Origin of the sequence: Nocardiopsis sp. FR4 (assembly GCF_009830945.1) — a bacterium.
Lineage (GTDB): Bacteria > Actinomycetota > Actinomycetes > Streptosporangiales > Streptosporangiaceae > Nocardiopsis.
In genome coordinates, this window is record NZ_VWVV01000037.1 from 1 (window position 1) to 55,635 (window position 55,635).

A 55,635-nucleotide genomic window follows, 5' to 3' on the forward strand; every position below is an offset into this window, starting at 1 on the left:
GCGGGCGCCGGTCCGCGTCCCGGCGCCGGTGGCGGCGGCGGCCGTCCGGGCGGCTTCGGTGGCCGTCCCGGCGGCGGTGGCCGCGGTCGCGGCGGCGGGACGGCCGGTGCGTTCGGTCGCCCCGGCGGTCGTCCGGGCCGTGCGCGCAAGTCCAAGAAGCAGCGGCGCCAGGAGTTCAACGACCTCCAGGCCCCGTCCTTCGGCGGCGTCAAGATCCCGAGCGGCAACGGTCAGACCATCCGTCTGTCCCGCGGCGCCTCGCTGTCGGACTTCGGCGACAAGATCGACGTCAACCCGGCGTCGCTGGTCCAGGTCATGATGCACCTGGGCGAGATGGTCACCGCGACCCAGTCCCTGCCGGACGAGACCCTGATGCTGCTGGGCGAGGAGCTCAGCTACCGCATCGAGGTCGTCAGCCCGGAGGACGAGGACCGCGAGCTGCTGGAGTCCTTCTCCATCGAGTTCGGCGAGGACGAGGGCACCGACGAGGACCTGCGTCCGCGTCCGCCGGTGGTCACCGTCATGGGTCACGTCGACCACGGTAAGACCCGACTGCTGGACACCATCCGCAAGACCAACGTCGTGGGCGGCGAGGCCGGCGGTATCACCCAGCACATCGGTGCCTACCAGGTCGCCACCGAGGTGGACGGCGAGGAGCGCAAGCTCACCTTCATCGACACCCCGGGTCACGAGGCGTTCACCGCCATGCGTGCCCGCGGTGCGAAGGTCACCGACATCGCGGTGCTGGTCGTGGCGGCCGACGACGGCGTCAAGCCGCAGACGGCCGAGGCCATCGACCACGCCAAGGCGGCCGACGTGCCGATCGTGGTCGCGGTCAACAAGATCGACGTCGAGGGCGCCGACCCGCAGCGGGTCCGCGCGCAGCTCACCGAGTACGGCCTGGTGGCCGAGGAGTACGGCGGCGACGTCCAGTTCGTGGACATCTCCGCGCTCAAGGGCACCAACATCGACGCCCTGCTCGAGTCGATCGTGCTGACCTCCGACGCCGCGCTCGATCTCCAGGCCAACCCGGAGATGGACGCGCAGGGTCTGGCCATCGAGGCCTACCTGGACCGCGGTCGCGGTTCCATGGCCACGGTGCTGGTCCAGCGCGGCACGCTCAACGTCGGCGACTCGATCGTGTGCGGTGACGCCTTCGGCCGCGTTCGCGCCATGCTCGACGAGCACGGCCAGAACGTGCAGAGCGCCGAGCCGTCCCGTCCGGTGCAGGTGCTGGGTCTGACCAACGTTCCCAGCGCCGGTGACAGCTTCCTGGTCGTCAAGGACGACCGGGTGGCGCGGCAGATCGCGCAGCAGCGCGAGGCGCGCGAGCGCTTCGCCCAGCAGGCGCGCTCGGCCCGCCGGGTCACCCTCGACAACTGGCAGAACGCTCTCAAGGAGGGCGAGCGCTCCGAGCTGCTCCTCCTCATCAAGGGCGACATGTCCGGTTCCGTCGAGGCGCTGGAGGAGTCCCTGCTCAAGATCGACGCCGGCGGCGACGAGGTGAGCATCCGGGTCATCGGCCGGGGTGTCGGTGCGATCACGCAGAACGACATCAACCTGGCGGCGTCCGCTGACGCGATCATCGTCGGCTTCAACGTTCGGCCCGAGGGCAAGAACAGCGAGCTGGCCGACCGCATGGGCGTCGACATCCGGTACTACTCGGTGATCTACCAGGCCATCGACGAGGTCGAGGCCGCGGTCAAGGGTCTGCTCAAGCCGGTCTACGAAGAGGTCCAGCTGGGCAGCGCCGAGATCCGCGAGGTCTTCAAGGTGCCGAAGATCGGCAACATCGCCGGTTCGATCGTCCGCAACGGCCTGATCCGCCGTAACGCCAAGGCACGGCTCATCCGCGAAGGGGTTGTCATCTCCGAGAACCTCACCGTGGAGTCGCTGCGCCGGTTCAAGGACGACGCGACCGAGGTCCGCGAGGGCTTCGAGTGCGGTATTGGTGTCGGCTACAACGACCTGCGCGTCGGGGACGTCATCGAGACCTACGAGATGCAGGAGAAGCCCCGCGACTGATCCCCGCGGAGCCTGACCCGACGGGGCCCCGGCCGCACGGCCGGGGCCCCGTGTTTGGCCCCGAGCGCGGGGCCGTCCCCGGGCCGGGGGACGCCGCACAACTCCACACACCACAGGTGATCACTTGTACGTTGGGGCGCTGACCCTGGACGTCCTTCTCGGTGACGTCCACTCGCTCAAGCAGAAGCGTTCGCTGGTGCGGCCGGTCGTCGCCGAGCTGCGCCGCAAGTTCGCCGTCTCGGTCTCCGAGGTCGGCGAGCACGACCTGTACCGCCGGGCCAAGATCGGCGTCGCGGTGGTGGCTCCCACGGCCGCGCACGCCCGGGAGCTCATGGACAGCTGTGAACGCCTGGTGGCGGGCCGTCCCGAACTGGAGCTGCTCTCCGCCAGGCAGCGGCTCTTCAACGAAGAGGAAGACTGACGATGGTTGACGCCGCACGCGCGCGCAAGATCGCCGACCGTATCCAGCGCATCGTCGCCGAGATGCTGGACCGGCGGATCAAGGACCCGCGCCTGGGATTCGTCACCGTGACCGACGCGCGCATCACCGCCGACCTGCGGGACGCCACGGTGTACTACACGGTGTTCGGCGGCGAGGACGACAAGGCCGCCTCCGCCGCCGCCCTGGAGAGCGCCAAGGGCGTGATCCGCAGCGAGGTGGGGCGCCAGACCGGCATCCGGCACACCCCGAGCCTGACCTTCGTCATCGACGAGGTGCAGGAGAACGCCCAGCACATCGAGGAACTCCTCCTCAAGGCGCGCCAGTCCGACGAGGAGCTGGCCCAGCGGGCCAGCGGAGCCAAGCCCGCGGGCGAGGCCGACCCGTACCGGACTCCGCGCGAGGACGAGGACGAGGACGACGAGTAGCACCGGCTGACCCGCCGGTGAACGGCACCCGTGCCGGTGAGCGACACTCCGGCGAGTAACACCCCGGCGGCGGCGCCGACCCGCGCCGCCGCCCCGCAATTCCCCGAGGAGCCCCATGGCCGAGAGCGGCGTCGTGGTCGTCGACAAGCCCGCCGACTGGACCTCGCACGACGTGGTCGCCAAGACGCGCGGACTGGCGCGCACCCGCAGGGTGGGCCACGCGGGCACGCTGGACCCGATGGCCACCGGCGTGCTGGTGCTGGGCATCGAGAAGGGCACCAAGCTGCTCGGCCACCTGACCCTGACGGAGAAGGCCTACGAGGCCACCATCCGGCTGGGACTGGCCACCACCACCGACGACGCCGAGGGCGAGCCCGGCACGCGGGCGGACGCCTCCGGCGTGTCGGAGGAGGCCGTGCGCGCGGCCGCCGCACGGCTGACCGGGCCGCTCCAGCAGGTTCCGCCGCAGGTCAGCGCGATCAAGGTGGACGGCAGGCGCGCCTACAAGTCCGCGCGCGAGGGCAAGGAGGTGGCCCTGAAGGCCCGCACGGTCACCGTCGCGGAGTTCACCGTCACCGACGTGCGCCGGGTCGCCGACGCGGACGGGGAGTTCGTGGACGTGGACGCCTCCGTCACCTGCTCCAGCGGCACCTACATCCGCTCGCTGGCCCGGGACATGGGCGCAGACCTGGGCGTTGGCGGTCACCTGACCGCGCTGCGGCGCACCCGGGTGGGCCCCTACGACCTGGCCCAGGCGCGCACACTGGACGAGCTGGCCCGGGAGTTCACCCAGGTCCCGCTGGCCGATGCGGTCGCGGCGGCCTTCCCCGTCCGCGTCCTCAGCGAGGGGGAGACCCGCCGGATCCGGCACGGCAACCGGATCGACCCCGACGGCTCGGGAGACGGCCCGGTCGGCCTGTTCGCCCAGGACGGGCGCGTGATCGCGCTGGGGGAGAACCGGAGGGACCACATGAAGCCCGTGGTGGTCTTCGAACCCGCCTGAGGTCCGGCCGGTCCGTCTGCTCGCCCGGGCCCCGCCGGGGCCCGGGCGAGCAGACGGACCGGGAGTCGGGGCTCAGAGGTCCGCCAGGAACTCCGCGAGGGCGGCGGTCAGCTCCCCGGGCCGCTCCACCGAGGGCAGGTGCCCGGTGTCGGGCAGCTCCAGCAGGCGCGCGCCGGGCACGCCCTTGGCGTACAGGTCCGCGACCTCCTGGATCTGGGGGATCTCCGACAGGCCCTTGACCACCAGGGTCGGGGCGGTGATCCGTTCCAGGCGCCCCTTGGCGGGCGGGTCGGGCCAGAGGGTGGAGCAGACCGGGCCCGACCAGCGCCGGGCGAACAGCTCGCGCAGCATCAGCAGGCTCAGGTCCCACGCCTCGGTGGGCACGTCCTCGGGCACACGCCCCGGCCCCAGCACCATGAACCGGGCCTGGGCCTCGGCCATCGCCGCGACGTCCCCGGGGTCGGGGTCCGCGTGACCCGCCCGGTACACCTCCAGGCGCTCGTGGGGGACGGCGCCCAGCACCATCTTCCGGGCCTCGCGGGTGAACACCTCCGGCCACTCGTGTCCCGACAGGCCCGGGCAGACCAGGGCCAGGCCCGTGACCCTCTCCGGGGCGGCGAGGGCCGCGTCGGCGCAGTAGGCGCCCCCGTAGGAGGCCCCGACCAGGGCCGCCCGGTCGATGCCGAGCGCGTCCATGAGGGCGAGCAGGTCCTCGTGGTGGGTGACGGGTCCCTCGTGGTCGGCCGAGCCGCCGTGGCCCCGCCAGTCGTAGCGGACCACCCGGTGCGCCCTCGCGAGGTGGGAGAACTGGTGGTCCCACATGCGGCGGTCGGCCAGTCCGGCGTGGACGAACACCACGGCGGGGCCGGAGCCGTCCTCGTCGTAGGCAAGGCGGGTGGTGCCCGTGTCGATCATCGCCATCCGGGCACGGTAACCGCTGTCCGGGCCCGTGCCAACCCGGATCCGCCCAGGGCAGAGGGGAAGGTCCGGCGTGAATCCTGCCCGGGAGATCGCGCTGTTGGCTGGAAGCCAGCGCCATGTTGGCACTTTGCGCTGGCTGAGGTCGGAAACAACCCGTCCAAGCTCGCCGGCGAGGCCGAGAGGACACACGAAGCGATCACCATCACCCGCAACGGCAGGCCCAGCGCCGCGGTGACCTCCGTGGACACCACTACACCGGCGGACGCTGACTCCGGAAGGCGTGGTGTGTGGCGGCGGCGTGGCCCGGGCCACACGCCCGGCGTGTCGGGGGCGGTGGCGGACATGGCACCCTTGGTGTCGGACGACCCCGCCGCCAGGGGGCGGGGCGGAATCACGACGAGCGACGAGCAGGGGAGCCGGACGTGCGGCGATGGGACGGGCTGGAGGGTGTTCCCTCGGGGTGGGGGCGCTCCGTGGTGGCGGTCGGCGTCTTCGACGGGGTGCACCGGGGCCACCAGGCCATCCTGGAGACCGCCGCCGGACACGGCCGCGAACTCGGGCTGCCGGTGGTCGTGGTGACCTTCGACCCCCATCCGGAGTCGGTGCTGCGCGGCACCGCCCCGCCGGTGCTCACCCCCCTGGACCGCAGGGTGGAGCTGCTCGGTGCGCACGGCGCCGAGGCGGTGTGCGTCCTGCCCTTCACCAAGGACCTGTCCGCCCTGACCCCCGAGGAGTTCGTCCGGCGGGTCCTCGTCGAGCGCCTGCACGCCTCGGCCGTGGTGGTGGGTGAGGACTTCCGCTTCGGGCACCGGGCCGCGGGCGACGTCGCCGCCCTGCTCGGGCTGGGCGCCGAGTACGGCTTCACCGCCGACGGGGTCGCGCTGGTGGCCGACGGCGACACCATCACCTCCACCCGCGTGCGCGGGCTGCTCGCCGGAGGGGCCGTGGCCCAGGCCGCCGAGCTGCTCGGCCGGCCCCACCGGGTGGAGGGCGAGGTCGTGCACGGTGCCGCGCGCGGGCGCGAGCTGCTGGGCTTTCCCACCGCCAACATGGACCTGCCGCCCGACACCGCCGTCCCCGGGGACGGCGTCTACGCGGGCTGGCTCAACCGCGCCGTCCCGCTCGCCGGGAGCGAGTCGCGCTGGCCCGCGGCGATCTCGGTGGGCACCAACCCCACGTTCGACGGAGCCGAGCGCACCGTGGAGGCCTACGCCCTGGACCGCGACGACCTGGACCTGTACGGGCTGCGCATGTCGGTGGACTTCACCACGCGCATCCGGGGCCAGGAGCGCTTCGAGAGCATCGACGAGCTCATCGTCGCCATGCGCCGCGACGTGGACCGCTGCCGGGAGGTCCTGGGCGCTGGCGGAGGCTCCTGAGCGGCGGGTGGCGCCCCCGTGTGCGTTGTGTGCCCGCCACCTGCCGTTTGCGGTAGGGTGGAGACGTCCACGTGTGCCCCACGGCCGCTCGCGCCCCGCGCGAGCCGCCCCGGGAGCGCGGTGCCCGCCCCGTCGGGGTCGGGCCGCGCACAGCACACCCGACGGTGACTGTTCGTACGCGCGGTCACCGCGTCTGAACCCGGCCGCGTGCCGGGCCGGTCCCGCGTACCGCATACCCAGAGAAGGAGCGTCGTGTCGATCGACACCGCCACCAAAGAGAAGATCATCGCCGAGTACGCCACCGGCGAGGGTGACACCGGTTCCCCCGAGGTCCAGGTCGCGCTGCTCACGCACCGCATCATCGAGCTGACCGAGCACCTCAAGGACCACAAGCACGACCACCACAGCCGTCGCGGCCTGCTGCTGATGGTCGGCCGTCGCCGCCGCCTGCTCAAGTACATCGCCAAGCAGGACATCACCCGCTACCGCTCGTTGATCGAGCGCCTGGGTCTGCGCCGCTAGGTTGTCGGCGGGAGTGGCTTCGGCCGCTCCCGCTTTGTTAGTAGGGTGTGACACGACGGGGATCACGGACCCCTGTCCGTCCCTAGTTCCACAATTTCACACAGAACCACCACAGAACCACCCGCGCCTCTCCCCGGCCGCAGAGTCGGGGCCGGTCCTCGGTAGTGGCCCCCGGACATCCCCGCCAGGGAGTGCCGTGGGCTTCGATCGATGACCGGCCGTCATCAACTCCGGGGCACGGACGCGGGAAGACGAAACACGAACGCGCCGAGGGCAGCAGCCTGCCCGGCGCGACGAACGCGAACACGTGTAGTAGGAGGTCGCCCATGGAGGGCGTGTACTCGGCCGAAGCCGTCATCGACAACGGTTCCTTCGGCTCCCGCACCATCCGCTTCGAGACCGGCCGCCTGGCCCGCCAGGCCGCGGGCTCGGCCACGGTGTACCTGGACGACGAGACCGTCGTGCTGTCCGCCACCACCGCCTCGAAGCGACCCAAGGAGAACCTCGACTTCTTCCCCCTGACGGTGGACGTCGAGGAGCGCATGTACGCCGCGGGCCGCATCCCCGGCTCCTTCTTCCGGCGTGAGGGACGTCCCTCCGAGGACGCCATCCTCACCTGCCGCCTGATCGACCGGCCGCTGCGCCCGTCGTTCCGCAAGGGCCTGCGCAACGAGATCCAGATCGTCGAGACGATCCTGGCCCTGCACCCCGAGCACCTGTACGACGTCGTCGCCATCAACGCGGCCTCGATGTCCACCCAGATCGCCGGTCTGCCCTTCTCCGGCCCGATCGGCGGCGTGCGCGTCGCCCTGATCGACGGCCGGTGGGTGGGCTTCCCGACCCACTCCGAGCTGGAGAGGGCCACCTTCGACATGGTCGTCGCCGGTCGCGTCCTGGAGGACGGCGACGTCGCCATCATGATGGTGGAGGCCGAGTCCACGGTCCACACCCTCAAGCTGGTCGCCGAGGGCGCCGTCGGCCCCAACGAGCAGACCGTCGCCGAGGGGCTGGAGGCCGCCAAGCCCTTCATCAAGGTCCTGTGCCGGGCCCAGCAGGCCGTGGCCGACCAGGCCAGCCGCGAGGTGGGCGACTTCCCGATCTTCCTCGACTACGAGGACGACGTGTACGCCGCCGTGGAGCAGGCCGTGCGCGAGGAGCTGTCCAAGGCCCTCACCATCGCCGACAAGCAGGACCGCGAGGCCGAGCTCGACCGCGTCAAGGGCGCCGCGGCCGAGAAGCTGGCCGAGGACTTCGAGGGCCGCGAGAAGGAGGTCGGCGCCGCCTTCCGCTCGCTGAGCAAGCAGCTCATGCGCGAGCGCGTGCTGCGCGACCAGATCCGCATCGACGGCCGCGGCCCCAAGGACATCCGCCAGCTCAGCGCCGAGGTCGGCGTCCTGCCGCGGGTGCACGGCTCGGCCCTCTTCGAGCGCGGCGAGACCCAGATCATGGGTGTCACCACGCTGAACATGCTGCGCCTGGAGCAGATGGTTGACACGCTCAACCCCGAGAACACCAAGCGCTACATGCACCACTACAACTTCCCGCCCTACTCCACCGGTGAGACGGGCCGGGTGGGCTCGCCCAAGCGGCGTGAGATCGGGCACGGCGCCCTCGCCGAGCGCGCCCTGCTGCCGGTCCTGCCCTCCCGCGAGGAGTTCCCCTACGCCATCCGGCAGGTCTCCGAGGCCCTGGGCTCCAACGGCTCCACCTCGATGGGCTCGGTCTGCGCCTCGACCATGTCGCTGATGGCCGCGGGCGTGCCGCTCAAGGACATGGTGTCGGGCATCGCCATGGGTCTGATCAGTGAGGGCGACCAGTTCGTCACGCTGACCGACATCCTGGGCGCCGAGGACGCGTTCGGCGACATGGACTTCAAGGTCGCCGGTACCCGCGAGCTCATCACGGCCCTGCAGCTGGACACCAAGCTCGACGGCATCCCCGCCGAGCAGCTGGCGCTGGCGCTCCAGCAGGCCCGCGGAGCCCGCCTGGCCATCCTCGACGTCATGCAGGAGGCCATCGAGCGTCCGGCCGAGATGAGCCCGAACGCTCCGCGCATCCTCACCGTCAAGGTCCCGGTGGACAAGATCGGCGAGGTCATCGGCCCCAAGGGCAAGATGATCAACTCGATCCAGGACGACACCGGCGCCGACATCACGATCGAGGACGACGGCACGATCTACATCGGTGCCACCGACGGTCCCTCGGCCGAGGCCGCGCGGGACACGATCAACCAGATCGCGAACCCGACGATGCCCGAGGTCGGCGACCGCTACCTGGGCACCGTCGTCAAGACGACCACGTTCGGCGCGTTCGTGTCGCTGCTGCCCGGCAAGGACGGCCTGCTGCACATCTCGCAGATCCGCAAGCTGCACGGCGGCAAGCGGATCGAGAACCTCGACGACGTGATCAGCATCGGCGAGAAGATCCAGGTCGAGATCCGCGAGATCGACGACCGCGGCAAGCTCTCGCTGGTCCCGGTGGAGGTCGTGGAGTCCGAGTCCGCTCCGGCGGCCGAGGCCGCGGGGTCCGACGGCCCGGCCGGGTCTGCTGAGCCCGCCGACGACGAGGACGCCTCCGGCGACAGGGGCGAGCGTGGCGAGGAGGCCCCGCGCCGCCGTCGCCGCCGCAGCTCGGCCCGCTCGGAGAACACCTGACCCGATCGGCAGCCGGTTCTGACGAACAGGTGTTTCTGATCGACGCGTGAAGGGGGGCGGTCGCACCGTGGGTGCGGCCGCCCCCACCGCGTATCCTCGGCTGGACCGCCCGGTGGGCCAGCCACCGACGTCACCACGGAGAAGAAGGATCCATGACCTCTGTCCCCATCGCCGCCGAGCAGGAGCCGGGCACGACCGTGACACTGCTGGAGCCGGACGGCGGCTCCGGCCTGGTGCGCCGCACGGTGCTTCCGGGCGGCCTGCGCGTGGTCACCGAGACCCTTCCCGGAGTCCGGTCCGCCGCGTTCGGTATCTCGGCGGCCACGGGATCGCGGGACGAGGACTCCGCGCACGCGGGTTCGGCGCACTTCCTGGAGCACCTGCTGTTCAAGGGGACCAAGGCCCGGTCGGCGCTGGAGATCTCCGCGCTGCTGGACGGTGTGGGCGCCGACCACAACGCCTACACCACCAAGGAGCACACCTGCTACTACGCCAAGGTCCTGGACCGGGACCTGCCGCTGGCGATCGACGTGGTCGGCGACATGGTGGCCAACTCGGTGCTGGACGAGGGCGAGGTGGAGACGGAGCGGGGCGTGATCCTGGAGGAGATCGCCATGTACGAGGACGAACCCGCCGACCTGGTGGACGACGTCTTCGCGGCGCACTTCTTCGGTGACACGCCCCTGGGCCGACCGATCCTGGGCACCAACGACACCATCCGGGCGCTCTCACGCGACCGGATCGCCGAGCAGTACCGCGACGCGTACGTGCCCTCGGAGCTCATCGTGACCGCGGCGGGCAGCCTGGACCACGACCACGTGGTGGAGCAGGTCCGGCAGATGTTCGCCGAGCAGCTCGCCGCCGCGGGCGACGCGCGCCCGACCCGCCCCCGCGCGGGCGGCTCGCCCGTGGCCACGCACGGGGGCACGGTGGTCCAGCCGCGGGAGACCGAGCAGGCGCACATCATCCTCGGCTCGGAGGGCCTGACCCGCACCGACCCGCGCTGGCACGCGCTGCGCCTGCTCAGCGCGGCCCTGGGCGGCGGGATGTCCTCCCGGCTGTTCCAGGAGGTGCGGGAGAAGCGCGGCCTGGCCTACGCCGTGCACGCCTACCACACCGGTTACGCCGACACCGGAACCTTCCAGATCTACGCGGGCTGCCTGCCGGAGAAGGCCGACGAGGTCATCGGGGTGTGCCGGGAGGAGCTGGCCAAGGTGGCCGCCTCGGGGATCACCGCCGAGGAGCTGCGCCGGGCCAAGGGCCAGATCCAGGGGTCGCTGGTGCTGGGCACCGAGGGAACCAACGCGCGGATGGGGAGGCTGCTCTCGCACGAGCTCAACCACCCCCGCCACTTCTCCATCGACGAGGACCTGGCCCTGGTCGACGCCGTGACCGGCGAGGACGTGGCCGAGGTGGCCGCCGACCTGCTGTCCCGTCCGCGCGCGCTGGCCGTGATCGGCCCCTACGAGGCCGATCGGGCGTTCTGACCGGGGTGTGCTGGCCGGGGCGTTCCGGTCCGGGAGCGGCGGCGCTCCGGGGGGGTGACGCTTCGGGGCCACCGTACGGGGAGGTCCGCGTTCCGGGCCCGCTCCGCGCAGGCGGTGCGGGCCCGGACGTGTTCAGGGGTGCCCTCGCCTCCGGGCACCCGGTTCCCCTCAGGCGTTCAGCTCTCTCAGCAGGTCCTCCCGCGCGCGGGCGACCCGGGAGCGGATCGTGCCCACCGGCACGCCCGCGGTCCGGGCGGCCTCGGCGTAGGTCATCCCCTCCACCTGGGTGAGTACGAACGCCTGGCGCCGCTCGGGGGTGAGGCCGTCCACGAGGGCGCGCAGGGCCAGGTGCTCGTCGAACCGCGCCGCCCGGGCGGGCAGCAGGTCCCAGTCGGGCGGGGGCACGCAGGCGGGCCGGGCGGCGTCGTGGCGGTAGCGGTCGGCGACGGTGTTGCGGGCGATGGCCAGCAGCCAGGCGCGCGCGGGTGCCCGCCCGACGAAGCGGGGCAGGCCGCGCAGCGCTCTCAGGTAGGTCTCCTGGGTGAGCTCCTCGACCCGGTCGGAGGGAACCCGGCGGGAGATGAAGCGGACGACGTCGGGGCGGGTGTGTCGGACGAACGCGTCCAGGGCGGCGGACGAGCCGTCGCGCGCGCTGCGCGCGAGGCGGTCGAGGTCGTCCTTCTCGCGGGGGCCGGCGGAGGGGGCGGCGCCGGGGTCGCGAGGGCTGTCGGGGTCGTGGGGGCGGGGGCGGACGGCCCGCGGAGCGCGTTGCGGACCGGGTCGCGCGTGCCCGGGCACGCGGGGGCGCGCGAGGGCGGTGTCTGTGGGCATGGGTGCTCCTGGTTCCGGGCGCGCACGAGCGGCCCGGCGGCCGTTGGCCTCGGGCGGTGCGCGCGGTGGCGGAGGCGCCGTGACACGGCACGGCACGGGGAACCGGGCGTGCCCGCGGCGGACCCCGCGCGGCCGGGGCCGCGTTCGGGCGCGTGCGGGCACGCGGGGCGCGCTCCCCGCACTGGCCGCGGGGAGCGGGAGGCGGTGCGCCTCCCGGCGCGCCCTAGGGAGCGGGCGGCCCGCGCAGGACCAGGCTGTGCCGCAGGTAGGGGGTGGTGGGGGCGGGAAGGTCCGCTTCCGGGAGCGGTGCCGTCGGCACTCGCTCGGGCAGCGGACGCACCACCGCGAACACCAGGACCGGCAGCAGCGCGGCGGCGGCCAGGCGCAGGTAGGAGAACAGGGCCGCTTCGCCTTGGCGCAGCCACCAGGCGCACACGGCCCCCGCGACCAGGTGGGCGACGAGCATCCCGGCGCCGCCCGAGGACTCCGCGACGCGGGAGCCGAAGGCGTGTGCGTCGTGGGCGCCGGAGGACCGGGCGAAGGATGACTGGGCGACGGAGAACGCCAGGTGCAGGGCCAGCTGTGACCAGGCCATCCACCCGGCGATCGCACCGAGCCCGCGTTCACGCCCGGACGCGGCCCAGGCGAACGCGTAGACCAGGACGGCCCCCGCGAGCAGGCCGCCGAGCGGTACGGCGTGGTCGGAGAAGGCCGTGTGGCCGCCCGCGGACACGGCCGAGCACACCGAGGCGAACACCCCGGCGCGGGCCGCTCGCAGGGGTGGCCGTTCCGTCATGGCCCCATGTTCGCATTCCCTCGCGTCGTTCCGGCTCCGGGGCCGTTCCCCCTACCGGCCGGCGCGGGCGAGCGCTCATCTGCTCACCCCTCCAGTAGCGCCTGCCCCACGTACTCGCCCTCGGCACAGCCCGGGGGCACGGCGAACACCGCCGAGCCGACGGCGGTCGTCCACTGGTTGAGCAGGTCCAGTTCGTCCAGCCGGCGCTGGATCGGCGTGAACTGGCGGGAGGGGTCGGTTTGGAAGGAGGCGAAGAGCAGCCCCGCCTCCCCGTCCCCGGCGCCGCGCTGGTCGTAGTTGTAGCCGCGGCGGAAGATCCGCTGGTCGGGGTCGTCGGTGCGGGCCCGGCGCACGTGTGCGAACTCCGGGATCACGGCCAGCCCCGAGGCGTCGGTGGCGGCCAGGTCCACCTCGTCGTGCTCCGCCGACCCGGTGAGCGGGGCCCCGTTGTCCAGGCGGCGTCCGATGACGGCCTCGCGTGCGGGCCGGTCCACCTCGTCCCACGTGTCCAGGTCGGTGGCGATCCGGCGCAGCACCAGGCTGGTCCCTCCCCTCAGCCACGCGGGTTCACCCGTGCCCCAGACCAGGCGTTCGAAGTCGTCGGTTCCGGGGACGAGGTTGACGGTGCCGTCGACCTGCCCCATGAGGTTGCGCATGGTGGTTCCCGCGGGTTGGGAGCCGTAAGCCCGGCGGAACCCGCTCTGGCTCCACCGCACCCGGGCGAAGGCGCGCGCGTCTTTGAGCAGCATCCGTACCGTGTGCGCCACGGTCACCGGGTCGTCCGCGCACACCTGCAACAGCAGGTCCGCCTCGCCCCACGCGTCGTCGAGCCGGTCGTGGTCGAACTCCGGCAGCGGGCCCAGCCAGTCCGGAACCGCGCCGGGGTCCACCCGCTCCACCAGGCCCCGGCCGAACCCGAACGTGGTGGTGAGGCGGGCCGGGACAGCGGCCAGCTCGGGTTCGCTGTCGGCCAGGGCGGGCTCCCCGCGGGACATGCGGGACGCGTCGTCGGTGAGCAGGCGTAGAAGGCGACGGACGCCGTCGGCGTCGGTCTCCGGCGCCAGGTCCAGGGCGAGGAAGGTGCCGTGCGCCTGCGGAGGGGTCTCCACGCCCGCCTGGCGCACCCCGTGGAAGGCGACGGTCAGGCCGCCGTTGAGTTCGGTCGCGGGCGGCTCGGGGGCGGCTCGTGGTGCCTCGCCCAGCAGGCCGTGCGCGGCGGTGGCGGCGGTGGCGCCGAGCCCGGCGGCGGTCCCGCCCAGCAGCAGGTGCCGACGGCTGAACCCGGCGGGACGGGAACGGCCGCCGCCACGTTCGTGCTCGCTTTCACGTGCGCGCTCGTTCTCGCGTGCGCGCTCACGCCTACGCCCACGCATCAGTGCTCCCCGCCGTGGCCCTCGTGCCCCTGGCCCCGGTCCCCGTCCCCCTCGTACTCCTCGTTGGCCCCGGCGTACTCCTTGACCGGAGCCGTGAACGTGGCGGTCGAGCCGTCGGCGAACTCCACGGTGACGGCGGTCTCCGCGCCCGGCTCCAGGTCCTGGCCCAGGTCCATCAGCATGATGTGGTCGGCACCCGGCTCCAGGGTGTGCGAGCCTCCGGCGGGGATGACGAAGCCGCCCTCCTTCTCGCGCATCGAGGAGTCCACGCCCTCGGTCGAGACCTCGTGCAGTTCCACCGTCCCGGCGGCCTCGGTCCGGGCCGCGACCAGGGTGATGTCGGTGTCGGAGGCGTTGGTCAGCTCTCCGAACACGGCGGTCATCTCCTCCCGCGCCGTGGCCGCCTTGACCCAGGGGTCGGTGACGGTGAAGGCGTCGGCGGCCAGGACCTCGGCGGCGGCCTCGCCGGTGGTGTCCTGCTCCGACTCAGCCGCGGGACCGCCGCAGGCGGTGAGCGCGAGGGTGACGGCGGCGGTGGCGGAGGCCAGGGCCGCGGTCAGGGCGGCGCTCCGGGGACGGGGGGCGGGAGCGGTGCGGTGTGCGGTCATGGTGCGGTCTCCAGGCTCGGGCCGCGTTCTGGCGGCCGTTCACCTGAGGGGGTCGGATCGCGGGGCCGTTCGGTTCCCGGGCGTCGCTGTGGTCCCGCGCACGGAGCGGATCCGGGTGTGGGGCGGTCCTGTGCCCGGAGCGGGTCCGGGCACGGGGCGGGCCCCGGCGGATCACCTCCGCCGGGGCCCGCCCGGATCGTGTTCAGGGCTTCTTCGGGGACCGCCTGCGCAGGGGGATCTTCTTGGGGCCCCGGGCGTTCGCGGCCCCGCGCACCACCACTTCGAGCAGGCCCTCGTCGTAGGTGGCCTCGATGTCCTTCTCGTCCACGGCCTCGGGGAGGCTGATCTCCCGGCGGAAGGTGCCCATGAACCGCTCCGAGGAGTAGTAGACGTCGTCGTCGTCCTCGTCGCGCCGGCGCTCGCCGGTGATGGTGAGGAACCCGTGGTTGAGGCTGACGGACACGTCCTGTTCCCGCACACCGGGCACCTCGCAGCGGATGACGAGGTCGTTCCCCCGCGCGAGGATGTCGGTGGGCGGGCTCCACGCGTCGGCGTGGCCGCGCTCGCGCTCACCGACGTTGCCGGTCTCCATCGAGGACATGCTGTCGGAGATGCGGTTCATCTCCGTGATCATGTCGACCACACCGTGGAAGGGGTTGTGGAATCGCTTCGGCGCCACGGCCGCCTCCTTTCTTCGTGCTCTCGCGATCCGGCTACTCGCGCGGTCGCGCCGTGCCCTCGGCCGTGCGCCGGTCCTCGGCGCGCTGCTCCCTGGGCTCCCCGGGCCGGGGCTCGTTCGCCAGTGCCTTACCCAGGCCCCACACCATGAACAGCAGGATCACGGCGAAGGGAAGCCCGGTGACCACGGAGGCCGCCTGGAGGGCCGACAGGGCGTTCTCACCGCCCAGAACCAGCAGGATGAGGGTGACCGCGCCCTCGCTGATCGCCCAGAAGGCGCGCTGGGCCCGGAGCGGCTTGATGCCGCCGCCCCTGGTGAGCGTGTCCACGACCAGGGATCCTGAGTCGGAGGAGGTGATGAAGAAGACGGCGACCACGATGATCAGCAGGACGGCGATGACGCCTCCGACGGCCGGGGCCACGGGCAGCAGTTCCAGCAGGCGGAAGGCCCGGTCCTCCTCGGCGAGCGCGTTCAGGCCTCCGCCGCCGAACAGTTCGTAGTACAGCCCGGAGCCGCCGAACACGCCGAACCAGAGGATGGACACGGCGACGGGTGCGAACAGGGCGCCGATGACGAACTCGCGGATGGTGCGGCCGTAGGAGATGCGGGCCAGGAAGATGCCGACGAAGGGCGCCCAGGAGATCCACCAGCCCCAGTAGAAGATGCTCCACGCGGTGGTCCACTCGAAGGCCTGCTGGTCCACGCGCGGGCTGGGGAAGGACAGGCTCCACGGGATGAGGTTGTCCAGGTACTCGCCCGCGCCGGTGGTCACCATGCTGACGATCCACAGCTTGGGGCCCAGGGCGAAGACCGTGACCATCAGCAGGAACGCCAGCCACAGGTTGATGACGGACAGCCGGCGGATGCCCTTGTCGATGCCCGCGAGCACGCTGAGCAGGGCGACACCCGTGATCACGATGACGATGACCGACTGCACGGTGGCGTTGGCCGGGATGCCGAAGACGTGGTTGAGCCCTCCGTTGATCTGGAGGGTGCCCAGGCCCAGCGACGTGGCCAGGCCGAAGATCGTGCCGAACACGGCCAGGATGTCCACGATGTTGCCGACCCAGCCGAAGGCGCGGTCCCCCAGGAGGGGGTACAGCGCTGAGGCCGGTCGCAGGGGGAGGCCCCTGCGGAAGGCGAAGTAGCCCAGGGACAGGCCCAGGGCGATGTAGATGGCCCAGGGGTGGAAGCTCCAGTGGAAGTAGCTCAGGGCCATGGCCTCACCCGCCGCCTCGGCCAGGGGCGGTGCGCCCTCGGGCGCGGTCAGGTCGGCCGAGCGGGGCGCGTGCAGGTGGTGGATGGGTTCGGAAACCCCCCAGAACACCAGGCCGATGCCCATACCGGTGGTGAAGAGCATGGCGAACCAGGCCAGTGTGCCGAACTCCGGGCGTGAGTCGTCGGGGCCGAGGCGGACCCCGCCGAACCGGCTGAGCATGAGGAAGACGGCCAGCAGGAGGAAGAACGTGGTGGCCAGGACGTAGATCCAGCCCAGGCGGGCGCCGATCCAGTCGCGGGTGGCCGTGGCCGCCTCCAGCATCGGCTCGGTGGCGACGATGCCCAGGATGACGAAGGCGAGGATGACGACCCCGGAGACTCCGAAGACCGTGGGATTGGTGTTTTCTCGGATGTACTCGCGTAGGGATGAGATGGTGGCTCCTTCCCAGCCCCGAAGGGTTCCCAGCCCCTGAGGGATCCCGGAGGGACGCATACCCCGGGTCGGGGGAGATGGAAGGGCCGGTGCGGGCCCGGCCCACGGACGTGTCCCGGAGGATGCTAGGGGCCGGAAGCGCTCCCAGGAAGCATTCGCGCAACCGTGGAGTGTTGGCTTACGAGCGGCGAAGACTGGTTTTACCGTCTGTAACCGGGTAGAGACGTGTATGACCACTTTCAATGGCCCAAGACTGCTTATCGCCGCCCATAGCCGGGGGAGGAGGCTCGGATGAAGGTCCTGTCGCGCTCGGTCGGCGGAAGCGCGGGGAGGGAGTGACGTCCAGGGGGCGCGGCGCCGCTGCGTGCGCGGTGGTCAGTCCGCTGCCAGCAGGTCGAGGGTGGTGCCGACCCGGTCCAGCCAGTCCGTGATCGTGGCCAGCTCCTCCAGGGAGTAGTCGGCGTGCGCGGCGGTCATCGCCTCGCGCATTCCGGGCGCGGTGGAGGCGCCGACGCGTTCGGCGCCGGGGGTCAGCCTGACGGCCACCTTGCGCCGGTCCTCGGGATGGCGGGTGCGTTCGACCAGGCCGTGCGCCTCCAGGCGGTCGATCACCCCGGTCACCGAACCGGTCGACAGGCAAAGGTGGTCGGCGATCTCCCCGGGGGTGAGGGAACCGCTCACGCGCAGCAGCGTGTAGCACTGGAAGTCCGTGGGGTTCATCCCCGAGCGCTCCGCCATCCGGTGCAGCAGGCGGATGAGCCGTACGGCGAGTCGCTGCCCGTCGGTCTGGAGCGCATCGTAGAGTTCGGCCCGCGACCTGACCTCGGGATCCGCGCTCCGGCTCCCTCCGGGAGCGGAGGGAGAGGATGCGGCCGACGCGGTGTCCATGGTTCCCCTCTCACCTCGCGGGACCGGTGACTTCGCCGGTCGTCCCTGGAAGTGTAGGCCGTCTTCCGGCGTCGCCGCCCGTCCAGGGAGGGGCCGGGGCGGGAGGGGCCGCACGGGGTTTGACCGCCTCAGAACGGGAACTAGTTTGCTTACCAAGATTCATGGAATCCAAGGCTTTGGATCCGAGTGATCCGGGGAGCCACAGGGGAGGACGTCGTCAATCCCATCCTGAACACCCACACGCACCCCCGCCGCGAGGACACCGCGGGTGGAGACGGCGGTGCGGCCCTGGACGGCGTGCTGCGGGACTACCTCGAACGCAGGCTGGGCCAGGCCGAGGAGGTCGACGGGGAGTTCGCCCGCGAACTGGCCGGGATCACCGTCCGTTTCACGCTGGGCGGGGGCAAGCGGATGCGCCCCCGCCTGGCCTGGTGGGGGTGGCTCGCCGGAGGAGGGCCCGCCTCCGGCCCCACGGTCCGCTCCGCCCTCCAGGCCTGCGCCGCGGTGGAACTCGTCCAGACCTGCGCCCTCGTCCACGACGACGTGATGGACGGCTCCCCGACACGCAGGGGCCGTCCCTCGGTCCACGCCGACTACGCCGCCGAGCACCTGCGCGACGGACTCGTCGGCAGCCCGCACCGCTACGGCGAGGCGCTCGCCGTGCTCGTGGGCGACCTGGCCCTGGTGTGGGCCGACGACATGCTGTGCGAGGCACTGCCGGACGTGCCCGAGCCCGTGCGGGCCAGGGCGGTGTGGCGGGACCTGCGCACCGAGATCATGGCCGGGCAGTTCCTCGACGTGCGCGCCCAGGCCCGCCGGGAGCGCACGGAGGAGGCGGCCCTGCGCGTGGACCTGCTCAAGACCGCCTCCTACAGCGTTGAGCGCCCCCTGCACCTGGGCGCGGTGATGGCCGGGGCCGGGCCCGCGGTCGTGGAGGCCCTGCGCGGCTACGGCCGGGATGTCGGCATCGCCTTCCAGCTGCGCGACGACCTGCTCGGCGTCTACGGCGACAGCGCACGCACCGGCAAGCCGGTGGGTGAGGACATCCGGGAGGGGAAGTGCACACTGCTGCTGGTGACCGGGGTCCGCCTGGCGCGCGAACGCCGGGACCGCGCCGCGCTGGCGCTGCTCGACCGGGTGGGCCTGCCCGAGGAGGACGTGGACCCGGTGGAGGTGGCCGACGTCCTGGACCGTCTCGGCGCTCGCGACCTGGTCCGGAGCAGGTGCCGGGAGCTGGCCGGGCGGGGCGCCGCCCGGCTGGAGGGGCTGGACGCACCCGAGCCCGTCCTGCGGGGCCTGCGCGACCTGGCCGTCTCGACCGCCGAGGAGCCCTCATGAGGGGCCGTCGCCCGGGGAAGGTATCCGCCAGACCCGAGAGGAGCGCCACCGTGCCCGCATCCGAGACCTCCTCCACCCCCTCGTCGGGCGGACGCGATCCCGTGGTGGTCGTGGGCGCCGGGCTGTCCGGTCTGGCCTGCGCACTGCATCTGTTGGGCGCCGGACGCGAGGTCACCGTCGTCGAGCGCGAGACGTATCCGGGAGGACGCGCGGGGCGGCTCGACATGGACGGCTACCACGTCGACACCGGCCCCACCGTGCTCACCATGCCCGAACTGCTGGAGGAGGCCCTGGGCGCGGTCGGCGAGACGGTGGCCGACCGGCTCGACCTGGTGCCCCTGACCCCTGCGTACCACGCCCGCTTCGCCGACGGCTCGCGGATCGACGTGCACACCGACCGGGAGGCGATGGCCGCCGAGGTCGCCCGGGTGGCCGGGAGGCGCGAGGCAGAGGGTTACCTGCGGCTGCGGGACTGGCTCACCCGGCTGTACCGGGTGGAGATGCGCTCGTTCATCGACGCCCAGTTCGACTCGCCGCTGGACCTGGTGCGCCCGGACCTGTTCCGGCTCGCCGTGATGGGCGGGTTCGGCAGGCTGGCCCCGGCGGTGGGCCGCCGCGTACGCGACGAGCGGCTGCGCCGGATCTTCTCCTTCCAGGCGCTCTACGCCGGGGTGGCCCCGGAGAGCGCCCTGGCCGCCTACGCCGTCATCGCCTACATGGACACCGTCGCCGGGGTGTACTTCCCGAGGGGCGGGATGCGCGCGCTGGGCGACGCCCTGTCCGGGGCGTTCACCAAGGCGGGCGGGACGCTGCGCTACGGGCAGACCGTCTCCCGGCTCGAACGCGCGGGCGACCGGATCACCGCCGTGGTCACCGAGGGGGGCGAACGCCTGCCCTGCGACCAGGTGGTGCTCACCTGCGACCTGCCCGCCGCCCACCGACTGCTCGGCCACACGCCCCGGCGCCCGGTGGCGACCCGGTACTCTCCCTCGGCCGTCGTGCTGCACCTGGGCACCGACCGGACCTGGGAGGGGCTGGGCCACCACACCATCTCCTTCGGCGGTGAGTGGCGCCGCACCTTCACCGAGATCATCCGCGAGGGCCGCACCATGAGCGACCCCTCCCTGCTCATCACCCAGCCCACGTACACCGACCCCGCGCTCGCCCCCGAGGGGCGCCACCTGCTCTACGTGCTCGCCCCCGCCCCCAACCTGGCCACGGGAGGCCGCATCGACTGGGAGCGGGAGGGGCCGCGCTACCGCGACCAGCTCGTCGGCGTGCTCCAGGAACGCGGCTTCGACGGACTGGACGCCTCCGTGCGCGCCGAGCACCTCGTCACGCCCGCGGACTGGGCACGGCAGGGGCTCGCGCACGGCACGCCCTTCTCGTTGGCGCACACGTTCGCCCAGACCGGGCCCTTCCGGCCGCGCAACACCGTCCCGGGCGCCTCCAACGCCGTCCTGGCGGGGTGCGGGACCACGCCGGGGGTCGGTCTGCCCACGGTGCTCATCTCGGGCAAGCTCGCCGCAGCCAAGGTGGTCCGGCGCACGGGAGGGGGTGGGCGCCGGTGAGGTTGAGGGCGTCGAGGGAGCGGAAGCGGTTGAAGGGTTTGAGGCGGCTGAGGGGACCGATGGGGTTGAGGCGGTGATGGGGGTGATGAGTGCGGGAACCGCGGAACTCGACGCCGCCGGGATCACCGGCCAGCCGCTGCGGGAGGCCTACCTGCGGTGCCGGGCCCTGCACGCCCACCACGGGCGCACGTACTACACGGCCACACGGGTCCTGCCGCCCGAGAACCGGCCCGGCGTGCACGCGCTGTACGGCTTCGCGCGGTGGGTGGACGACATCGTCGACGAGCCCTCCCCGGGTACGGGCGTGGAGGAGCAGGCGGCCTGCCTGGACGGGATCGGCGCCGACCTGGCCCGGGTCCTGGGCGGGGAGCGCGCGCACGACACCGGGAACGCGCCCGTGCTCAGCGCGCTGGCGCACACGGTGGACCGGTACGAACTGCCCCACGCCTACTTCACCGCGTTCATGGCCTCCATGCGCATGGACCTGACGGTCGGCGACTACCGCGACCTGGACCACCTGCGCGAGTACATGTACGGCTCGGCGGCGGTCATCGGTCTGCAGGTGCTGCCGGTCCTGGGCACGGTGGCGCCCCGCGAGGAGGCCGCGCCGCACGCGGCCGCGCTGGGGGAGGCCTTCCAGCTCACCAACTTCCTGCGGGACGCGGCCGAGGACCTGCGGCGCGGCCGCGTCTACCTGCCCGGCGACGTGCTGGCGGCGCACGGTGTGGACCGGGAGCTGCTGGGGCGGTGCGCGCGGGAGCGCCGGTCCCACCCGCGGGTCCGCGACGCCATGGCTGACCTGGTGGAGGTGAACCAGGGCTTCTACCGGCGGGCCGAACCGGGCATCGCGATGCTCTCCCCGGTGGCGCGCCCGTGTGTCGCCACGGCCTTCCGTCTCTACCGCGCGATCCTGGACGAGGTGCGCGCGGCCGAATACGACGTGTGGAGTGTCCGGCACCGCGTGTCGGACGCGCGCAAGGCCGCGGCGGCCGTCCCCGCCCTCGCCCGCTCACTGGTCGCACGCTCCCTGCGCGGCCGGGTGCCGCGCCCGCGTCCGCGCACCGGTTGAGGGCCCGACGCATTCGGAGGATGGAGGACTCCCGTGACACCGAACGACCCCCCGGCTGGTTCCGGGTCCGCTGCTGGCTCCCTGCCCGACCCCCGGCCGCGGCGCCTTCCCCTGCGCCGTATGCCCGCCACCACGTGGCGGGCCCAGGAACCGACGTGGAGGGAGGGTTCGCCCGCGATCATCGGGGCGGCCCTCAAGCGCGCGCTCGCCCGCCCCTCGGGCAACTGGTTCGTGCTGGCCGCGAGTGACGAGGTACGCGCGGACCGGCCCTTCGGGCGGGTCGTGGCGGGTACCGAGCTGGTGGCCTGGCGCACTCCGGACGGGAGGGCGCACGCGGGCCCGGGGGCCTGCCCGCACCTGGGCGCGCCGCTGTGCCGGGGAACGGTGGACTCCGGGAGGCTGGTGTGCCGCTGGCACGGGCTGTCCCTGGGAAAGGAGGGGTTTCCGGGCTGGGACCCCTACCCCGTGCACGACGACGGGGTGCTGGTGTGGGTTCGCCTGGACCGTGCCGGGGGAGAGGAACCCCTGGACGCCCCGGTGGTACCGGAGCGCCCCCGCCCGGAACGGAGCCTGACCGCCGTGGAGAGCATGGCCGGACGGTGCGAGCCCGAGGACGTGGTGGCCAACCGGCTCGACCCCTGGCACGGATCGTGGTTCCACCCCTACTCGTTCGTGGGGCTCAAGGTGACCGAGGTGCCCAAGGGAGCCGACCCGGATCCGGACCGGATGGTGGTCGACGTGGGGTTCCGCGTCGCGGGCCGGTGGGGCGTCCCGGTGCGGGCGGAGTTCCGCTGCCCCGAACCGCGCACGGTCGTCATGCGCATCATCGAGGGCGAGGGGCTGGGCAGCGTCGTGGAGACGCACGCCACCCCGCTGGGCGTGGACGAACGGGGGGTCCCGCGTACGGCGGTCATCGAGGCGACCGTGGCCACGTCCGGGCGGACCGGGTTCGCGATCGCTCGCAGGGTGGCCGGGGCGGTGGTGCGCCCGGCGATGCGGATGGCCGCCCGGCGGCTGTGGAAGGACGACCTGGCCTACGCCGAGCGCAGGTACCTGCTGCGGAGTACGGGGCGTTGGCCTGGTTAGCCGTCGCGGGGAGGGGGTGCGCCCGTGCGGCGGCGGGGTGGGGCCGGGTGCCGTCGGTGGTTCCACGGGTGGGGGCTGCCCTCGGGGGTCCCCCCGCCCCGACCCGTGGGGGCCGTCCCGCCCGCGCTCCGCGGACGCCGTGCCTGTCCCCTGCCTGTGGCGGAGGGTGTGCGGGGACCCCGGGATCCACGGGCGGCGGGGTTTCCCTAGGGCTTCCGGCGGGCGTGGCGGGCCAGGGCGCGGAGTACGGGTGAGCGGCCCCGGCGGGGCACGGTCCACACGGTGTGCCCCGTTCGGCCCCATCGGGAGAGGAGGGCGTTGGCGGCGAGCAGCCCGCTGGTGGCGGCGCGTTCCATGAGGGCGACGGGAAGGCCGGTGCGCACGTGGTCGCCCGCCACCACGACGAAGGGGTCGGGGGTGGTCACCCCGGACCGGTCGCGGTAGCCGCCGGGTTCGAACAGCGGGCAGTCCGCGCGCAGCTCGTGGCGGGAGTCCACGGGGCGGGCCGCGGACAGTTCGGGGTAGACCGTCTCGGCCTGTTTCCACAGGTGCCGTTGTTCGGCCTCGGGGTCGCTCCGCTCCTCCAGGGCGTACGCGTGCAGCTCCACCACGGAGCCGCCGGTGCGCCGCGCCCAGGCGCGCGCCTCGTCCTCGTAGCGCTCCAGCACGCTGATGTTGTCCAGCGTCGGGTAGCCCGCGGTCCCCAGGAAGGCGGGGCGGTGCGGGCGCACGGGGCGGTCCAGCCAGTAGCGCGAGACCAGGAACGGCGGCGCGGTGCGCACCCGGGCCACCTGGCCGCGCACCTCGGACAGGGCCGGTGAGGCCGCCACCAGATCCCGGGTTCCGGAGGGGGTGGCGGCGAGCACGACGGCGTCGAAGGACTCCCCCGTGTCCAGGGAGAACCGCCGCCGTGAGCCGCGGTGGACCTTCCTGACGGGGGAACTCGTCCGGAAGCGTACGCCCTGGTGGGCGAGGTGGCGCTCCAACGGGTCCCACAGGGCCTGGGGGAAGGGGGAGCGCGGCACGTCGAACACCAGGCCCTCGGACGAGCCGAGGAAGTAGACGTGGAACATCACCGCCAGTTCGGCCGCGGACAGGTGGCGGGGGTCGGCGAAGAAGCTGCGGGTGAAGACCTCGAAGGCCAGGTGTCGGGCGGTGGGCGGGAACCTGATGAGTTCGAGGAGGTCCCGGGCGCTCAGGTGGTCGAGGCGGTCGTAGACGCCGGCGTCCACGTCCAGGAGCTGGAGGGCGGCGGGCAGGTTGACCCTGGCCAGGTCGCGCAGGGGGAAGCTCGGGCTGGTCGCGGCCAGGACGGCAGCGTTCCACGGGGGTGTGGAGGGCAGGCCGGAGAAGCGGTCGCGCGGGCCGTCCCGGTGGACGAGCGGGTAGTCGGTGAGCGGGACCAGGCAGTCGAGTTCCGGGTCCGCGCGGCGCAGCAGGGCGCGCAGGTTGTAGTACTGGCGGAAGAACGCATGGAAGCCCCGGGTCATGGTCGCGGGCGAGCCGTCGGCGAGCGTGGTCGCCCAGCCGCGCAGACGGCCGCCCAGGGCGGGTTCGCGTTCGTACACCGTTGTGCTGACGTCCCGTTCGGCCAGGGCGCAGGCTGCCGCCAGCCCGGCGATGCCGCCGCCGACCACCGCCACGCGGGGCGGCTCCGCCGGTCGCGGCCCGGTGGGCGGGAGGGGAGGGACCGCCTCGGCCAGGCGGTCGGTCACCGGTCTTCCCCGCGCCTGCCCACGAAGGTGTGCGTCACCCCGTACTGCCAGCCGGGCAGGGGGGCGCTGGCCACCGAGGTCAGGCCCGCACGGCGCATGCGGTCGAGGAGGGCGGTGCGTCCGTCGAACTCCAGCACGCTGCGCCACAGGTAGCGGAAGAGGTCGGCGCGACCGGTCAGCACGCGGCCCGCGGGGATCACCACCCCCCAGCACACGGCGGACCAGACCGCCTGTGCCGGGAGGGAGTCGGCCACGGAGTACTCGTGCAGGGCGAGGCGGCCTCCGGGGCGCAGCAGGGCGCGGACGGTGGTCAGGAGGGCGTCGGGGTCGGGGCAGTTGCGGATGAGGTAGGCGCCGAACACGGCGTCCACCGGCCCGAGGTGTCCGGCGGCCCACGCGGGGGTCAGATCCTCCGCATGTGCCCGGACGAAGGAGACGGAGCCGGGCCAGGACTTGGCGCGGGCGGCGGCCAGCATGCCCTCCGAGGCGTCCACGCCGACCACGCGGGCCCGGGGGTAGGCGCTCAGCAGGGCGGCGGTGGAGGCCCCGGTGCCGCAGCCCAGGTCGAGCACGCGCGGTTCCCCGTGGAGGCCGAGCCTGCGGGCCGAGATGCGCAGGTGGGCGTGGTAGCCGGGGTTGGCGGACACGAGGCGGTCGTAGGCCGCGGCGGCGCGGTCGAACTCGTCGGTGACCGCGCCCTCCTTCATCGTGGTCGTGTTCACGTCTCCTCCTCGCGTGCGGGCACGGCCCGGTGCATGCTGGGGGCATGGCCGACTACGACGTGGCGATCATCGGCGGGGGAGCCGCTGGGCTCACCCTTACCCATCGGCTGCGCGGGGTCAACGACCGACGTGGCCGACCGCTGCGCGTCGCCCTCCTGGAGCCGCCCCCCGGTCCGCACACGCCCGTGCCGCGCACCTGGTGCTTCTGGGAGCCGCCGGGGGGAACGTGGGACCACCTGCTCGCCGCGCGGTGGGAGGACCTGAGCGTGGTGACGGCCGACGCCACCCACCGTTCGGAGGCCGCGCCCTACGTGTACAAGATGCTCCGGTCCGCGGACGTGGACTCCTATGTGCGGGAGTCGGCGGGTGAGCACGTGGACCAGCTGTGCTCGCTGGTCACCGGGGTCCGCGACGGAGCGGACCGGGCGGTGGTGGAGACGGGGGGCGGGACGTTGAGCGCGTCGTGGGTGTTCGACACCCGGCCGTCGGAGCCTCCGCCGGGGCGCACCCGCCTGCTCCAGCACTTCCGCGGCTGGTTCGTGCGTACGCGCGTGGACGCCTTCGACCCGGGGGCGGCGGTGCTCATGGACCTGCGCCCTCCGCAACCGGAGAACGGGGTGGCCTTCGGTTACGTGCTGCCGCTGTCACGGCGCGAGGCCCTGGTGGAGTACACCGAGTTCGGCCGGGAGGCGCTCACCACCGCCGAGTACGAGCGGGCGCTGGAGGACTACTGCGGTCTGCTGGGACTGCCCGGAGTGGAGGTGACCGCCGCCGAACAGGGGGTCATCCCCATGACGGACGCCCGGTTCTCGACACGGGCGGGCAGGAGGGTGTTCCGGTTGGGGACCGCGGGGGGAGCCACGCGGCCTTCCACGGGGTACACGTTCAGCGGTGTGCAGCGCCAGGCGGCGGCCGTGGCCGGGGCGCTGGAGCGGGGGAGGGTACCGGTGCCGCCGGTGCCCCACCGGCGCCGCCACCTGGTGATGGACGCGATCATGCTGCGGGCCCTGGACACCGGGCGGGTGCGGGGAGCCGAGTTCTTCGGGGGGCTGTTCGCGGCCAACCGGTTCGGGGACGTGCTGGCCTTCCTGGACGGCGGCTCACGGCTGCCCCGGGAGCTCGCCATGGGGCTGACCACCCCGGTGGCGGCCATGGCGCTGACCACCGCGGACCAGGCGTGGTACCGGCTCAGCCGAGGGCGCGCATAGCTTCGGACAGCGAGGCCAGGTGCGCGTGGGGGCGCCATCCCGGCCCGGCCGTGCACACCTTCGTGGACTGCGCGGAACCGGCCGCGGCGCGGAGCGTCGCGCGCAGGGCCCGGACGTCGTCGGCGTCTCCCACGTGGGACCACAGGACGACCGCGCGGGGGGCCGTCCGGCGCAGGGCGCGCACGACCGCCTCCACGGGCGTGCACGGTCCCGGGACCCGGTGCGGCAGCCCCCGTTCGCGCAGAGCGGCGGCCAGCGCCTCCAGGGGGAGGCTGTGCGTCCGTCGGGGGCGGCAGGCCAGGAGCACGGGGCGCGCGCGGGGCTCCGCCGGCGCGGGGGCCACCCGGCGCAGCGCCGAGGACACGCACCAGGACAGCAGGTGCTCCACCTCGACGTAGCGCTGGGTCTCCTCCCACTTGCGGCCCATCCCGTACAGCAGCGGCATGGCCAGGTCCTCCCAGACCGCCACCACCCCGCGGTCGCGTAGGGACTCCGCGAGGAGGGACGCCACGACGTCGGAGTCCATGCGCATGGCGGCCCGGGCGACGCCCTGGAGGGTGGGACCGCTCCGGGCGTGAGTGCGTCGGACATGGCGCCCCAAGCGTTGCGAAATCGGAGCGACTTGTGGTTCGGGCCCTGCGCGACCGACTCTAGCTGGGAGGACACCGAAAGGGGCAGCACCATGGAACTGGACACCAGGCGTCCGGCCGACCGCCGTCTCAGCGTGGTCTACCGCACCGGCGCCGCACTCACCGGCTTCGTGCTCATCGGCTTCGGCGTCGCTGGGCTGATGACCAGGCTTCCGCTCTTCGACACCCAGGGTGAGATCGTCGCGGGCCTGTCGACCAACGGCGCGCTCAGCTCCGTCTCGCTGGCGGTCGGCTCACTGCTCGTGGGTGCCGCGCTCCTGGGCGGCTCGTTCGCCTCCACGGTCTGCACCGTGGCGGGCGTGGCCTTCGTGGCCAGCGGGCTGGTCAACCTGTACCTGATGAGCGCCGGGCCCAACATCCTGGCCTTCTCGATGCCCAACGTGGTCTTCAGCTTCGTCGTCGGGATCGTGGTCATGACCCTCGGCATGTACGGGCGGGTCAGCGGCGGGCTGCCCGAGGACAACCCGTACCGCAGGCCGCGGGCGCGGCGGCGGCACGTCCAGGCCCCGGCGAGGACGACCGCATGACGGGCCGTCTGACCCTGGTCACGGGGGCCACCGGATACATCGGTGGACGCCTGGTACCCGAGCTGCTCGGCGCCGGGTACCGCGTCCGCTGTCTGGCGCGGGAACCCGACAAGCTCCGCGACCACCCCTGGCGCGACCGTGTGGAGGTGGTCCGGGGCGACGTGGTCGGCGGGGAGGGGCTCGAGGCCGCGTTCGACGGGGTGGACGTCGCCTACTACCTGGTGCACTCGATGGCGGGCGGGCGCGGCTTCGCGGGCGCGGACGCGCGGGCGGCGGAGAACGTCGCCCGGGCCGCGGAGAGGGCGGGTACCGCGCGACTGGTGTACCTGGGCGGACTCGCGCCGAGGGAGGGCCGCCTGTCGCCGCACATGGCCTCGCGCGAGGAGGTCGGCCGGATCCTGCTGGACTCGGCCGTGCCCGCGGCCGTGCTCAGGGCGGCGGTGATCATCGGCTCCGGTTCGGCCTCCTTCGAGATGCTGCGCCACCTGACGGAGCGGCTGCCGGTGATGACCACGCCCCGCTGGGTGCGCAGCCGGGTGCAGCCGATCGCCGTGCGCGATGTCCTGCGGCTGCTGGTCGGGGCCGCCGAGCTGCCCGGAAAGGTGAACCGGACCTTCGACGTCGGCGGACCGGAGGTGCTCACCTACGCCCGGATGATCCAGGGGTTCGCGCGGGTGGCGGGGATCGCCCGACGGGTGATCGTTCCGGTTCCGGTGCTCTCCCCGGGGCTGTCCAGCCTGTGGGTGGGTCTGGTCACGCCGGTGCCGCCCGCGATCGCCCGCCCGCTGGTGGAGTCCCTGCGCCACGACGCGGTGGCGGGCGAGGACGACCTGTCCGTGCTGCTGGGGGACCGGGAGCGGATCGGGTTCGAGGAGGCGGTGCGGCTGGCCCTGCGCCGGGTCGACGAGGCGTGTGTCGACACCCGGTGGTCCTCGGCCGCCTGGCCGAGCGCGCCCTCGGACCGGTTGCCGACCGATCCCGACTGGGCGGGCGGCAGCCTCTACACCGACGTGCGGGCCCGGTACGTGGACGCCGCGCCGGGAACGGTGTGGCGGGTCGTCGAGGGGATCGGCGGGGACCACGGCTGGTACTCCTGGCCGCTGGCCTGGGCGGCGCGCGGGTGGATCGACCTGGCGGTGGGGGGTGTGGGCCTGCGCCGGGGGCGGCGCGACCCGCTGCGGCTGCGGGTGGGCGACTCCCTGGACTTCTGGCGGGTGGAGGAGGTGGTGCCCGTGGCCCTGCTGCGGCTGCGCGCCGAGATGCGCCTGCCGGGTTCGGCCTGGTTGGAGCTGGGCGTCAGCCGCGTGCGCGGGCGCACGGTCTACCACCAGAGGGCGCTGTTCCACCCGAGGGGCCTGCTCGGGCACCTGTACTGGAAGGCCGTCACCCCCTTCCACGGGGCGGTGTTCGGTGCCATGGCCGACAACATCGTCGCGGCGGCGGAGGAGGCCGAGTCCGCCGGCCGGTGAGGGCCGTGTGTGGCGCGTCCCGGGTGGGGTAGGGTCTTACCATCTGTTACTCGGAAAGCAAGATGCTCCTTTTTCGAGCGAATAGCGAAGGGGTACCCAGTGGACAAGGACGGACGCCGGTCGCGGTGGTGGATCGGAGCGGCCCTGCTGGTCACCCTGCTGTGGCTGGCGGGGGCCGGCCCCCTCGGCGCGTTCCTGGGCAGGCTCGGCGAGGTGCAGACCAACGACCCCAGCGCCTTCCTGCCGGCGGGGGCCGAGTCCACCGAGGTCAGCGCGATCGTCGAGGAGTTCGACCGGGAGGAGGCGGTCCCGGCCGCCGTGGTCTACTCACGCGAGGACGGGGAGATCACCCGGGAGGAGCTCGCCGACATCGGCGCGGTCGCCGAACGCGTGGGCGGGCAGGCGTGGGTCTCGGGTACCGTCACCGGACCCCTCCCCGGCACGGAGGACCCCTCGGTCGCCCAGTTCGTGGTGCCGATCGGCTCGGAGGAGGAGACGGGCGAGGCGGTCGAGCAGTTGCGCGCGCTACTGGCCGACGACCCGGTGCCCGGACTCCGGGCGCAGGTCACCGGGCCCGCGGGGTACGCCGCCGACCTCTCGGCTGCCTTCGCCGGCATCGACTCCACGCTGCTGGCCGTGGCCGTCGTCGCCGTGCTCGTCATCCTCGTGGCGGTCTACCGTTCGCCCCTGCTGCCGGTGTTGGTCGTCCTCGCCTGCCTGCTCGCCCTCGGGCTGGCCGGGGCGCTGGTCTACCTGGCCGCCGACACGGGCCTGGTCAGCCTCAACGGGCAGAGCCAGGGCATCCTCTTCATCCTCGTGGTGGGCGCCTGCACCGACTACGCGCTGCTGCTCGTGGCCAGGTACCGCGAGGAACTCGCCGCCCGCGAACGCGTGCCCTCGGCGGTGCTGGCCGCCGTACGCGGCGTGGCCGGGCCGGTCCTGGCCTCCGGCGGCACGGTCATCCTCGGCCTGCTGTGCCTGCTCGCCGCCGACCTGACCTCCACCCGCGGCCTGGGCCCGGTGGTCGCCATCGGCGTCGTCGCCGCTCTGCTCTCGGCGATGACGTTCCTGCCCGCCGTTCTCGCGCTGTGCGGACGCGCGGCCTTCTGGCCGGTGCCGCCACACGGCTCCCGCGAGGCCGCCGGGAGCCTGGCGGAGGTGGTCGGTCGCCACCGGTTCTGGGGGCGCGTGGCCACCGCCGTCTCCCGTAGGCCGCGCCTGTACTGGATCGCCACCACGGCCGTTCTGGCCGCCGCGGCGGTCTTCGCGCCCCAGTTCGACGCGGGGGGCACCGGGCAGGCCGAGGTCTTCCGCACCGAGGTGGAGGCGGTCCGGGCCCAGGAGGTCCTGGACCGGGGCTTCGGATCCGACGCCGGCGCGGCCCCCGCCCTGGTGGTGGCCGACGCCGACCGCCTGGACGAGGTGGTCCGGGCCGCTGAGCGCCTGCCCCGGGTGGAGGAGGCCGCGCCGGTCACCGAGCCCGGGCCGCCCGGGGCCGAGGCGCCGCCGCTGGAGGAGGACGGCCGCGTGCTCGTCGAGGCGGTCCTCACCGTGGGTCCCGAGTCGCCCGAGGCGCTGGACGCCGTGCGCGACCTGCGCGCGGAGCTGCGCGCGGTGGAGGGCGCCGACGCCCTCGTCGGCGGGGTCACCGCGACCGACCTGGACACCCTGGAGACGGCCCAGCGCGACTTCACGGTCGTGGTTCCGCTCGTGCTCGGGGCGGTTTTCCTCGTGCTGATCCCGCTGCTGCGCTCGCTGGTGGCGCCGCTGCTGCTCATGGCCGCGAACGTGCTGTCCTTCGCCGCGGCGCTGGGCGTGGGCGCGCTGGTCTTCGACCACCTGCTCGGCCTGCCGGGAGCCGACCCCGTGGTGCCGCTGTTCGCCTTCGTGTTCCTGGTGGCGCTGGGGGTCGACTACAGCATCTTCCTGATGTCCCGGGCCAGGGAGGAGGCCCTGGAGCACGGCCACCGCGAGGGCGTGCTGCGCGCGCTCACGGTGACCGGCGGGGTGATCACCTCGGCCGGGGTGGTGCTGGCGGTGACCTTCGCCGCGCTCGCGGTCATCCCACTGCTGTTCCTGCTCCAGCTGGCCTTCCTGGTCGCCTTCGGCGTGCTGGTGGACGCCCTGCTCGTGCGGACGCTGCTGGTGCCCGCGCTGTCGCTGGACGCCGGACCGCGCGTGTGGTGGCCCGGACGGGCGGGTGCGGCGGACGGGGGCTCGGCGCCGGAGGCGGAGCGGCGGCCGCAGGCCGTCGGCCGGTCGGGCTGACACCCGGGCCGGGCTCAGAGCGCCTCACCGGGGAGCGCGGTGTAGGCCGCGGCGAGCCTGCGGACCAGCCCGGACTGCGGCAGGTGGACGCCGTCGATGGCGGACACCTGCCGCACCCCGGTGGCGGCGTTGGCGGTGAACGCGCCCGCCACGCGGGTGCTCGCCGCCGCGGCGATCGGCCGGGTGGACACGGGTACGCCGATCTCCCGGGCGGCCCGCTCGACGAGCCGGGCCGTCACCCCCGGCAGGCAGGGGGCCTGCGGCCAGACGAGGCCGCCGCCGTCCACGAAGCCGATGTTCCAGGTGGGGCCCTCCGAGACCCGGCCGTCGACGCCCATGAACAGGGCGTCGTCGTAGCCGTCCAGTTGGGCGGCGCGGCGCTGGTACAGGGCCCCGAACAGTCCGGTGCCCTTGACCCGGGGGGTGTCGCGGGCGAACAGGCGGGTGCCCAGGCGCACGGGGGCCGGGGCCGTGGAGGGAGCGGGACGGGTGGTGACGAGGATCTGCGGGGTCTGGCGCGCGGCGGGGCGCCCGAGGTCCATGTGGGGGTCGAAGACGGTCACGCGCACCACCGAGGGGGAGGGGTGCGCGCGGGCGGAGCGCCGGGCGAGCTCGCGGACCCGGGAGGTGTCCAGGCCGGTGCCGAAGAGGGTCCGGCAGTCGTGGCTGAGGCGTTCCATGTGCAGGTCGAGCCCGCGCACGCGCAGGTCGGTGACGAGCATGGTGGTGAAGTGGCCGTAGCCGTACAGGGCCAGGCCCGCGAGTTCCCCGGTGCCCACGGGGCGTCCGTTCAGTTCCATGAGGCCTTCATGATGGCACTCCGGGCGCCTTCGGGAACGCGGGTTGTCAGGCGCGCTCCTCCATCGCGGTGAGCAGCTGCCTCTCCGAGGCCGCGAGGTAGGCCTCCAGCTCCTCGGCGGCCCCGGCCGGGTCACCGGAGGCCAGGAGCGTGTGGATTCTGCGGTTCCAGTCGAGGTAGGGGGCGTGGAACTCGCGGGGCGCGTCCATCACGTGGAACACCAGGCGGGTCTCGGCGAGCACCTGGCTCATGAACTCGTTCACCCGCGCGCTCCCGGCCAGCTCGGCCACCGCCTGGTGGAAGCGCATGTTGGCCGTGCCCATCCGCCACCAGTCCCGCCGCTCCCGGGCGGCCTCGCCCTCGTCCACGGCCGAGCCGACCAGCCGCACGGCATCGGGGCCGGGGTCGACCGCGCCGCGCAGCGCGGGCAGTTCCAGGGTCCGGCGCGCCTTGAACAGGTCGCACACGTCCTCGCTGGTGGGCAGGCCGACGAACACCCCGCGATGCATCTGGTGCACCAGCAGCCTCTCCCGGACCAGCAGCCGGAAGGCCTCGCGCAGTGTGTTGCGGGAGACCCCGAACTCCTCGCACAGCCGCTCCTCCGACAGGCGCTGCCCGGGCGGGTACACGCCGTCGATGAGCGACTCGCGCAGCAGCTCGGCCACCCGCTCGGCCTGGGTCGGTAGCGGGGGCAGCGGGCGTGGACGGCCGGTGGGCCGGGCGGTGCGGGCGTCCGTGGCCGTCACGGGTGCTCCTTACGAAGGCTGGTGATCGGTGTACTCCATTGTCACCGACGCGGCGCCCTCCCGGTGAGGGTGGGGTGATCGGATGAGCGGGTGCGGGAAGGCCCGTGGGGCGGGTGAAACGGGAGTCGCCGTCTGTGACGCCGGTGACCTGGGTTTTTTGCACATCGGCTCTTTACTCTTCTTGTTGGATCGAAGTATCGTTCAACAATCCAACGATGAGGCGGTCGATGACCGCGACCCCCGCACCCCCTTGGAGAGTTCCATGGGCGACACGCCCCCCGCACCCCCGAAGGTGCGCCCCCGTCCCGGGCGGGTCGTGCTGAGCAGCGGCCTGCTCGGCGCGATGTTCCTCATGGCGACCAGCGCCATCGGCCCCGGATTCATCACCCAGACCACGACGTTCACCGCGCAGCTCGGGGCGACCTTCGCGTTCGCCATCCTCGTCTCGGTGCTGGTCGACATCGCCGTCCAGCTCAACATCTGGCGGGTCATCGGCGTCGCCGACGCGCGCGCCCAGGACCTGGCCAACAAGGTCCTGCCCGGCGCGGGCTACCTGCTCGCCGCCCTCATCGTCTTCGGCGGTCTGGTCTTCAACGTCGGCAACCTCGCGGGCACCGGGCTCGGCCTGGACGCGATGACCGGCCTCGACCCCCGGCTCGGCGCCGTCCTGTCCGCGCTGCTGGCCGTCGTCATCCTCGGGGTCAGGCGGCTGGGCGTGGCCCTGGACCGGATCCTCATCGTCCTCGGGGTGGCCATGATCGGCCTCACCCTCCACGTCGCCGTCGTGTCCCGGCCCCCGGTCGGCGAGGCCGTGCGCCAGGCCGTCCTGCCCGAGCAGCTCGGTGCGGACGTCTTCCTCGCCACCGTCACCATCATCGGCGGCACCGTCGGCGGCTACATCACCTACGCGGGCGCCCACCGCCTCGTCGAGTCCGGCCAGGGCGGCCGGGACAACGTGCGGGCCATCACCCGGACCTCCGTCACCGGCATCGTCGTCACCGGGGTCATGCGGGTGCTCCTGTTCCTGGCCATCCTCGGCGTGGTCACCGGCGGAGCCGACCTGATGGCGGCGGCCAACCCCGCGGCCGAGGCCTTCCGCCAGGCCGCGGGCGAGGCCGGCATGCGCCTGTTCGGCATGATCATGTGGGCCGCGGCGGTCAGCTCCGTCATCGGCGCCTCCTACACCTCGGTCTCCTTCGTCACCAGCTTCCATCCGTGGCTGGAGAGGCGCCGGGGCCTCCTGGTCACCGTGTTCATCGGTGTCTCCCTGCTCATCCTGCTGCTGTCCGGCCAGGCCCCGGGCACGCTGCTCATCCTGGCGGGCGCCCTCAACGGCGTGATCCTCCCCGTCGGCCTCGGCATCATGCTGTGGGTCGCGGCCCGCCGCTCCCGCGACCTGCTGGGCGGGTACCGCTACCCGCGCTGGCTGGTGGCCGTCGGCGTCCTGGCCTGGGTGCTCACCGCCTACATGGCGGCCAACTCCCTGGGCGGCATCGCCGCCCTCTGGCAGTAGCCGGCCGGGGCGCGGTCCGGCCGGCCGCGCCCCTTCGACCAAGCCCGCTGACCGGGTAGGAACCCGTCAGGGACCCCGAGAAGAACGAGGAGCACCGACGTTGCGCATCGACCTCAACTCCGACCTGGGCGAGAGCTTCGGCCGCTGGGAACTGGGTGACGACCGGGCCCTGCTGTCCATCGTCACCAGTGCCAACGTCGCGTGCGGGTTCCACGCCGGGGACCCGTCCGTGCTGCGCCGCACCACGCGTGAGGCCGCGGACAGGGGAGTGGCCGTCGGCGCGCACGTGGCCTACCGCGACCTCGCCGGTTTCGGCCGCCGCTTCGTGGACGTGCCCCCCGCCGAACTCACCGACGAGGTCCTCTACCAGCTCGGCGCCCTGTCCGCGTTCACCCGGCTGGCCGGGGACCGGATCCGCTACGTCAAGCCGCACGGCGCCCTGTACAACGCGATCGTCCACCACGAGCAACAGGCCGCCGCCGTGGTCGGGGCCGTCCGGGCCTTCGACCCCGCGCTGCCCGTCCTGGGCCTGCCCGGCTCGGTGTTCCTGCGCCTGGCCGAGGAGGCCGGGCTGCCCGCCCACCGCGAGGCCTTCGCCGACCGCGCCTACACCCCCCGGGGCACCCTCGTCTCCCGGCGCGAGCCCGGTGCGGTCCTGCACGACCCCGAGCACATCGCCGAGCGCTGCCTGCGCATCGCCCGCGGCGAGCCGATCGAGGCGGTGGACGGCACCCCGATCGTGGTCGGGGCCGACTCCCTGTGCGTGCACGGCGACAGCCCCGGAGCGGTGGACATCGCCCGCGCGGTGGCCGCCCGGCTGCGCGCCGAGGGCGTCACCGTCGCGCCGTTCACCGGGGAGGACGCGTGAACCACCGGGAGGGGGCCGTGCGCGTCCTGCGGTGCGCCGACACCGGCGTGCTCGTGGAGGTCGCCGGCCTGGCCGAGGTGATCGCCCTGCGCGCCGCGCTGGCGGCGGCCCCCGTCCCCGGGGTCACCGACCTCGTCCCGGCCGCCCGCACACTGCTGCTGCGCATCGGGCCGGGGACCGACCCGGACGCCGTCGCCGACGCGGTCACCGCCCTGCCCCCGCCGCCGGAGGCCGGAGGGGAACCCGGCGAGACCGTCACCCTTCCCGTCGTCTACGACGGTGAGGACCTCGACGACGTCGCCGCACTCACCGGCCTCAGCCGCGATGAGGTGGTCCGGGCGCACACCGAGGCCACCTGGACCGTCGCCTTCTGCGGCTTCGCCCCCGGTTTCGGCTACATGGTCGGCGACGACCCGCGCCTGCGCGTGCCCCGACGGGGCGAGGCGCGCACCCGCGTGCCCGCCGGGTCGGTGGCCCTGGCCGGGGAGTTCACCGGCGTGTACCCGCGCAGCTCCCCCGGCGGCTGGCAACTGCTCGGCCGCACCGAGGCGCGGGTCTGGGACCTGGACCGCCAACCCCCCGGCCTGCTCAGGCCCGGGGTGCGCGTCCGCTTCACCGACGCGGGGCTCCCGTGAGCGCGCCCGCCGGCGGCACCCGCCGCTCCGCACTGGAGGTCGTGGCCGCCGGACCCCTGACCACGGTCCAGGACGCGGGCCGGTTCGGCCACGCCGACCTGGGGGTGGGCCGCTCCGGCGCCGCCGACGCCGCCTCCTACGCCCTGGCCAACCGGCTGCTCGCCAACCCGCCGGGGGCCGCCGCCCTGGAGACCACCCTGGGCGGCCTGCGCGTGCGCGCCCGGGGGCCCGTCACCGTCTCCCTCACCGGCGCCGAGGCCCCGGTGACGGTGGACGGGCGCGGCGCGGCCGCCAACGCGGTCCTGCACCTGCCCGACGGCGCGGAACTGGCCCTGGGCGTGCCCGAACGGGGCCTGCGCTCCTACCTGGGCGTGCGCGGCGGGTTGGACGTCCCGCCGGTCCTGGGCTCGCGCAGCACCGACCTCCTCGCCGGGCTGGGCCCCGACCTGCCGGTCCCGGGGGCACTGCTCCCGGTCGGCCCCGCACCCGCCGCCCCGCCCAACGTCGACCAGGCCCCGGTCGCGCCCGTCGGAGGCTCCGAGGTGCGGCTCCGGGTCCGGCTGGGACCGCGCGACGACTGGTTCACCGAGGAGGCCGTCGCGACGCTGCTCTCGTGCGCGTACGAGGTCACCCCGCGCAGCGACCGGGTGGGCGCGCGCCTGTCCGGGCCCGGGCTGGAGCGAGCGCGCTCCGGCGAACTGCCCAGCGAGGGCATGGTCGCGGGCTCCCTCCAGGTGCCGCCCGGCGGAGAGCCGGTGCTGTTCCTGGCCGACCACCCCGTCACCGGCGGCTACCCCGTGGTGGCCGTCGTGTACTCGGCGGACCTGCCCGGGGCCGCCCAGGCGCGCCCGGGCACCCGGATCCGCTTCACCCTCTGACCACCGGCCCCGCACCCCCGGAAGGCAGTGACCATGACCGTGCCAGCCGACCTCCCCCCGGCCCGCGCCCGCGCGCTCTTCCGCGACGGGCTGCGGGTGCCGACCGCGGGCTACAGCGCGGGGTACGCGCAGGCCAACCTTCTCGCCCTGCCCCGCGAACTCGCCTTCGACTTCCTGCTGTTCGCCCAGCGCAACCCCAAGCCCTGCCCCGTCCTGGACGTCACCGAGCCGGGGGAGACCAGCGCCTCGATCTTCGACGGCGACCTGCGCACGGACCTGCCCGCCTACCGGGTCTACCGCCACGGCGCCCTGGCGGAGGAGCGCACCGACGTCACCGACCTGTGGCGCGGGGACCTGGTGTCCTTCCTCATCGGGTGCAGCTTCACCTTCGAGGCGCCGCTGCTGGAGGCGGGGGTCCCGGTCCGCCACATCGAGACCGGGCGCAACGTCGCCATGTACACCACCAACCGGCCGTGCCGCCCCGCGGGCCGGTTCCGGGGCCCGCTCGTGGTCTCCATGCGGCCGGTCCCCGCCGACCGCGTCGCCGACGCGGTGCGCGTCACCTCCCGCTACCCGGCGGTACACGGCGCCCCCGTGCACGTGGGAGACCCCGCCGCCCTGGGGATCGGGGACCTGGGCCGGCCCGACCACGGGGACCCGGTGGAGGTACGCCCCGGCGAGGTTCCGGTCTTCTGGGCGTGCGGGGTCACCCCGCAGGAGGCCGTGATGGCCTCCGCCCCGGAGTTCGCCATCGGACACGCCCCCGGGCACATGGCCGTCACCGACGCGCGCGACTCCGACTACCAGGTGCCCTGACGCGGAGCGCCCCGGGGTTTGCCGTGGGGGTGCCCGGGTAGGCGCGGGCCCGAAGCGCCAACCAAGGAGGACCACCCGTGAACAGCCGAGAGCACCTGATCAGCTGGCTCAACGACGCCTACTCGATGGAGAAGTCCCTGGAGGAGACCCTGGAGCGCCACGCCAAGGACGCCGAGGGGGACCCCGAGATGCACGCGCGCATCACCCAGCACATCGAGGAGACGCGCGCGCAGGCGGAGACGGTTCAGGGGTGCATCGAGTCCCTGGGCGGCAAGGTCTCCAAGGTCAAGAGCGCCCTGGCCGGGATGATGGGCTCGGTGCAGGGCATGGCGAACAAGCCCGCGGGCGACACGATGGTCAAGAACGCCCTCGCCGACTACTCGGCCGAGCACTTCGAGATCGCCTCCTACCGCGCGCTGATCGACGCGGCCCGGACGCTGGGCGAGGAGCAGATCGCGCAGAAGCTGACCGCCATCCTGCGCCAGGAGGAGGACATGGCCCGCTTCCTGGAGGAGCGGCTCCCCGGCGCGGTGCAGAAGGCGCTCGTCGAGGCCGACCGCGACTAGGGACCCGACCATCGAGGACGGTGCGGCTCAGGACCGCCGCGGGGGCGGTCAGCCCCCTTCGGAGGAGGGCCGGTCCGGAGCGGGGCGGCCCTTGTCGGTCTGCTCGCCCCGGATGCGGCGCCCCCGGGCGACGGCGGGACCGCCGCCCTCCCCGGGCTGGCGCGGTGTCCCCGGCGGCCGCTGGCGGCCGCTCTTGCGCGAGTGCCCCGCCTGGCTGGCGAACAGGGCCTTGGAGGTGCGGGACGCGTCGTCGCTCCGGGCCATCTGGGCCATCCGCCCCAGTTCGGCGGCCTGTTCGGCCGCCTCCGCCTCCGGCGCCTGGGACGTGTGCGGGTCCAGCAGGTCGCGCCGGGCCCGCTCCAGGGTGTCGACGGCGGCGTCGCGGTCGCCGCGGCGCAGGGCCTCACTGGCCTCGCGCTTGGCGGTCTGGGCACGCTGTACGGCCTCCTCGGTGCGCACCTCGGGCCGCGGCGTCCGCTCGGCGGCCTCCTCGCCGGGGACCACGTTGACCGTGACGGGCAGGGCGGCGGTGTAGGTGGTCAGCGTCGCCGGGTCCACGTAGGTGGCCTCCAGCACGGTGACGGCGGTCGTCCCCAGGGAGGCCAGCCCGGGAACGTCCAGGTGCAGGAGCAGGCGGCGCTTCTCACCGGAGTGGAAGTCGCCCAGATCGACCACCACCGACCGGTCGGGCAGCTGGTGGGAGGGCATCTCCCCGGCCACACCGACGCCGCGCAGGTACGGGTCGACCGGAATCCGCAGTGACACGGCCTGGACGGTCTTGGCCAGCAGGTACTCGGCCTCCTGGGCGATGAGGCTGCCCGCCGTGTCGGGGTCCTCGGCGAACAGGGCGCTGCCCGCGCCGCCGTCGGCCACCGCGCCGAGCAGTTCCTCGTCGTAGCCCAGGCCGTACCCCAAGGTCGTGGTGGTGACCCCGTGCGCGTAGGCGTCGCTCGCCACACGCCGCAGGAGAGCGGAGTCGGTGACGCCCTGGTTGGTACGTCCGTCGGAGATCAGTACGAGGCTGGCACCGCGGTCGGCGCTGGCGCGGCGGGCCTCCTGCGCACCGCGCAGCAGCCCGCTGGACAGGTCGGTGCCGCCGGAGGCGCGCAGCGCCGAGATCCGTCGGCGCACCTCCGCCTTGTCGGTCAGCGGTCCGCACGGGACCTCGACCCGGGCCTGCTCGTTGAAGGACACCAGCCCGAAGTTGTCGGAAGGGGCCAGCCGGTCCACCAGGGAGAGCAGGGCCCGCACCGCGCCGTCCAGGCGTTCACCGGACATGGAGCCGCTGCGGTCCAGCACGATCTGCAGGGTCGAGGGAGGGCGTTGGACGTCCTCGGCGCGTTCGGGGGCGGTGATCTCCAACAGGAGGGACACGGCGTCGTCGGTGTCCAGGGGTACGGCGTCGAAGTCCAACAGCGCTGACAGGTGCATGCGGTCTCCGTGGGTGCGTATCGACTCCGGGGCGGTGTCCGTTCCAGCTTAGGAAGAGTACGGGCAGTGGTTGAGCACACTACATGACGGGGGCGGTCCCTCGACCGATCACCGGCCCGGAGCTTCGGAAACGGCCGTCACCGGCCGTCGCGTTCACCGCCCGCGCAGGCCCAGGCGGCGCAGTTCCAGGGTGGCCAGCGCCGCCACGGCCCGGGAGTCGTCGGTGTGCCAGGCGCCCACCGGGTCCTCGTGCACGCGGGCCAGCCGGGCCGGGGGCACCGAGGTCAGGGCGCGCAGGGCCAGCAGCCGGGAGCGGGCCTCGGGGGTGAGCCCGCGCGTGCGCCGGACCGCGCCGGCCTGGCGTACCCAGCGCGCCCGCAGCGGCAGCCAGGTGGCCGCGACCAGGAGCACCGGGACCAGGACCGTCAGCAGCGGCAGGGTCAGCGCCAGCGAGGCCACCGACTCCTGGAAGGAGTCCCCGGCCGCGGTGAGGGACTCCCCGCTCCCGCTCATGCTCGTGAACGGGGTGGACAGCGCCTCCCCGGCCAGCGGCACCCTGCGGGCCTGCTCGGCCGCGTTGTCCATGTGCTCGGTCAGGCCCCGCCCCGTGCTCGCCAGCAGCTCGCCGGGCCGGTTCAGCGCCAGGATCGTCTCGCGCAGCCACAGCGCCGCCCGGACCCACAGGTACACCCACGCCACGGCGATCAGGTCCGAGGTCAGCTGGAGGAGGGCCCGCAGCGGGCGGTCGGCGTACAGCTTCACGGAGGGACTCCCGGGGGTGAGGAGGGGCTGGGCGCGGGCGTCGGCGCCCACGCTTGCCCGTTACCCGCTCAGGGCCCCGTACACGCCACCGCCGGTCGGCGCGCCCCGGAAGGTGCGCCGGTAGGCGCTGGGGGACACGCCGAGTTCGGCCTGCATGTGCTGGCGCAGCGAGGCCGCCGTGCCGAAGCCCGCCTCGTACGCGACCCGGTCCACGGACAGGTCGGACTCCTCCAGCAGCTGCCGGGCCCGGTCCAGGCGCTGCCGGGCCAGCCACTGGCCGGGGGAGAGCCCCACCTCCTCCCGGAAGCGGCGGGTGAAGGTGCGCACGCTCATCGACTCACGGCGGGCCAGCTCCTCCAGGCTCGGCTGCAGGTGCAGGTGTTCCAGGGCCCAGGCGCGCGCCCCGCCCGTCGTGGCCCGGGCCGGTTCGGGGACGGGGCGGCGGACGTACTGGGCCTGGCCGCCGTCGCGGTGCGGCGGTACGACGGTGCCCCGAGCCACGTCGTTGGCCACTGCGGCTCCGTGGTCGGAGCGGATCATGTGCAGGCACAGGTCGAGGCCGGAGGCGACCCCGGCGGCGGTCAGCACGTGCCCGTTGTCGGTGTAGAGCACGTCCGGGTCCAGGTCGATGCAGGGGTACATGGCGCGGAAGGACCCCGCGGACCTCCAGTGCGTGGTCACCCGGCAGCCGTCCAAAAGCCCCGCGGCGGCGAGCACGAACGCCCCCGTGCAGATGGAGGCCACGCGCGTGCGCGGCCCGATCCGGGCCAGGGCCGCGGCCAGCGCGGGGGCGAGGGGGTCGTGGGGGCGTTCGCCGTAGTCCTCGTCGGCGGCGGGCAGGACCACCGTCCCCGCCCCGTCCAGCGCCTCGGGCCCGTGGGCCACGTTGAGGGTGAAGTCGGTGTCGGTCCGGACCTCGCCCGGCTCCAGCGCGCAGGTGACCACGTCGTAGAGCGGCGCCCCGTCGGCGCCGCGGGCCTGGCCGAAGAGGCGGTGCACGATACCGGCCTCGATGGGGAGCACGCCGTGGCGGACGAGGACGGCCACGCGGTGGGGATCGGAAACGTTCATGGCCCGATTCTTGCGCATGGTGTCCTTCAGGTCACTGTCGCGCCGGGGACCCGAACGAGACCGTGGGGCCATGGCTCACCACACCGCCTTCGTACCGCGGACCCGGCGTCCCGGAGTCCACCGCGCCTGGATGACCGCGCTGGCCGCGTTCCTCACCATCGTGGCCGCGGCGGCCTTCGCCGCGATGCCCGGACTGCTGACCGAACCCCTGCACACCGAGTACGCCTGGTCGCGCACGACGATCGCCGCGGCGGCCTCGGTCAACATGGTCGTCTACGGCCTGGTCGCGCCGTTCGCCGCCGCCCTGATGGACCGGTTCGGCGTCCGCCGCGTCGCCCTGGCGGCGCTCGCGGCCGTCGTGGCGGGCGCCGCGCTCACCACCGCCATGACCGAGGCCTGGCAGCTCACCCTGTACTGGGGGCTGCTCATCGGCGCGGGCGCCGGGTCGCTGGGGATGACCTTCGCCGCCACCGTCGCCCGCCACTGGTTCGTCGAGCGCCGCGGGCTGGTCATCGGCGCGCTGACCGGGGCGAGCGCCTTCGGGCAGCTGGTGTTCCTGCCCGCGCTGGCCTGGGTCACCGACCACCAGGGCTGGCGCCCGGCCCTGGTGACGCTGGCGCTGACGGCGGGCGCGGTGGCCGTCCTGGTCGCCCTGGTGCTCCGCGACCACCCGGCCGACCTGGGCCAGCGGCCCTACGGCGCGCGGGACTTCGTGCCGCGGCCCCGGACGGACCGGGGAGCGGCGCGCCGGACCGCGGCGGTCCTGTACTCCGCGGTGCGCACGCGCCCGTTCTGGCTCCTGGCCGGGACGTTCGCGGTGTGCGGGGCGACCACCAACGGCATCCTGTGGACCCACTTCGTGCCCGCCGCCCGCGACGAGGGGATGACCGTCACCACCGCCGCCGCCCTCGTGTCGACGGTCGGCGTGTTCTCCCTGGTGGGAACGGTCCTGTCCGGATGGCTCACCGACCGGTGGGACCCGCGCGCGCTGCTGGCCCTGTACTTCGCGGCCCGGGGCGTGCTGCTGGCCCCGCTGCCGGTCCTGCTCGGGCCGGACGCGGGGGCGGCGACGGTGGCCTTCGTCGTGGTGTTCGGCCTGCTCGACGTCGCCACGGTGCCGCCGACCATCCTGCTGTGCGGGCGGATCTTCGGCGCTGACGGCGCCATCGTCTTCGGGTGGGTCAACGCCGTGCACCAGGTCGGCGCGGGCGCGATGGCGGTCTTCGGCGGCCTGGTCCGCGACGTGACCGGCGGCTACGGCGCTGTGTGGCTGGTCGCGGCGGCCCTGTGCGGGTTCGCCGCGCTGCTGGCCCTGCGCCTTCCGGCCGGACCGTCGGCGCGGCCGGTCCCCGAGGGGGCGGGGGCGTGACCGGCGCGGCCGGGCGGTACCGCCGCCCCTCACCGCTGTTCTCCGTTGTCCTGCTGCTCCTGACCGCGCTGGTCGGACACGTGGCGCTCGCCGGGCTGGACCAGGGCCTGCGCGCCGCGCGCGGCGAGGGCGTGCCCGGGGTGTTCACCGCCACCAGTCTGACGTGCGTCCAGCACCCCGGGCACGAGTCGTGCGCCTGCGAGGGCCGCTTCACCGCCGAGGGCGCGCGGCGGGCGCGGGAGGTCTCCCTGCACGCCGCCGGACGCGACACCTGTGTGGTGGGAGCGCCGGTCCCGGCGGTGGACGCCGGGGCGTCCAACCGCGTCTACGGGCCCGACGGCTCCCGGGAGTGGCTGGTCTGCCTCCTCGTTCTGGCCGCGTGCCTGGCCGTGGTCGCCGCCGTCGCGGCCCCTTGGGCGCGACACCTGCGGCGCAGGTGTCAGGAGTGACGGTCGAGGAAGGCGCGGACGGCCGCGCGCCACGCCTCGGGGGCCTCCGCGGCGACCAGGTGACCGGACTCCACCTCGACCAGCTCCGCTCCGGGGATGCCCGCGGCCATCTCCCGGGAGAGCGCGGGACCGGCGAGGCGGTCCAGGGCCGCGGCGACCACCAGGGTGGGCACGGAGATCCCGGCGAGGTCGGCGCGGGTGTCCACCGACCCCACCAGGTCCACCTGTTCCGGGGAGCCCTCCGGGACGGAGGCGGCCAGGTCGGCCACCGCCCGCTCCAGCTCGTCGGGCCCCATCGCCTCCAGCGCGGGGGTGCCGTGGGCCACCGTCAGCAGGAAGCGGGCCAGGGTCTCCCGGTCCCCCTCCAGCAGCGCGCGCCACACGCGCACCGCCAGGCGGATCCGGTTGTCCGGGTGGGCGAAACCGGCGGTCAGGACCAGGCCGCGCACCCGGTCCGGGTGGCGGGTCGCGGCGCGCACGGCCACGGCCGTCCCCAGGGAGTAGCCGAGGACGGTGAAGCGCCCGACCCCGGCGGCGTCCGCGGTGGCCACCAGGGCGTCCGCCACCGCGTCCAGCTCCAGGGGCACCGTGCTGCGCGGGGTCGCGCCCGAGCCGGGCAGGTCCGGGGCGACCACGGTGTGGGTGGCGGCCAGGTCGGCCATGAGCGGTCCGAAGTTGGCCTCGGACCCGCCGCCCCCGCCGTGCGCGAGGACGATGCCGGGCCCGGCACCCTTGACTGTGTACGAGAACTGTTCGACCATGCGGCGACGGTAGGCGGTCACACCGATGTGAGGGTCAACGGTGACGTGGGACACAGTGGGGTGCGGATGCTGATCGGGGAGCTGTCGGAGCGCACCGGGGTGAGCCGCCGCCTGCTGCGCTACTACGAGGAGCAGGGCCTGCTGGAGTCGGCGCGCTCGGCCAACGGGTACCGGGTCTACGACCCCGGGGCGGTGCGCACGGTCCGCCAGATCCGAGCCCTGCTGGACATGGGCCTGACCACCGACGTGATCGCCTCGGTCCTGCCCTGCGCGCGCAACGGGGTTGACGAACCGCTCGACCTGGAGCTGTGCCCGAGCCTGGTCAGCACCATCCGCCGGGAGCTGGCCGCCCTGGACTCCCGCATCGACGAACTCCGGCGCCACCGGGGCGCCCTGTCCGAGCAGCTCTCCGGCGGCTGAACCCGGCCCCGGGGCGGCCATACGCGGGAGCGGCGCGCCCGGTGGGCGGGTGCCGACGGAAGGGTGCCACCAGGAGGAGCGGAGGGGCACCCGTGCCTCACGGTGTCCGTCCGTTTCCGGGGCGGTGGCGCCCATGCGCGCCGTTCTTCTGGGCGGTGGGTGGGCGCACCCGTTCGGGGGCGCTGGGCTCGGATTCGCGGATCCGGTCACGCCGTGCTCCGCGGTGCCCCGGAGCGCACCCGCACCAGTTGGCTCAGCAGCGCCAGCACCGGAAGCTCCACCAGCGGTCCGGCCACCAGGGCCACCGCGATGAGCGGCCGGTCCGGGAAGGCCGCCACGGCCACGGCCAGCGCGATCGGCGAGTTGCGCGCCACCGAGGTCATCGTGAGCGTGGCGCGTTGGTCGTCGGGCAGGCGCAGCAGCCGGGCCGCGGACACCGCCGCCAGCGGCGCGACCGTGAAGAACACCGCCAGGGCGGGCAGCAGCGCGACCAGGTCGCCCAGATGGCCGAGCACCGTGCGCGCCTGCCAGGCGAACACGGCCAGCACCGCCGTGTACAGCAGTGGCAGCACCACCGCGTTGGCCCGGGGGACCAGGACCGCGTCCCGCCACGAGCGCCCCTTCCAGCGGCGGGCCCCCTCCCTCAGGGCCACGGCCAGCACCAGCGGAACCACCAGGACCAGCAGAACCGCCTCCACCAGGGTTCCGGCGTCCACCATCGCCGCCTCGCCGCCGAGCAGCAGCACGTACACCGGCAGCAGGAGGAGTTGGAGCACCAGGTTCACCGGCAGGACCGCCGCCGCGACCCCCATGTGCCCCCGGGCCAGGCCGGTGAACACCAGGTACCAGTCCGTGCACGGGGTCACCAGCAGCAACAGCAGGCCGACGCGCAGGTCGGGCGAGCCGCCCAGCAGGCCGGCGCCCAGGGCCCAGGCCAGCAGCGGGGTGAACCCGAAGTTGAGCACGAGGCTGGCGGCGACCACCGTGCGCGCGGACCGCGCCGCGCGGACCCGGCCCGCGTCGACCTGGGCGAACACCGCGGTCAGCAGGAGCATCAGGGCGGGGAGCACGGCGTGCCCCGCCGCCGGGCCCACGGGCAGCGCCAGGCCCAGCCCCAGCCCGGCCAGGGCGGCCAGCGTCACGAACAGGCTCTGGAACTTCTCTGCTGCGGACACGGGCGGCTTCCCGGCTGGCGAAAACGGCTTTCCCCACGCTACCGCCGCGCATAGCATCGGACGGATGCGGACCACCCACACCTGGCGCGGCGCCTTCGACAACGACGCCCTGGACGCCCTGCACGCCCTGGGGTTCGGCCAGGAACCGGAGGGGACCGACTGGGAGAGCCGGGTCAACGCGCACAGCCTCGGCTGGGTGTGCGCCCACCGGGGCGGGGAACTCGTGGGCTTCGTCAACGTGGTCTGGGACGGCGGCGTCCACGCGTTCCTCCTGGACACGGTGACCCACCCGCGCCTCCAGCGCACCGGCGTCGGGCTCCTCGCCCTCTGACCGGGTCGGCCGGGGAGCCGTCCCCGGCCGACCCGGGGGTCAGCTCCGCCAGGCCCCGGCGCGGCGCACGTACTCGGCGAAGGCGGTGGCCGGACGGCCCAGCGCCCGCTCCACACCGTCGGCGGGCTCGACGTTGCGCCCGTCCAGGATCTGCCCGAGCAGCGCGGCCAGCCCCCGGGCGTCGTCCTCCGGAAGCCCGGCCGCGGCCGCCCAGGAGACGAACTCCTCAGCCGACACCTCCTGGTAGCCGACCGCCCGCCCGGCGGCCTCGCCGATCAGACGGGTGGCCTCGGTGAACGTGACCGAGGCGGGGCCGGTCAGCACGTACAGCTCCCCGGCGTGCCCGTCCTCCGTCAGAACCCGGGCCGCGACCTCGGCCACGTCGTCCAGGTCCACGAACGGCTCCGGGACGTCCGGGGCCGGAAGCGCCACCGTGCCCTCCAGGACCGGCCCGTGCAGGAAGCCCTCGGAGAAGTTCTGCGCGAACACGGCGCACCGCAGCACGGTCAGGCCCGGGAACTCCGCGCCCACGGCCAGCTCCGCCTTCTGGGCCTCCGGTTCGCCCCGTCCGGACAGCAGGGCCATCCGCCGGACGCCGTGCCGGGCGGCCCGGGCGGCGAAGGCCGCCACGATCTCCCCGGCTCCGGGGAAGCCCAGGTCGGGGTGGTAGCAGAGGTAGACGGCGGTGGTTCCCTCCAGGACGGGGTCCCAGGTCTTCTGGTCGTGCCAGTCGAAGCGCGGGGTGCCGGTCCGGGAGCCGACCCGGGCTTCGGTGCCGCGCTCGCGCAGCAGGCGGGTGAGGCGGCGGCCGGTCATGCCGGTGCCGCCGGTGACGAGGATCTTCTCTGTGTCCATGTCCGTTAGTCCACCAGCCCGGGCCCGGACGGAACATGGCGCGGAAGCTGGATTACATAAGAGAGCGTCTGGCTAGAGTAGGGGCATGGACCCCCTCGTGCACCTCCTGGACGGCCCCCGGGCGCGCGGCGCCTTCACCCTGCGCACGGTCATGACCCCGCCCTGGGGGATCGACGTCCGCGACGGGGCCGCGCTCACCCTGGTCGTGGTCACCTCCGGCCGGACCTGGGTGGGCACCCCGCACGGGGAGGCCGACGCGGAGCCGGGGGACCTCGTGCTCGTCCGCGGCCCGGACCCCTACGTGATCGCCGACCGCCGGGGCCGCGAGCCCACCATCACCGCCCTGCCCGGGGGCCGGTGCGTGTCCCTGGACGGGGAGGAGGTGCACGTGACCATGAGCCACGGGATCGGGACCTGGGGCAACGATCCCGAGGGCACCGACACCACGGTGGTGGGCGCCTACCAGGACGACAGCGAGGTCGGCCGCCTGGCCCTGTCCGCGCTGCCCCCGCTGGCGGTGCTCCCCGAGGGCCGGGTCGACCCGGCGCTGGTGGAGCTGCTCTCCCGGGAGATCACCACCGACCACGTCGCCTCGACCAGCCTCAGCGACCGCCTCCTGGACTGCCTGCTGGTGATGGCGGTGCGCGCCTGGCTGGAGGACAACCCCGACAGCGCGCCCAACTGGCTGACCGCCCGGCACGACCCCGTCGTCGCGCGTGCGCTGGAACTGCTGCACGAACACGTGGCCCGGCCCTGGACCCTGGACGCGCTGGCCCGGGAGTGCGCCGTCTCGCGCGCCACCCTGGCCGCCCGCTTCCGCGCGGCCGTGGGCGTGCCGCCGATGACCTACCTGCGCACCTGGCGGCTCACCGTGGCCGGCGACCTGCTCACCGCCGAACCCCGGCTCGGGCTGGAGGCGGTGGCCGCGCGGGTGGGCTACGGCAGCGCGTTCGCGTTCAGCTCCGCGTTCCGCCACCACACCGGGAGGAGCCCCTCCTCCTACCGGGACGGCGTGGCACGGGTGTAGCGGCCGGGCGGGGAGGGAACGGCTCCGGGGGGGCGGGCCCCGGCGAGGAGGAGTACATGAGCGACCGGACCCAGGCCTTCGACCGGCTCAGCGAGAACTACCAGCGCTTCCGCCCCGACTACCCCGAGCCCGTCCTGGAGCGGCTCCGCCGGTACGTGCTGGACGGCGCCCGGGAGTCCTGGCCCCGGCCGTGGCTCCTGCTCGACGTCGGCGCGGGGACCGGCATCTCCACCCGGGCCCTGCGCCGCGCCTTCGGACCGGAGCCCCGCGTGGTCGGCGTCGAACCCGGCCACGCCATGCGCGGCGCCGCGGCCGAGGACGACGGCGTCGAGTACGTGGACGGCCGGGCCGAGCACGTGCCCTTCCCGGACGCCAGCGCCTCGCTCGTGCTCGCCGCCCAGGCGGTGCACTGGTTCGACCGGCCCGCCTTCTACGCCGAGGCCGCCCGCCTGCTCGCGCCCGGCGGTACCGTCGCCGTGCTCGACAACGACCGCGACTGGACCGCGAGCGCGTTCACCGACGCCTACGAGCGCCTCATGGAGGAGCACGGGGACGACTACCGGCGCGACTACCGGGCCTTCGACACCCTGGGGGAGATGGCCGCCCAGGACGGCCTCGGCGAGACCGCCGAGTTCTCCGCCGCGTGGACGCGCGAACTCACCCCGGAGGGGTACGTCGGCCACGCGATGTCCTCCACCAAGATGGCGGCGGTGCGGCGCAACCTGGGCGAGGAACGCACCCGGGCCGCCGTCGGCGCGCTCGTGGCCGAGCACTTCCCCGACGGCGTCGTGCGCGTCCCCTACCTCACGCGGCTCCGCCTGGCCCGCCGGACGTCCTAACCGGGACGGGCGCGCAGACGGCGCAGCATCCGGGCGTCCCGGAAGCCCACCGCCCCGGCCGCCGCCTCCACGGTCTCCCCGGACCCGATCAGGTGCTCGGCCCGCTCCACCCGCAACCGCTGCTGGTAGCGCAGCGGGGTGAGCCCCGTCGCCGCCGTGAACGCCCGGGTCGGCGTGCGCTCACTGAGCCCGGCCCCGGCGGCCAGGTCGGCGATCCGCAGCGGTTCGGTGAAGCGCGCGTCGATGGTGTCCTGCACCCGGTGCACCGGATCCTCCACGTGGCCCCGGTACCGGAGAACGGCACTGACCTGGGGCTCGTCGCCGTTGCGCCGCGCCGAGACCAGGACGTCGTCGGTCCGCAGGGCGACCCGCCGGTACCCGGCCTCGCGCGCCCAGTCCAGGCACGTGTCCACCAGGCGGCGTCCCGGGCCCAGCCCCGCGCCCGGGGCGGGAGCGGCGGGACGCGCAGCCGGGCGGTGCCGGGGAACCCCTCAGCCGAGGTCCTTCTTGAAGCCGACGTGGGAGGCGGTGTAGCCCAGTCGCTCGTAGAAGCGGCGGGCGCCCAGCGGGTCGTCGGCCAGCATGGCGACGATCGCCGCCACGTCCTCCGCGCGGGCCCGACCGATGGTGGTGCCGTCGTCCATACGTCCTCTCCGGGGGAGGCGGAACCGTCCGGGCGGGTTCCGCTCAGAGCAGCAGCGCGGCCACCGCTTCGAGGCCGTCCACCACGGCGGTCGCGTGCGCCAGGTCGGCGGGGGCGGCGGTGGAGGCCACGGCCACCACCGGCATGCCCGCGGCCATCCCGGAGCGGACGCCGCTGGCGGAGTCCTCCACCACCACGCACCGCTCGGGGGCGGTGCCCATGCGCTCGGCGCCCAACAGGTAGGGCTCGGGGTGGGGCTTGCCCTCGGCGACGTCGTCGGCGGTCACCAGCACGCGCGGCCGGGGCAGGCCGGCCGTCGCGATCCGCGCGCCCGCGATCCGGTCGCCGCCGGAGGTGACGATCGCCCAGGGGCGCCCCCGGGCGTCGAGTTCGGCCAGGAGCTCGCGGGCGCCGGGCACGGCGCGCACGCCGTCCCCGGAGGCGGCCTCGTGTTCCTCGATCCGCCGCGCCTCGGCCACCGGGTCCAGGTGCGGGGCGACCAGACGGACCAGGCCCGCGTCGGTGCGACCGTGGTGGTCGGCGAGCACCGTGTCCACGTCCAGCCCGCGCTCCCGCGCCCACGCGGTCAGCCCCGCCCGGACGCTCTCGCTGGAGTCCACCAGCACCCCGTCCAGGTCGAACAGGACGGTCGCCCCGTCGTAGTCCCCCACGCGTCCCCCCGTGTCCCGCGGTCTGCGACACCCAGGGTGCCACGCCCCGGCGGGAGCGTTCAGCGCAGGGCCGCCGCGAACCGTTCCATGCGCTCCCCGAAGCCCTCGGCGTCGCCGAACCACACCGCCACGGAGTCCGCTCCGGCCGCGGCCAGCTCGCGGAACCGCTCCACGGCGCGGTCGAACTCCGCCGCACCCCCCGACCAGGCGATGCGGGTCCCCGCGAGCACGGGGCGGGAGGTCAGCTCCCGCAGGCGGTTGCGCGCCGCCGCGAACCCCTCGGTGTCCAGCCCCACGCCCTGCCAGGCGTCGGCGAACTCGGCGGCCCGCCGCAGTGCCCGGTCCGACGTTCCGCCCACCATCACCGGCACGCGCCCGGCGGGGCGCGGCTCGAACACCCCGCGTTCGTAGGAGTGGAAGCGGCCCTCGAAACCGCCCCGGCCCTCGAACAGGTGCCGCAGCAGCCGCAGCGCCTCGTCCGTGCGCGCGCCGCGCGTGGTGAAGTCCGCCCCGACCGCGGCGAACTCCTCGCGCGACCACCCCGTGCCCACGCCCAGCACGAACCTGCCCCGGGACAGGGCGTGCAGGGTGGCCGCCTGCTTGGCGAGCAGGAACGGGTCGCGCAGCGGCGCCGCCAGCACCGACGTGCCCAGCCGGATCCGCTCGGTGCGCGCGGCCAGGGAGGACAGGGTCACCAGCGGTTCGTACACGCCGCCGAAGACGGGCCCGTACGGCTCGGGGGGCAGCAGGTGGTCGGGCAGCCACACCGTGTCCACCCCCAGCTCCTCGGCGCGCACCGCCAGGTCGACCAGGGCGTGCGGGGGCGTCCGCGGCGACTCGGCGGGCAGGACCGCCTGGAGGCGGGTGCCCGTCATCGGCTCCGTCAACTCGCTCATGGGGCGACGGTAGACCCTGCCACCACTGGGAGGGTCAAACCGGCGCGCCGTTCACCAGGGGCGGGCGGCCGACAGCAGGTGCCGGTGCACCCGGTCCAGCTGGGAGCTGCCCGCCGGACCCGGCCGCCGCACCAGGTAGACGGTGTTGATCGGCGGGTCCTCCGGTTCCAGCAGCGCCACCAGCCGTCCGTCGGCCAGGGCCTCCCGGCACAGGTAGCGCGGCAGCACCGTCACCCCGGCCCCGTTCTCGGCGGCGGCCCGCACCCCGCGCAGGTCGGGCACGGTCACCGCCGGAACGCAGGTGAGCCGCACCCCGAACACGTGCCGCCAGTACCGGCGCAGGATCGGCAGTTCGTCGTCGTAGGCCACCAGCGGCACCTCGCACAGGGCGGCCGCCCCCTGGCGTGCGAGGCGTCCGCCGCGCAGCCGGTCCGCCCACGCGGGCGCGGCCACCAGTACGAACTCCTCGTCCATCAGCGGTTCGGCGACCAGGGCGCGTCCGCGCGGGCGCACCGTGGACACGACCAGGTCGTGCCTGCCCCCGCGCAGCTCCTCCAGCAGGTCGTCGGCCAGCCCGGTGCGCACCCGCAGCCGCACTCCCTCCGCGACGAGCGGGGCGAGCGCGGGCAGTACCAGGCTCCGCACCACCTCGGCCGGGCCCGCCAGCCGCAGCGGCGGGGCCGGTGCGGTCGGGTCCGCCCCGTCCGGGCCGGCCACCTCCTCCAGGGCGTCCAGCGGCCCGGCCACCCGCGCGACGAGGTCGTTGGCCTCCACGGTGGGCGCCACACCCCTCGGCAGCCTCTCGAAGAGCGTGTGTCCCAGGCGCCGCTCCAGGGAACGGATCTGTGTGGTGACCGTCGGCTGCGACAGCCGCAGCAGCTGCGCGGCGGCGGTGAAGGACCCCGACCGGTGCACGGCCAGGAAGGTCCGCAGCTGCTGCAGGTCGAGCGGTCCGCGGGCCGGCCCTTCGCCGGAGGCCGAGCCATTGACATTCCTATAGGTCACCTCACTGATTTTATTGGTGGGGGAATACGTTGCCGCACTAGTGTCTGCCGCGGCGGGAGGGGCGGGCTTCCGCGCCGCCCGCCAGACCGTCCACCACCGCTTCGGAGGTTGCGCCATGCCCGTCACCAGCAGGGAAGTCCACCTGGTCGCCCGTCCCGTCGGAGAACCCGCTCCCGAGGACTTCTCCCTGGAGGAGGTCACCGTCGACGACCCCGGGCCCGGCCAGGTGCTGGTGCGCAACCAGTGGATGTCCGTGGACCCCTACATGCGCGGACGCATGAACGACGTCAAGTCCTACGTGCCGCCCTACCGGCTCGGCGAGCCGATGGAGGGCGGCGCGGTCGGCGTGGTCACCGCCTCCGGCAGCGACGGGGTCCCGGTGGGCACCACCGTCCTGCACGCCGCGGGCTGGCGCGAGTACGCCCTGCTGCCCGCCGACGCCGTGCGCGCGGTGGACGCCTCCCTGGCGCCCGTCCAGGCCTACCTCGGGGTGCTGGGCATGGTCGGACTCACGGCCTACGCGGGACTGACCGAGATCGCCCCGGTGCGGGAGGGCGACGTGGTGTTCGTCTCCGGCGCCGCGGGGGCGGTCGGCTCCCTCGCCGGGCAGATCGCCCGCCATCTGGGCGCCTCCCGCGTGGTCGGCTCGGCGGGCGGGCCGGAGAAGAGGCGCCGCCTGCTGGAGGAGTTCGGCTTCGACGCCGCGATCGACTACCGCGAGGGCGACCTGGAGTCCCAGCTGGCCGAGGCCGCCCCCGACGGCGTGGACGTCTACTTCGACAACGTCGGCGGCGACCACCTGCGCGCCGCCATCGCCGCGATGCGCCAGCACGGACGGATCGCCCTGTGCGGCGCGGTCTCCCAGTACAACGCCACCGAGCCCGCCCCCGGCCCGGACAACCTCTTCCTCGCCGTGGGCAAGCGCCTGACCCTGCGCGGGTTCATCGTCGGCGACCACGGCCACCTCATGAAGGAGTACGCCCAGCGGGCCTCCGGGTGGATCGCCTCCGGCGGCCTGCGCGCGGAGGAGACCGTCGTCGAGGGCATCGACCACGCGGTCCGGGCCTTCCTGGACATGATGCGGGGCGCCAACACCGGCAAGATGCTGGTCCGCCTCGCGTCCTGACGCTTGCCTGGAGTGCGCTCCAGGTCGCCATCATGGGGGACGCGACCCCCCTGGCCCACACCTTGTCCTTCACCCGGAGAGGAACTCATGCAGTACGTCACGCTGAACGACGGCCGCGCCATGCCGCAACTCGGCTTCGGTGTCTGGCAGGTCCCCGACGACGAGGCCGAGGCGGTGGTCTCGACGGCGCTGGAGGTCGGGTACCGCAGCATCGACACGGCCAGGATCTACGACAACGAGAAGGGCACCGGCCGCGCGCTGGCCGAGTCCGGCATCGCCCGCGAGGAACTGTTCGTCACCACCAAGCTGTGGAACGACGACCAGGGCTACGACAGCGCGCTCAAGGCCTTCGACGCCAGCCTGGAGCGCCTGGGCCTGGACTACGTCGACCTGTACCTGATCCACTGGCCCCGCCCCCGGCAGGACGCCTACGTCGACACCTGGCGGGCGCTGGAGCGGATCCGCTCCGAGGGCCGGGCCAGGTCCATCGGCGTGTCCAACTTCACGGCCGCCACGCTGGACCGGCTGGTCGCCGAGACCGACGTGGTCCCGGTGCTCAACCAGATCGAGCTGCACCCCTACCACTCCCAGGAGGCCATGCGCGAGGTCAACGCCCGCCACGGCGTCCTCACCGAGGCCTGGAGTCCGCTCGGGCAGGGCAAGGGGCTGCTCGACGACCCGGTGCTGACCGACCTCGCGGACAGGTACGGCAGGACCCCGGCGCAGGTGGTCCTGCGCTGGCACCTGCAGCTGGGCAACGTGGTGATCCCCAAGTCCGCGACTCCGTCCCGGATCCGGGAGAACTTCGAGGTCTTCGACTTCGAGCTGTCCGCCGAGGACATGGACCGGGTCGGTGCCCTGGACAGGGGCGGCCGGATCGGTCCGGACCCGGACACGTTCGGCTGATCCGCGGGTGCTCCCGGGCCGGGGAACGGCCCGGGAGCCCGGGCGGTTCGGGCACCCGGGGGAGAGGGGGCGGACGGCGCACGGTGGCCGGAAGCGGACAGGACAAACACACCTTTACCAGGAGAAACAACTTCACCAGGGGGCACAGGGCAACGGGTAGGAAACTCCCGCGTCTCGGCTCGGAAACACCCCTCCCCCGGGTGGCGTGGCGCCGGACGGAGGCGTACAGTTCCTCTCTGGTGCGTCGGTGAGCAAGGACGGCGACACCTCTCTCCTCTAGGCGAAACCAGATCCATGACCGTCGTCCCCCTCCGCGCGGCACGCGTGTACCGTTCTGAGAACGCCGAGCGCTCCGTGCACGCGTGGTGCCACAAAGCCCTCAGCCAGTGGCCCGAACTGGGCCCCCTCCCGCCGGTGGAGACCCACCTGGGGAGCACACGGGCCTTCCGGGCCGCGGGCGGCCCCGGCACCCCGGTGCTGGTGCTGTCGGGTACCAACTTCAACGCGGCCACCACGGTGCCCGCCGCCCGCGCGCTGTCCGCGGACCGGCCGGTGCTGCTGGTCGACCCGCCCGGGCAGCCCGGCCTCAGCTGCGGCCAGCGGGTCGGCGGTGCCAGGATCCAGACCTACGGCGCCTGGCTCGACGAGTTCCTGCCCCAGATCACCGACCGGCCCGTGCTCGTCCTGGGCCACTCCCGCGGTGCCGCCGTCGCGCTCGCCTCGACCCCTTCCCCCCTGGTCGCCGGAATGCTGCTGCTCAACCCGGCGGGGCTGACCGCGGCCGGGGTCAGCACGGAGTCGATGCGCGCCACGCTGCCCTGGATGATCCACCCCAACGAGCACACCAGCGAGCGGCTGGTGGAGTTCCTCAGCGGCCCGGCCACACCGTGTGAGAAGCACCGGGCCGAGACGGAGTGGCTGGCCCTGGTGGCACGGTCCTGCCGTACCGGCTCCCTGCCGGGCCCGCTGCCCGCGGAGCACTTCCGCGCCTGGGCGGACACCCCGGTCCGCGTCGCCACCGGCTCGCACGACCCGTTCTTCTCTCCAGCGCGCCTGTACGGTCCCGCCCTGCGCTTCCTGGACACCGAGGTGCGCACGATCGAGGGCGCGGGCCACCTGTCGCTGTACGAGCAGCCCGAGAAGGTGGGCGAACTGCTGCGCGAACTCGACGCCTGACCCCTCCGGGGGATGCGGCAGCGGACGGCGGTACCCGCGGGGCGGGTGCCGCCGTCCGCGTGTACGCGCCGGGGAAGCGCGTCCGGGCACGGAGCCGGTGCGCTTCCCGGCCGCGGACCCGGCCCGCGGAACGGGTGCCCGGGGTCGGCGCCGCGCCCGTGAGGCGGCGATTCGGCGACACGCACGGGAGAACGTGGCTTATGTGGCTTTCAGCATATATTTTTTTACTCTTTCCCGTGTGTTGATAAAGGTGCTGGGTAAGGACGGTTCCGACTCCCCTGGAAAGGAAGGATAAACGGGTAACCCTCGCCCCCGGACGTATCCTTGCCCGAGGTCGGTGCGGGTTGACGGGTCTTTATCCCTCGCCGAACGTACCCAAAACAGCAGAAAGCAGTCGGCATGTTCGAAAAGCTGGCACAAAGGCTGGGGCTGTCCACGAACCCGGCCATCTTCTTCGTGTCCGCCGCGTTGACCATCGTTTTCGTGGTGTGCGCGATCGCGTTCACCGACACGGTGGACGCCGTCTTCGGCGCCACCTCGGGGTGGATCCTCACCAACCTCGGCTGGCTTTACATCCTCGGCGTGACCACCTTC

General features: G+C 73.9%; 56 protein-coding genes and 1 pseudogene (1 of these 57 only partly in view). 33 read left to right on the forward strand and 24 right to left on the reverse strand.

All coding sequences use genetic code 11. The annotated features are described in order from the left end of the window. The 4 genes from infB to truB all read left to right on the forward strand — a co-directional run. Positions 1-2,025, forward strand: a 2,025-nt coding sequence (gene infB, locus FYW95_RS24825; RefSeq protein WP_160050906.1) for a translation initiation factor IF-2, incomplete at its 5' end; no start/stop codon positions are given. Positions 2,026-2,149: 124 nt separating this feature from the next. After that, positions 2,150-2,446 carry a DUF503 domain-containing protein gene (locus FYW95_RS24830; RefSeq protein ID WP_159945127.1) on the forward strand — a complete coding sequence of 99 codons (297 nt, stop codon included), beginning with the start codon at positions 2,150-2,152 and terminating at the stop codon, positions 2,444-2,446. A 2-nt stretch (positions 2,447-2,448) separates the two neighbouring features. Further along, positions 2,449-2,892 carry a 30S ribosome-binding factor RbfA gene (gene rbfA / locus FYW95_RS24835; protein WP_159945128.1) on the forward strand — a complete coding sequence of 148 codons (444 nt, stop codon included), beginning with the start codon at positions 2,449-2,451 and terminating at the stop codon, positions 2,890-2,892. A gap of 115 nt (positions 2,893-3,007) precedes the next feature. Next, positions 3,008-3,895, forward strand: coding sequence for a tRNA pseudouridine(55) synthase TruB (gene truB, locus FYW95_RS24840; RefSeq protein WP_159945129.1), 888 nt, complete (start codon positions 3,008-3,010; stop codon positions 3,893-3,895). A gap of 72 nt (positions 3,896-3,967) precedes the next feature. Here the strand turns inward: truB and FYW95_RS24845 are convergent, their stop codons facing one another. Further along, positions 3,968-4,816, reverse strand: a complete 849-nt coding sequence (locus FYW95_RS24845) for an alpha/beta fold hydrolase (protein WP_159945130.1) — start codon at positions 4,814-4,816, stop codon at positions 3,968-3,970. Here FYW95_RS24845 and FYW95_RS28670 point away from each other — a divergent pair. The 5 genes and pseudogenes from FYW95_RS28670 to FYW95_RS24870 form a co-directional block, all read left to right on the forward strand. Then, positions 4,739-5,050: pseudogene (locus tag FYW95_RS28670) on the forward strand (type II toxin-antitoxin system prevent-host-death family antitoxin); the annotation flags it as partial. The gene FYW95_RS24845 and the pseudogene FYW95_RS28670 overlap by 78 nt on opposite strands. A 188-nt stretch (positions 5,051-5,238) precedes the next feature. Continuing rightward, positions 5,239-6,195, forward strand: coding sequence for a bifunctional riboflavin kinase/FAD synthetase (locus FYW95_RS24855; RefSeq protein WP_159945131.1), 957 nt, complete (start codon positions 5,239-5,241; stop codon positions 6,193-6,195). Between the two features lie 252 nt (positions 6,196-6,447). Continuing rightward, positions 6,448-6,717 (forward strand): 30S ribosomal protein S15, encoded by a 270-nt coding sequence (rpsO, locus tag FYW95_RS24860; protein ID WP_159945132.1) that lies wholly within the window; start codon positions 6,448-6,450, stop codon positions 6,715-6,717. A 326-nt stretch (positions 6,718-7,043) separates the two neighbouring features. After that, on the forward strand, positions 7,044-9,371 hold the full coding sequence (locus FYW95_RS24865; RefSeq protein WP_159945133.1) for a polyribonucleotide nucleotidyltransferase: 2,328 nt from the start codon (positions 7,044-7,046) through the stop codon (positions 9,369-9,371). Between the two features lie 152 nt (positions 9,372-9,523). Beyond that, positions 9,524-10,858, forward strand: a complete 1,335-nt coding sequence (locus FYW95_RS24870) for a M16 family metallopeptidase (RefSeq protein WP_159945134.1) — start codon at positions 9,524-9,526, stop codon at positions 10,856-10,858. A 168-nt stretch (positions 10,859-11,026) separates the two neighbouring features. On the opposite strand, the gene FYW95_RS24875 is transcribed toward FYW95_RS24870, so the two are convergent. The 7 genes from FYW95_RS24875 to FYW95_RS24905 form a co-directional block, all read right to left on the reverse strand. Then, complete coding sequence (locus FYW95_RS24875) at positions 11,027-11,689, reverse strand: sigma-70 family RNA polymerase sigma factor (RefSeq protein WP_159945135.1); 663 nt, start codon at positions 11,687-11,689, stop codon at positions 11,027-11,029. Between the two features lie 223 nt (positions 11,690-11,912). Further along, positions 11,913-12,485 (reverse strand): hypothetical protein, encoded by a 573-nt coding sequence (locus FYW95_RS24880; protein WP_159945136.1) that lies wholly within the window; start codon positions 12,483-12,485, stop codon positions 11,913-11,915. Positions 12,486-12,568: 83 nt separating this feature from the next. After that, positions 12,569-13,858: a Dyp-type peroxidase gene (locus FYW95_RS24885; protein WP_159945137.1), complete on the reverse strand. Its 1,290-nt coding sequence runs from the start codon at positions 13,856-13,858 to the stop codon at positions 12,569-12,571. After that, positions 13,858-14,466, reverse strand: coding sequence for a copper chaperone PCu(A)C (locus FYW95_RS24890; protein ID WP_159945138.1), 609 nt, complete (start codon positions 14,464-14,466; stop codon positions 13,858-13,860). The genes FYW95_RS24885 and FYW95_RS24890 overlap by 1 nt, the downstream gene beginning before the upstream one ends. Before the next feature lie 202 nt (positions 14,467-14,668). Then, on the reverse strand, positions 14,669-15,145 hold the full coding sequence (locus tag FYW95_RS24895) for an Hsp20/alpha crystallin family protein (protein WP_159945139.1): 477 nt from the start codon (positions 15,143-15,145) through the stop codon (positions 14,669-14,671). Positions 15,146-15,179: 34 nt separating this feature from the next. Further along, entirely contained in the window at positions 15,180-16,856 is a 1,677-nt protein-coding gene (locus FYW95_RS24900) for a BCCT family transporter (RefSeq protein ID WP_159945140.1), read from the reverse strand. Positions 16,857-17,171: 315 nt separating this feature from the next. Next, positions 17,172-17,684: a MarR family winged helix-turn-helix transcriptional regulator gene (locus tag FYW95_RS24905; RefSeq protein ID WP_159945141.1), complete on the reverse strand. Its 513-nt coding sequence runs from the start codon at positions 17,682-17,684 to the stop codon at positions 17,172-17,174. 186 nt (positions 17,685-17,870) lie between these two features. Here FYW95_RS24905 and FYW95_RS24910 point away from each other — a divergent pair, with 186 nt between their 5' ends. The 4 genes from FYW95_RS24910 to FYW95_RS24925 all read left to right on the forward strand — a co-directional run bounded on the left by FYW95_RS24910 (position 17,871) and on the right by FYW95_RS24925 (position 22,748). Further along, the gene (locus tag FYW95_RS24910; RefSeq protein WP_236568080.1) at positions 17,871-19,022 is read left to right on the forward strand and encodes a polyprenyl synthetase family protein; all 1,152 of its coding nucleotides are present in this window, start codon (positions 17,871-17,873) and stop codon (positions 19,020-19,022) included. A gap of 101 nt (positions 19,023-19,123) precedes the next feature. Further along, positions 19,124-20,593, forward strand: coding sequence for a phytoene desaturase family protein (crtI, locus tag FYW95_RS24915; RefSeq protein ID WP_159945177.1), 1,470 nt, complete (start codon positions 19,124-19,126; stop codon positions 20,591-20,593). 85 nt (positions 20,594-20,678) lie between these two features. Next, positions 20,679-21,662 carry a phytoene/squalene synthase family protein gene (locus FYW95_RS24920; RefSeq protein WP_159945142.1) on the forward strand — a complete coding sequence of 328 codons (984 nt, stop codon included), beginning with the start codon at positions 20,679-20,681 and terminating at the stop codon, positions 21,660-21,662. Positions 21,663-21,782: 120 nt separating this feature from the next. Next, positions 21,783-22,748, forward strand: a complete 966-nt coding sequence (locus FYW95_RS24925) for a DUF5914 domain-containing protein (RefSeq protein WP_159945143.1) — start codon at positions 21,783-21,785, stop codon at positions 22,746-22,748. 206 nt (positions 22,749-22,954) lie between these two features. Here FYW95_RS24925 and FYW95_RS24930 read toward each other — a convergent pair whose 3' ends face one another. After that, positions 22,955-24,463, reverse strand: a complete 1,509-nt coding sequence (locus FYW95_RS24930) for an FAD-dependent oxidoreductase (RefSeq protein WP_236568081.1) — start codon at positions 24,461-24,463, stop codon at positions 22,955-22,957. Further along, on the reverse strand, positions 24,460-25,170 hold the full coding sequence (locus FYW95_RS24935; protein ID WP_160050914.1) for a class I SAM-dependent methyltransferase: 711 nt from the start codon (positions 25,168-25,170) through the stop codon (positions 24,460-24,462). Before FYW95_RS24935 ends, FYW95_RS24930 begins: the two co-directional genes overlap by 4 nt. A gap of 59 nt (positions 25,171-25,229) precedes the next feature. Between FYW95_RS24935 and FYW95_RS24940 the strand changes: the two genes are divergently transcribed. Beyond that, on the forward strand, positions 25,230-26,393 hold the full coding sequence (locus FYW95_RS24940; RefSeq protein ID WP_159945144.1) for a lycopene cyclase family protein: 1,164 nt from the start codon (positions 25,230-25,232) through the stop codon (positions 26,391-26,393). Here FYW95_RS24940 and FYW95_RS24945 read toward each other — a convergent pair. After that, complete coding sequence (locus FYW95_RS24945; protein ID WP_255459573.1) at positions 26,374-26,994, reverse strand: B12-binding domain-containing protein; 621 nt, start codon at positions 26,992-26,994, stop codon at positions 26,374-26,376. The two genes, FYW95_RS24940 and FYW95_RS24945, sit on opposite strands and share 20 nt — an antisense overlap. A gap of 81 nt (positions 26,995-27,075) precedes the next feature. Here FYW95_RS24945 and FYW95_RS24950 point away from each other — a divergent pair, with 81 nt between their 5' ends. The 3 genes from FYW95_RS24950 to FYW95_RS24960 all read left to right on the forward strand — a co-directional run bounded on the left by FYW95_RS24950 (position 27,076) and on the right by FYW95_RS24960 (position 31,307). Further along, positions 27,076-27,570: a DUF4383 domain-containing protein gene (locus FYW95_RS24950; protein WP_159945146.1), complete on the forward strand. Its 495-nt coding sequence runs from the start codon at positions 27,076-27,078 to the stop codon at positions 27,568-27,570. Further along, positions 27,567-29,039: an SDR family oxidoreductase gene (locus FYW95_RS24955; protein WP_159945147.1), complete on the forward strand. Its 1,473-nt coding sequence runs from the start codon at positions 27,567-27,569 to the stop codon at positions 29,037-29,039. Before FYW95_RS24950 ends, FYW95_RS24955 begins: the two co-directional genes overlap by 4 nt. 99 nt (positions 29,040-29,138) lie before the next feature. Continuing rightward, entirely contained in the window at positions 29,139-31,307 is a 2,169-nt protein-coding gene (locus FYW95_RS24960; RefSeq protein ID WP_159945148.1) for an MMPL family transporter, read from the forward strand. A gap of 14 nt (positions 31,308-31,321) precedes the next feature. Here FYW95_RS24960 and FYW95_RS24965 read toward each other — a convergent pair whose 3' ends face one another. Together FYW95_RS24965 and FYW95_RS24970 are read right to left on the reverse strand one after the other, a co-directional pair. Further along, positions 31,322-32,107, reverse strand: a complete 786-nt coding sequence (locus FYW95_RS24965; RefSeq protein ID WP_160050907.1) for an aminotransferase class IV family protein — start codon at positions 32,105-32,107, stop codon at positions 31,322-31,324. Between the two features lie 46 nt (positions 32,108-32,153). Continuing rightward, positions 32,154-32,852, reverse strand: coding sequence for a GntR family transcriptional regulator (locus FYW95_RS24970; RefSeq protein ID WP_159945150.1), 699 nt, complete (start codon positions 32,850-32,852; stop codon positions 32,154-32,156). A gap of 262 nt (positions 32,853-33,114) precedes the next feature. On the opposite strand from FYW95_RS24970, the gene FYW95_RS24975 reads away from it, so the two are divergent. From FYW95_RS24975 to FYW95_RS25000, 6 genes are all read left to right on the forward strand, one after another. Then, the gene (locus FYW95_RS24975) at positions 33,115-34,365 is read left to right on the forward strand and encodes an NRAMP family divalent metal transporter (RefSeq protein WP_160050908.1); all 1,251 of its coding nucleotides are present in this window, start codon (positions 33,115-33,117) and stop codon (positions 34,363-34,365) included. A gap of 100 nt (positions 34,366-34,465) precedes the next feature. Continuing rightward, on the forward strand, positions 34,466-35,233 hold the full coding sequence (locus FYW95_RS24980) for a LamB/YcsF family protein (RefSeq protein ID WP_159945152.1): 768 nt from the start codon (positions 34,466-34,468) through the stop codon (positions 35,231-35,233). A gap of 17 nt (positions 35,234-35,250) precedes the next feature. Further along, the gene (locus FYW95_RS24985; RefSeq protein WP_159945180.1) at positions 35,251-35,868 is read left to right on the forward strand and encodes a 5-oxoprolinase subunit B family protein; all 618 of its coding nucleotides are present in this window, start codon (positions 35,251-35,253) and stop codon (positions 35,866-35,868) included. Continuing rightward, entirely contained in the window at positions 35,865-36,746 is an 882-nt protein-coding gene (locus FYW95_RS24990; protein WP_159945153.1) for a 5-oxoprolinase subunit C family protein, read from the forward strand. Before FYW95_RS24985 ends, FYW95_RS24990 begins: the two co-directional genes overlap by 4 nt. A 33-nt stretch (positions 36,747-36,779) precedes the next feature. Then, on the forward strand, positions 36,780-37,562 hold the full coding sequence (locus FYW95_RS24995) for a putative hydro-lyase (protein WP_159945154.1): 783 nt from the start codon (positions 36,780-36,782) through the stop codon (positions 37,560-37,562). A gap of 77 nt (positions 37,563-37,639) precedes the next feature. After that, on the forward strand, positions 37,640-38,128 hold the full coding sequence (locus FYW95_RS25000; protein WP_159945155.1) for a YciE/YciF ferroxidase family protein: 489 nt from the start codon (positions 37,640-37,642) through the stop codon (positions 38,126-38,128). A gap of 48 nt (positions 38,129-38,176) precedes the next feature. On the opposite strand, the gene FYW95_RS25005 is transcribed toward FYW95_RS25000, so the two are convergent. From FYW95_RS25005 to FYW95_RS25015, 3 genes are all read right to left on the reverse strand, one after another. Then, positions 38,177-39,559, reverse strand: coding sequence for a vWA domain-containing protein (locus tag FYW95_RS25005; RefSeq protein WP_159945156.1), 1,383 nt, complete (start codon positions 39,557-39,559; stop codon positions 38,177-38,179). Between the two features lie 153 nt (positions 39,560-39,712). After that, the gene (locus FYW95_RS25010; RefSeq protein WP_159945157.1) at positions 39,713-40,321 is read right to left on the reverse strand and encodes a hypothetical protein; all 609 of its coding nucleotides are present in this window, start codon (positions 40,319-40,321) and stop codon (positions 39,713-39,715) included. 60 nt (positions 40,322-40,381) lie between these two features. After that, positions 40,382-41,392, reverse strand: a complete 1,011-nt coding sequence (locus tag FYW95_RS25015; RefSeq protein WP_236568082.1) for a GlxA family transcriptional regulator — start codon at positions 41,390-41,392, stop codon at positions 40,382-40,384. A 70-nt stretch (positions 41,393-41,462) separates the two neighbouring features. Between FYW95_RS25015 and FYW95_RS25020 the strand changes: the two genes are divergently transcribed. Further along, a complete protein-coding gene (locus FYW95_RS25020) occupies positions 41,463-42,761 on the forward strand; it encodes an MFS transporter (protein ID WP_159945159.1) in 1,299 nt (432 codons plus the stop codon). Beyond that, entirely contained in the window at positions 42,758-43,210 is a 453-nt protein-coding gene (locus tag FYW95_RS25025; RefSeq protein ID WP_159945160.1) for a hypothetical protein, read from the forward strand. Before FYW95_RS25020 ends, FYW95_RS25025 begins: the two co-directional genes overlap by 4 nt. On the opposite strand, the gene FYW95_RS25030 is transcribed toward FYW95_RS25025, so the two are convergent. Further along, on the reverse strand, positions 43,201-43,971 hold the full coding sequence (locus tag FYW95_RS25030) for an alpha/beta fold hydrolase (RefSeq protein ID WP_159945161.1): 771 nt from the start codon (positions 43,969-43,971) through the stop codon (positions 43,201-43,203). The two genes, FYW95_RS25025 and FYW95_RS25030, sit on opposite strands and share 10 nt — an antisense overlap. Before the next feature lie 66 nt (positions 43,972-44,037). On the opposite strand from FYW95_RS25030, the gene FYW95_RS25035 reads away from it, so the two are divergent. Beyond that, the gene (locus FYW95_RS25035; protein WP_159945181.1) at positions 44,038-44,391 is read left to right on the forward strand and encodes a MerR family transcriptional regulator; all 354 of its coding nucleotides are present in this window, start codon (positions 44,038-44,040) and stop codon (positions 44,389-44,391) included. 206 nt (positions 44,392-44,597) lie between these two features. On the opposite strand, the gene FYW95_RS25040 is transcribed toward FYW95_RS25035, so the two are convergent. Next, entirely contained in the window at positions 44,598-45,566 is a 969-nt protein-coding gene (locus tag FYW95_RS25040) for an arsenic resistance protein (protein WP_160050909.1), read from the reverse strand. Positions 45,567-45,630: 64 nt separating this feature from the next. On the opposite strand from FYW95_RS25040, the gene FYW95_RS25045 reads away from it, so the two are divergent. Further along, the gene (locus tag FYW95_RS25045; protein ID WP_201295030.1) at positions 45,631-45,897 is read left to right on the forward strand and encodes a GNAT family N-acetyltransferase; all 267 of its coding nucleotides are present in this window, start codon (positions 45,631-45,633) and stop codon (positions 45,895-45,897) included. A gap of 39 nt (positions 45,898-45,936) precedes the next feature. Here FYW95_RS25045 and FYW95_RS25050 read toward each other — a convergent pair whose 3' ends face one another. Next, complete coding sequence (locus FYW95_RS25050) at positions 45,937-46,752, reverse strand: NAD-dependent epimerase/dehydratase family protein (RefSeq protein ID WP_160050910.1); 816 nt, start codon at positions 46,750-46,752, stop codon at positions 45,937-45,939. An 85-nt stretch (positions 46,753-46,837) separates the two neighbouring features. Between FYW95_RS25050 and FYW95_RS25055 the strand changes: the two genes are divergently transcribed. Beyond that, a complete protein-coding gene (locus FYW95_RS25055) occupies positions 46,838-47,779 on the forward strand; it encodes an AraC family transcriptional regulator (RefSeq protein WP_160050911.1) in 942 nt (313 codons plus the stop codon). Between the two features lie 56 nt (positions 47,780-47,835). After that, positions 47,836-48,618 (forward strand): class I SAM-dependent methyltransferase, encoded by a 783-nt coding sequence (locus tag FYW95_RS25060; protein ID WP_160050912.1) that lies wholly within the window; start codon positions 47,836-47,838, stop codon positions 48,616-48,618. Here FYW95_RS25060 and FYW95_RS25065 read toward each other — a convergent pair. The 5 genes from FYW95_RS25065 to FYW95_RS25080 all read right to left on the reverse strand — a co-directional run bounded on the left by FYW95_RS25065 (position 48,615) and on the right by FYW95_RS25080 (position 51,833). After that, positions 48,615-49,031 (reverse strand): helix-turn-helix domain-containing protein, encoded by a 417-nt coding sequence (locus FYW95_RS25065; protein ID WP_236572305.1) that lies wholly within the window; start codon positions 49,029-49,031, stop codon positions 48,615-48,617. The two genes, FYW95_RS25060 and FYW95_RS25065, sit on opposite strands and share 4 nt — an antisense overlap. 78 nt (positions 49,032-49,109) lie before the next feature. Beyond that, positions 49,110-49,262 carry a hypothetical protein gene (locus FYW95_RS27865; RefSeq protein WP_201295031.1) on the reverse strand — a complete coding sequence of 51 codons (153 nt, stop codon included), beginning with the start codon at positions 49,260-49,262 and terminating at the stop codon, positions 49,110-49,112. Between the two features lie 43 nt (positions 49,263-49,305). After that, on the reverse strand, positions 49,306-49,932 hold the full coding sequence (locus FYW95_RS25070) for an HAD-IA family hydrolase (RefSeq protein WP_160050913.1): 627 nt from the start codon (positions 49,930-49,932) through the stop codon (positions 49,306-49,308). 59 nt (positions 49,933-49,991) lie between these two features. Further along, entirely contained in the window at positions 49,992-50,828 is an 837-nt protein-coding gene (locus FYW95_RS25075) for a TIGR03619 family F420-dependent LLM class oxidoreductase (protein WP_159945166.1), read from the reverse strand. A 51-nt stretch (positions 50,829-50,879) separates the two neighbouring features. Further along, positions 50,880-51,833 (reverse strand): LysR family transcriptional regulator, encoded by a 954-nt coding sequence (locus tag FYW95_RS25080; RefSeq protein ID WP_255495667.1) that lies wholly within the window; start codon positions 51,831-51,833, stop codon positions 50,880-50,882. Positions 51,834-51,948: 115 nt separating this feature from the next. Between FYW95_RS25080 and FYW95_RS25085 the strand changes: the two genes are divergently transcribed. The 4 genes from FYW95_RS25085 to FYW95_RS25100 all read left to right on the forward strand — a co-directional run. Further along, positions 51,949-52,959 (forward strand): NADP-dependent oxidoreductase, encoded by a 1,011-nt coding sequence (locus FYW95_RS25085; protein ID WP_159945167.1) that lies wholly within the window; start codon positions 51,949-51,951, stop codon positions 52,957-52,959. 87 nt (positions 52,960-53,046) lie between these two features. Further along, complete coding sequence (locus FYW95_RS25090) at positions 53,047-53,865, forward strand: aldo/keto reductase (RefSeq protein ID WP_159945168.1); 819 nt, start codon at positions 53,047-53,049, stop codon at positions 53,863-53,865. Positions 53,866-54,159: 294 nt separating this feature from the next. After that, positions 54,160-55,041 carry an alpha/beta fold hydrolase gene (locus FYW95_RS25095; RefSeq protein WP_159945169.1) on the forward strand — a complete coding sequence of 294 codons (882 nt, stop codon included), beginning with the start codon at positions 54,160-54,162 and terminating at the stop codon, positions 55,039-55,041. A gap of 399 nt (positions 55,042-55,440) precedes the next feature. Continuing rightward, positions 55,441-55,635 carry the beginning of a BCCT family transporter gene (locus FYW95_RS25100; protein WP_159945170.1) on the forward strand. The gene runs 1,491 nt beyond the window's last position, so the window shows 195 of its 1,686 coding nt (coding positions 1-195); it begins with the start codon at positions 55,441-55,443; the stop codon falls past the right edge of the window.

What these genes read in the sequence shown, in the direction of transcription:
- rbfA (WP_159945128.1), top strand. Translation starts at nt 2,449, where the DNA reads ATGGTTGACGCCGCACGCGCGCGCAAGATCGCCGACCGTATCCAGCGC.
- truB (WP_159945129.1), top strand. Translation starts at nt 3,008, where the DNA reads ATGGCCGAGAGCGGCGTCGTGGTCGTCGACAAGCCCGCCGACTGGACC.
- FYW95_RS24845 (WP_159945130.1), bottom strand. Translation starts at nt 4,816, where the DNA reads ATGGCGATGATCGACACGGGCACCACCCGCCTTGCCTACGACGAGGAC.
- FYW95_RS24865 (WP_159945133.1), top strand. Translation starts at nt 7,044, where the DNA reads ATGGAGGGCGTGTACTCGGCCGAAGCCGTCATCGACAACGGTTCCTTC.
- FYW95_RS24870 (WP_159945134.1), top strand. Translation starts at nt 9,524, where the DNA reads ATGACCTCTGTCCCCATCGCCGCCGAGCAGGAGCCGGGCACGACCGTG.
- FYW95_RS24875 (WP_159945135.1), bottom strand. Translation starts at nt 11,689, where the DNA reads ATGCCCACAGACACCGCCCTCGCGCGCCCCCGCGTGCCCGGGCACGCG.
- FYW95_RS24880 (WP_159945136.1), bottom strand. Translation starts at nt 12,485, where the DNA reads ATGACGGAACGGCCACCCCTGCGAGCGGCCCGCGCCGGGGTGTTCGCC.
- FYW95_RS24885 (WP_159945137.1), bottom strand. Translation starts at nt 13,858, where the DNA reads ATGCGTGGGCGTAGGCGTGAGCGCGCACGCGAGAACGAGCGCGCACGT.
- FYW95_RS24890 (WP_159945138.1), bottom strand. Translation starts at nt 14,466, where the DNA reads ATGACCGCACACCGCACCGCTCCCGCCCCCCGTCCCCGGAGCGCCGCC.
- FYW95_RS24900 (WP_159945140.1), bottom strand. Translation starts at nt 16,856, where the DNA reads ATGCGTCCCTCCGGGATCCCTCAGGGGCTGGGAACCCTTCGGGGCTGG.
- FYW95_RS24905 (WP_159945141.1), bottom strand. Translation starts at nt 17,684, where the DNA reads ATGGACACCGCGTCGGCCGCATCCTCTCCCTCCGCTCCCGGAGGGAGC.
- FYW95_RS24920 (WP_159945142.1), top strand. Translation starts at nt 20,679, where the DNA reads ATGAGTGCGGGAACCGCGGAACTCGACGCCGCCGGGATCACCGGCCAG.
- FYW95_RS24925 (WP_159945143.1), top strand. Translation starts at nt 21,783, where the DNA reads ATGCCCGCCACCACGTGGCGGGCCCAGGAACCGACGTGGAGGGAGGGT.
- FYW95_RS24935 (WP_160050914.1), bottom strand. Translation starts at nt 25,170, where the DNA reads ATGAAGGAGGGCGCGGTCACCGACGAGTTCGACCGCGCCGCCGCGGCC.
- FYW95_RS24940 (WP_159945144.1), top strand. Translation starts at nt 25,230, where the DNA reads ATGGCCGACTACGACGTGGCGATCATCGGCGGGGGAGCCGCTGGGCTC.
- FYW95_RS24950 (WP_159945146.1), top strand. Translation starts at nt 27,076, where the DNA reads ATGGAACTGGACACCAGGCGTCCGGCCGACCGCCGTCTCAGCGTGGTC.
- FYW95_RS24955 (WP_159945147.1), top strand. Translation starts at nt 27,567, where the DNA reads ATGACGGGCCGTCTGACCCTGGTCACGGGGGCCACCGGATACATCGGT.
- FYW95_RS24965 (WP_160050907.1), bottom strand. Translation starts at nt 32,107, where the DNA reads ATGGAACTGAACGGACGCCCCGTGGGCACCGGGGAACTCGCGGGCCTG.
- FYW95_RS24975 (WP_160050908.1), top strand. Translation starts at nt 33,115, where the DNA reads ATGGGCGACACGCCCCCCGCACCCCCGAAGGTGCGCCCCCGTCCCGGG.
- FYW95_RS24995 (WP_159945154.1), top strand. Translation starts at nt 36,780, where the DNA reads ATGACCGTGCCAGCCGACCTCCCCCCGGCCCGCGCCCGCGCGCTCTTC.
- FYW95_RS25005 (WP_159945156.1), bottom strand. Translation starts at nt 39,559, where the DNA reads ATGCACCTGTCAGCGCTGTTGGACTTCGACGCCGTACCCCTGGACACC.
- FYW95_RS25015 (WP_236568082.1), bottom strand. Translation starts at nt 41,392, where the DNA reads ATGAACGTTTCCGATCCCCACCGCGTGGCCGTCCTCGTCCGCCACGGC.
- FYW95_RS25020 (WP_159945159.1), top strand. Translation starts at nt 41,463, where the DNA reads ATGGCTCACCACACCGCCTTCGTACCGCGGACCCGGCGTCCCGGAGTC.
- FYW95_RS25030 (WP_159945161.1), bottom strand. Translation starts at nt 43,971, where the DNA reads ATGGTCGAACAGTTCTCGTACACAGTCAAGGGTGCCGGGCCCGGCATC.
- FYW95_RS25035 (WP_159945181.1), top strand. Translation starts at nt 44,038, where the DNA reads ATGCTGATCGGGGAGCTGTCGGAGCGCACCGGGGTGAGCCGCCGCCTG.
- FYW95_RS25045 (WP_201295030.1), top strand. Translation starts at nt 45,631, where the DNA reads ATGCGGACCACCCACACCTGGCGCGGCGCCTTCGACAACGACGCCCTG.
- FYW95_RS25050 (WP_160050910.1), bottom strand. Translation starts at nt 46,752, where the DNA reads ATGGACACAGAGAAGATCCTCGTCACCGGCGGCACCGGCATGACCGGC.
- FYW95_RS25055 (WP_160050911.1), top strand. Translation starts at nt 46,838, where the DNA reads ATGGACCCCCTCGTGCACCTCCTGGACGGCCCCCGGGCGCGCGGCGCC.
- FYW95_RS25060 (WP_160050912.1), top strand. Translation starts at nt 47,836, where the DNA reads ATGAGCGACCGGACCCAGGCCTTCGACCGGCTCAGCGAGAACTACCAG.
- FYW95_RS27865 (WP_201295031.1), bottom strand. Translation starts at nt 49,262, where the DNA reads ATGGACGACGGCACCACCATCGGTCGGGCCCGCGCGGAGGACGTGGCG.
- FYW95_RS25075 (WP_159945166.1), bottom strand. Translation starts at nt 50,828, where the DNA reads ATGAGCGAGTTGACGGAGCCGATGACGGGCACCCGCCTCCAGGCGGTC.
- FYW95_RS25085 (WP_159945167.1), top strand. Translation starts at nt 51,949, where the DNA reads ATGCCCGTCACCAGCAGGGAAGTCCACCTGGTCGCCCGTCCCGTCGGA.
- FYW95_RS25090 (WP_159945168.1), top strand. Translation starts at nt 53,047, where the DNA reads ATGCAGTACGTCACGCTGAACGACGGCCGCGCCATGCCGCAACTCGGC.
- FYW95_RS25095 (WP_159945169.1), top strand. Translation starts at nt 54,160, where the DNA reads ATGACCGTCGTCCCCCTCCGCGCGGCACGCGTGTACCGTTCTGAGAAC.